Genomic DNA, 57671 nt, shown 5'->3' with positions numbered 1-57671 from the left:
AATATGACTAACAATGATGTGTTATTTAATAATCTTGTAAGATTAGGACAGCACCCAAAAGATAAGGTAGATACCGTTACTGTAATGGAAAAAATCGGCCACTTTTTGGATTCTGAAGTAGCCAAGTTATATAAGAAATTAAAGAAAGAAGGGTTTAATAAAAATGAAGCCTCTCCGCAAATTGCAGAACGATTAAATGTGGCTAAAATCCTTAAAAAATCATCAAGAGACTGGGATGGAGGTTATGCCATGGCAGGAATGCTTGGACATGGTGATGCTTTTGTTTTAAGAGATCCTGCAGGAATCAGGCCAACATACTATTATAAAGACGATGAAGTGGTAGTTGTAGCATCAGAAAGGCCTGTTATTCAAACAGTATTTAATGTTGCTTTTGATGATGTACTAGAGCTTGATCCGGGAAAAGCAATTATCGTCAAAAAGAACGGAGATACTTCTGTAGATAGAATTATTGATCCACTAGAACGGAAAGCATGTTCTTTTGAACGTATTTATTTTTCACGTGGAAGTGATGCTGAGATTTATGAGGAAAGAAAGAGTTTGGGAAGGTTGATTATGCCTCAGGTCTTAAAAGAAATTAATCATGATACAGTAAATACTGTTTTTTCTTTTATTCCGAACACAGCCGAAACCTCTTTCTACGGTATGGTTGAAGCTGCTCAGGATGAATTAAATAAGCAGAAGAACGAAACTATACTTTCAGAAAAAGAAACATTAACAGATGAGCGTCTATCAGAAATTCTCTCATACAGATTAAGAACAGAGAAAATTGCAATCAAAGATGCTAAGCTTCGTACCTTTATTACAGAAGATCGTAGTAGAGATGATTTGGTAGCTCATGTCTATGATGTGACTTATGGTGTAGTAAAACAAGAAGATAATTTAGTCATAATTGATGATAGTATCGTTAGAGGAACAACGCTGAAAAAGAGTATTATCAAGATGATGGATAGATTGAAGCCAAAGAAAATCGTTATTGTTTCTTCGGCACCGCAAATTCGTTATCCTGATTGTTACGGAATTGATATGGCAAGATTAGAAGGTTTAATCGCATTTAAAGCAACATTAGAGCTTTTAAAAGAAAATGGGAATTATGATTTGGTAGAGCAGGTTTATGAAAAATGTAAAGCTCAAGAAAATCTAGTGGACTCAGAGGTGCAAAATTTTGTAAAAGAAATCTATAGCGGATTTTCTGATCAGGAAATAAGTGATAAAATATCAGAATTGTTAAGTGATACATCAGTAAAAGCTAAAGTAAAGATTATTTATCAGACCGTTGATAACCTTCATCAGGCGTGTCCTAAGAACCTTGGAGATTGGTATTTTACAGGAGATTATCCAACAATAGGAGGAAACAGAGTTGTAAATAAGGCTTTTATAAACTTCTTTGAAGGTAAAAATGAAAGAGCTTATTAAAAAAACAAAAATGTTTGTTATTAAAAAGGGTTAATTTGTGTATTTCAACAAGTATTTTGACCTTTCGTCTAAAACATTTTTTCACTATGAAATAACGTTCTATATTAGCAAAGCCATAGCATAAGTAGGTTAAGTTCATGGTAGATTTGGGGCAAAAAAAGGTGGTTCTTCCACCTTTTTTTATTTTCCAACATTTCGTAACACTTTCACATAAAAAAGAGTCACAATACTGCAACTCTTTTTCTTTTTGTTAAATATATAATATCACTTATTTTCCTTGAGCATATCGGCTAGCCACTTCGTTCCAGTCAATTACATTAAAAAATGCTGAAACATAATCCGGACGACGGTTTTGATAGTTTAAATAATATGCATGTTCCCAAACATCTAGTGCAAGGATAGGAGTTCCTCCGCATCCAATACCTGGCATTAGAGGATTATCTTGATTAGGTGTAGAGCAGATTTCTACTTTCCCTCCTTGATGTACACATAACCAAGCCCATCCAGATCCAAATCTGGTCGCAGCTGCTTTTGAGAATGCTTCTTTAAAAGCATCAAAAGATCCATATGCAGCATTAATTGCATCTGCAATCTCACCAGAAGGTTTTTCTCCACCATTAGGTGACATTATCTCCCAAAATAAATTATGATTATAATATCCACCACCGTTATTTCTAACAGCACCGTTTGACATATCTAGATTAATAAGAATATTTTCAATGGTTTTACCCTCAAGATCAGTTCCTTCAAGTGCAGCATTTAATTTACTAGTATATCCAGCATGATGTTTATCATGATGAATTTCCATGGTACGAGCATCTATATGAGGTTCTAACGCATCAAAAGCGTAGTTTAATTTTGGTAATTCGAATGACATATGTTATTATTTTAATTAATAAAAAATAAAAGCGACATCAAATTTAACAATTCGAATGATGAATAAAAATTTATAATTGTTATAAATTAATTAAAACCCGCAGGATAGTAAAAACAACCTTTTTGTTATTATAATTTTATAGAAATCGATAGTATAAGAATTTCGGGTTTTAGTATTTTAGTAAAAAAAAGAATTGAATTCGACTACTGCTTTTATTGTTTATAATGCTGCTGCTGGTGCCGGTAAAACCTATACTTTGGTAAAAGCATATTTAATTGCTCTTTTAAAAGGAGAGTTTAGGGACAGTTATAAGAATATCTTGGCAATTACTTTTACAAATAAAGCAGTTGCCGAGATGAAATCCAGAATATTAGAGAACCTTGTTGCTATTAGTGCTCTTGATACTTCGTCAAAACACCAGAGTTTACTAAATGAATTAAGTGCAGAGACCAAAATTCCTGAACTCGAACTTAAACAAAAAGCAAAACGAATTCTTAGAAGTATTCTTCATAATTATGCGGCATTTGATGTTGTTACTATTGATACATTTACACATAGAGTAATCAGGACATTTGCACATGATTTAGGGATTCCTATGAATTTTGAGATCGAAATGGATACAGATTCTTTAATTGAAGAAGCTGTAGACGCAGTAGTTGCCAAGATAGGACTAAACGAAGAGTTGACCAGGTTGATTGTTGATTTTGCAATCAGCAAGCTTGAGGATGATAAAAGTTGGGATATCACTATAGAGCTTAATAAGATAGCCAGATTGTTGTTTAGTGAAAATGATAGAGAACATCTCAATAAACTTTCGCATAAAACAATTACTGATTTTGAGATCCTGAAAAAACAGTTGAATCACAGAGTTGTCGAATGTAAGAAAGATATTATTTCTGAGTCGAATACAATTTTACAATTAATAAAAACCCAAGGAGTAGAATATGCAGATTTTACTCGCAGCTCAATTCCTAACCATTTTTTAAAACTTGTAGAAGGTGAAGTGAAAGCAGATTTTAAAGCAGTCTGGAAACAAAATATACAAGAAGCTTCTTTCTATAATGCTAAGTTAGACTCTCATAAAAAAGAAATAATCGATAGCATTAGACCCGCTATAGAAGAAGCCTTTCTAAAAACAAAGCAATCATTAATACGAATTGGTTTTTTCCAGAACATTACCAAAAACCTTACCCCTCTTTCAGTATTAAATGCAATTAATAAGGAGTTAATCGAAATCAAAAAGGAAAGAAAAATTCTATTGATATCAGAATTTAATACGATTATAAGTAATGCAATTAAGGATCAGCCAGCTCCGTTTATATACGAACGTTTAGGAGAGCGGTATAGAGATTATTTTATTGATGAATTTCAGGATACTTCAGAATTACAATGGAGTAATTTGATCCCTCTTATTGATAATGCGGTTTCAACAGAAACGTTAACAGGTAAAAGAGGGCAAGTTACCATAGTAGGAGATGCAAAACAGGCAATTTATCGATGGAGAGGAGGGAAAGCAGAACAATTTATCAATTTATCTTCTGATGAAAACCCTTTTTCGATACAAGAAAAACAAGTTCTTAATCTCCCTAGAAACTATCGTAGTCACGAAGAAATTATTAAATTCAATAATAGCCTATTTACCTTTTTATCTGGTGATTTTAAAAATGAAAAACATCGGGAATTATATGTATTGGGTAATAAACAAGAAGTTAACTCCAAAAAAGATGGATATATTAATATATCATTTGTTGAAGCTAAAAATGTAGCTCAGGAGAATGACTTATACCCCGAGAAAGTATATGAAACTGTACTCGAACTAAACAAAAAGGGATATCCTCTCAATGAAATATGTGTTATCGTAAGAAAGCAAAAAGAAGGAGCTGCCATAGCAGATCTTCTTACCCAGAAAGGACTATCTATAATTTCTTCAGAGACATTATTAATTAATAATGCTCCTCAAGTTGTATTTATTATTGACCTACTTACCTGGTGTATACAACCAGATCATCTACAATCAAAAATCAACGTATTACATTTCTTGACCGAGAAGTTTTCAATAGAAGAAAAGCATTTATTTCTGGAAAAAATGATAAATAGTAATAAGAATACATTTTCCTCTGAGCTTAAAACTCTAGGTCTTGATTTTGATCTTACCAAAGTAGCTATAAAACCTCTTTATGATGCAGTAGAATATATTATAGCCAGTTTTTCTCTTGCCGATAAAACTACAGCGTACATACAATTTTTCCTGGATGTTGTGTTTGCATTTACTCAAAAACATACAGAAGGTATTGTAGGTTTTTTAGGGTATTGGCATGTCAAAAAAGATAAATTAAGCATTGTTGCTCCAGAAACAGAGCAGGCAATTCAGATCATGACAATACACAAGGCAAAAGGACTGGAGTTTCCTTGTGTTATTTATCCATATGCTAATATTGATATCTATGAAGAAATAGAGCCCAAAACATGGTTAGCAGTGGATAGCAAAAAATATGACAATTTTGAAGAAGTATTTATCAACTATAATAAAGGTATATCTGAGTATGGTAAAGATGCAGAAGAAATTGTTTTAAACAGACAAGCTCAATTAGAATTAGATGCATTTAATCTATTATATGTAGTACTTACTCGTGCAAAAGAACAGCTGTATATTGTTTCTAATTTGAAATTAAATTCTAAAGGAGAAAGTAATCCAAATACTTTTTCTGGGAAATTAATTGCGTATCTAAAACATTTGGATCAATGGAATCCTCAAAAAACGGAATATACTTTTGGTCACTCTTTAAAACCAGAGGTTATAAACACAGATATAGAAGACAAGCCAAAAGTGGTTAAACTTTCTAGATTCGAGGATTCCTCGAGAAAATATAAGGTAAATATTGTAACTAATTCTGGTAAACTATGGGATACATCTCAACAGAGTGCAATAGAAAAAGGAAATTTGATACATGATCTTATGGCTTCTATAGATACATATAAGGATGTGAAAAGAGTTGTTGAGGAAGCATACAAAACAGGAGAAATTACTATTTCTGAAAAAGAAATACTTCATGACGAAATAAAGGATATTGTAGACCACCCAGAGCTTTCTCAATACTTCTCTTTAGACAATATAGTGCATAATGAAAGAGATATAATTTCTAATGGAAGATTATTTCGACCTGATCGAATAGTAATTGATAAAAATAATCTAACGACCATAATAGATTATAAAACAGGAGTTCATAATGCTTCTCATGCTATGCAAATACAGGGCTATGCATCACTTCTTGAAAAAATGGGACACACTATAAAAGATAAAATTCTAATTTATTTTAATGATAATATCACCTTAAAACATGTATAAATAAACTATCATTTTTATAATTACTAAAAGAAATTTAAGGATAAAAGGTATTTTTATCTTATAATTGTAACGTAATTGCTGAGATAGATACTTTAATTTTTCTCTAATAAGGTTAAAATCATTGCTTTTTTTGGGGCTAGAAAACTGTAAGAAAAAACGACTACACTCTCCAAAGCTGCGATATATGCTGGCCTGTTAAGAAAAATTTATTAGATTTATCTTTGACAGTTATTTTTAACATATTACATTTGCTCTAATTAACACTTAAAAATTAAATTATTGAATATGAAACATCTTAGCAGATTTTTAGTGGCTTCGTTACTTGTACTTGGATTTAGTACGGCGAATGCACAAGATGAAAACAATCCTTGGGCGGTTTCTATAGGCATTAATGCCGTTGACATCTTTCCTACTGGGGGAGACCTTACCAGTCAGGGAGAAATTTTCGATGAATATTTTAATGCTAGTGACCACTGGAACATCCTTCCATCTGTTTCCAAATTATCTGTTGGTAGATATATAGGAGATGGTTTTAGTTTTACAGCGGCAGGATCGGTTAACAAAATAGAAAACTGGGGAGAAAATCCTACTACAGGAGAAGATTTAAAAGTTGATGACCTATCTTATTATGCCTTAGATGGTAGAATTAGCTACAGCTTTAAGAAAGCATTTGGTTCAAGTTGGATCGATCCTTACTTAGGTGTAGGTGGAGGTTATACTTGGCTTGATGAAAAAGGAGCTGGAACATTAAACGGTTCTCTTGGATTCAACTTTTGGTTAACTGAAAACTTAGCATTTAACCTTCAAACAACTTACAAGCACGTATTTGAAGATTATGAGACTGGTAGTTACCCACCAACTCATTTCCAACATTCTGCAGGACTTACTTTCGCATTTGGAGGTAAAGATACTGATGGTGACGGAATATATGACAAAGATGACGAATGTCCAGACGTTCCTGGTTTAGAAGAATTCAACGGATGTCCTGATACTGATGGTGATGGAATCACTGATGCTAAAGATGAGTGTCCTGATACTGCAGGTACTGCTGAATTTAATGGATGTCCTGATACTGACGGTGACGGAGTTCCAGATCCTAAAGATGAGTGTCCTACTGAAGCTGGATTACCTGCTCTTAATGGATGTCCTGATGCTGACGGTGATGGAATCGCTGATGGTAAAGATGGTTGTCCTAATGAAGCTGGACCAGCTGCTAATAATGGATGTCCTTACCAAGATAAAGATGGTGATGGTGTATTAGATAAAGATGATAACTGTCCTGACGTTGCTGGTACTGTTGCTAACAATGGTTGTCCAGAAGTAACTGAAGAAGTACAGAAGACTCTTAATAACTATGCAAAAACTATCTTGTTTGATTCTGGTAAATCTACCATTAAATCAGAGTCTAATCAAGCACTTGCTGATATCATAGCGATATTAAAAGAGTACCCTAATGCTAAATTTACTGTAGAAGGACATACTGATAGTGTAGGAAGTGCTAAACTTAATCAAAGATTATCTGATTCTAGAGCAAATTCTGTTAAGAACTACTTGACAGAAAATGGTATCGACCAGTTCAGATTATCAGCTGTTGGTTATGGTGAAGACAGACCTATCGCTTCTAATAAGACTAGAAAAGGTAGAAAAGAAAACAGACGTGTAGAGATCAACTTAGTGAAATAAGAATAAAGTCTCTCAATCATAATAATAAAAACGTCCCGAAATTTTCGGGACGTTTTTTATTTTTAGAAAATTAAATAAAGATCTTGACTTAACACGATCGATTCTTCTTAAGAGGTTCAGGTTTGCCTTCAGATTTAATATCTTGCACATAAAATCATAAATACTTGAAAAGTTTTCTAAAAGATGTTATACTAGAAGTGCAAGGCACTACAGAAAAAATAAGTGATCTAATTTTTCTGGTACCTAGCAAAAGAGCAGGGCTTTTTCTTAAAAAAGAACTTTTAGAAACATATCCTGATCAAACTCTTTTTGCTCCAGTAATCCTTAGTATTGAAGAATTTATTGTTCGACTATCAGGATTGCAACAAATTGATAATGTTCAGACATTATTTGAGTTTTATGAAACGTACCTAAACACTCATACCCACCTAGAAAAAGAGGATTTTGAAACCTTTAGCAATTGGGCCCAGACCTTGATCTATGATTTTAATGAAATCGACAGGTATTGTATAGATCATCAGAGCTTTTTTTCTTATTTATCAGGAATACAAGACTTAAACCATTGGTATTTACAAAAAGAAAAAACCGAATTGGTTAAAAATTATATTAGGTTTTGGGAAAACCTAATGGATTACTATGACAATTTTAAAAATAAATTGCTTTCCAAAAAAATAGGATATCAAGGATTGTTGTACAGAAAAGCATCAGAAGATATCCAAGCGTATATTAATACCGAAAATAGAACACATATTCTGGTAGGATTTAATGCACTTAATAATGCAGAACAGATCATTTTTCAATCACTCTTAGAGGCTGATATTGCTCAGGTATATTGGGATGCGGATCAGTTTTTTGTGGAGAACACCTACCACGAAGCGTCTTTATTCTTACGAACATATAAAAATCAATGGGGGTACTATAAAAAGAATCCATTTCAATGGGTACAAAACAATTTTTCTGAAGAAAAAGACATCACTCTAATAGGAGTACCTAAAAATATTGGACAAGCAAAATCCATTGGCCAAATATTGACTATGATACCCAAGACCGAGATCGAAAAAACAGCTTTAGTACTTGCAGATGAAGCACTATTGCAGCCTTTACTTAATTCTTTGCCCAATACAATCGAAGCCCTAAATATTACAATGGGACTACCTCTTAAAGAAGTTCCAATAGCTGCATTTTTTGAACTTTTATTTGGGCTTCATAAGAATTCTAACTCCAAAGGATTCTATTATAAATTAGTATTAGAAATTTTAAATAGCCTGCCAGCACATAGGATATTAGGGTTTGAAGCAACACGATTAATTAATACCATTTCTAAAGAAAATATCGTTTACATAACATTAGATAAACTACAGGAGAAAGCTTCAGATAAGGAAAAAGAAACTCTTGCATTACTATTTGAACCCTGGAAAGATGTTACCACAGCCTTAGAAAATTGTAGAAAAATAATACTATTGCTCAAGAATAATCTCGATAAGAAAAACGATGAGTTAGAATTAGAATATGTATACCATTTCCATTTAGTTTTTAATAAAGTTTTTACACTACACAATAGCTATCAATATTTAGAAACGATTGGATCTTTATATACATTGTATAAAGATATTATGATGTCTGAGACACTCGATTTTTCTGGTGAACCATTTAGTGGATTACAACTCATGGGGATGTTAGAGTCTCGATGTCTTGATTTTGAAACTGTTATTATCACTTCAGTTAATGAAGGAGTTTTACCTGCCGGGAAAAGCATGAATTCTTTTATTCCTTATGATCTGAAAAGAGCGTACAATCTCCCTACATATAAAGAAAAAGACGCTATATATACGTATCATTTTTATAGATTGATCCAAAGAGCCAAAAAAGTATATCTACTGTACAATACGGAAGACGAAGGAGTAGGTGGTGGAGAAAAGAGCAGATTTCTACTTCAGTTGGATATTGACAAAAGACCAAAACATAAACTCACAAAATATGTAGTGTCTGCAGAAGTACCTATGTTAACTAACCAGCCATTACAGATAAAGAAAAATGAAGCTGTTTTACTAAAATTAAAAGAACTAAGTGCTTATGGGTTATCCCCTTCTGCACTAACTGCTTATATAAGAAACCCAATGGATTTCTATTATAAATATGTTTTGGGTGTTACTGAAACCGAACAGGTAGAAGAAACTATTGCTGCAAATACTTTAGGGACAGTTATTCATAATACGCTCGAAACTTTTTATAAGCCATTAGAAGGTAAATTTCTTACTGTAGAAGATATCAATAAGATGAGAGGTCATATTGACATCGAACTTCGGGATCAGTTTAAACAAGAATATACAAAGCTCAATATCACGCAAGGTAAAAATCTTTTGATTTTTGAAGTAGCTAAGCAGTATGTATATAATTTCCTGAAAGCCGAGGAGAAACTAATAAAGAGTGGAGCCCGATTAAAAATTCTGGCCATAGAAAGTAATCTAAAAACAAAACTGAGAATTCCTGAGTTGGATTTTCCTATTTATATAAAAGGAAAAGTAGATCGTATCGATGAGCTAGATGGGCAAGTAAGGATAATAGATTATAAGACAGGAAGAGTAGGTCGAAATGATGTCGTTATTATGGATTGGGATATAATTACCGATGAGTATAAATACAGCAAAGTAATCCAGGTTTTGGCATATGCATATATGCAACATAATGAAAATCCAATTTCAGAAGCTTTTCAAGCAGGTATAATTTCATTTAAGAATCTTCAGGAAGGGTTTCTTAGGTTTGGGACAAAAGAAAGCATAAGAGGGAAAGCAAATTACGAAATCACCAATGCAGTGTTCGATGATTATCTGCTACAGTTAAAAAAACTGATCCTGGAAATTTTTGATGTTGAAACCCCATTTATTGAAAAAGAAGTATAGCTGCGAGATAATAGAGTAGATATTAAACGTTACACTTAAAATTATGATGGCCAAAAGCAAAAATATAATAGTAACAGGAAGACATCAAAAATCAATTTTGGCAGATGTTTTTTATACTAATAATGAGTTGCAAAAACCTATTATTATTTTTTGTCATGGGTATAAAGGTTTTAAGGATTGGGGAGCTTGGGATTTGGTGGCAGAAACTTTTGCCAACGCTGGGTTTTTCTTTATAAAATTTAATTTCTCACATAACGGAGGTACTACAAAACAACCTATTGATTTTCCTGATCTGGAAGCTTTTGGTAATAATAATTATATCAAAGAATTAGATGATTTAGAAACCATTATAAATTGGGTAACCTCTTCGGGTTTTAAATTCAAAAATGAAATTAATACTTCAAACATTTCTTTGATAGGCCATTCTCGTGGTGGTGGAATTGTAACTATTAAAGCCGCAGAAGATAAGAGAATCACTACATTAATAACATGGGCAAGTGTTTCTGATTACAAAAACCGGTTTCCAAAAGGAGAAGCCTTTGCATATTGGCAGAAGAAAGGAGTAATGTATATCGAAAACGGAAGAACTAAACAGCAAATGCCACATTATTTTCAATTTTATACATCTTTTATAGAAAATGAAGATAGATTAACCATCGCTAATGCGGCCAAAAAAATTGAAATTCCACATTTAATTATTCATGGTACAGATGATCCGACAGTTGATATGCAGGAAAGTAGAAATATACATGAATGGAGCATTAACAGTGATATTTTCTTGGTAGAAGGAGCCGATCATATATTTGGGGTAAAACATCCGTGGTATAAAGATGATTTAAGTAAAAACTTACAAGAAATTACTGAAAAATCTATAAAATTTATGAGAAACTAAGTGTAATAACTAAATAGATAATTCGTTAATAACAATGTGGGTATATAGTCCAAGTACCTTTAAAAGTTTGGACGTTGATTTAACAAAGTAATAATGTAATAATGTAATTATGTTAAAAAACATTTTAAAATTAGAAGGAGTAAAAAGACTTAAAAGAGAAAATTTACTTACTGTTTGTGGAGGTGGATGTGTAGGTATGTGTAACGATCGAGCAGAATTTCTTATGGGTAAAGGATGGTCAGGAGAAGAAGCTCAGGATTATATGGCAGCATGTGTAACCTCTTGTAATGCAGGATAACTAGTAAAGAACTGTCTCTTTTACTTTTTATAAAGAGGCAGTTTTCTTCTTTAAAACAATGATTTATCAAAACATCTGGAGGCAATAGCACAAAAAAGTATAGATTTTATACGTCTTTAACACTTTCTTAGCCAAAAAATATAATAAGCAATCATTTTTTTTCGTTTATTTGCTGTTATGAAGTTTAATAGGCAAATACTAGCTTCCGTATTTTTGGTACTCTTTGGTATCATTCAATTAGCAGACTTACATATTGTGGGTCATGATGCTAATGATGCAGATTGCACTCTTTGTAAATTTACTTCTGATCATCATAATGATAATTTTATATCTGCAGATACAATTACTGTTCCTGAAGCAGTACATGTTCCTGCCGATGTTGTTCGAGCAACTTATGTGAATCGATATTTTGATTCATCTGCAGCTTACAATTTTCTAAACAAAGCTCCCCCTGCAGCTTAGTTTTACCTAAACTTTATTACTGAAACTTAACTGTGGTATATCCATACCGATCAGTTTATCCATTATTTATTTTACAAATGAAAAGACACACTTGGTTACTTGTGTTTCTTCTCGGGATAAATCTCCTTTCAGCACAAGAATGTGATAAAACACTTTCTGGCAGAGTCATAGATTTTCATGACGGAGCACCCCTTGAAGGCGCTACAATAACATTTAATAATCGTACAATCGTGACAGACGCTTCTGGTAGATACTCTATTACTGGTTTATGTGCAACAGCATATGCTTTTACTGTTTCTCATGAAAAGTGTAATTCGCAGGTAGTAACTCTTGATGTAGGCAAAACGTCCTCAAAAGATTTCTCCTTAGAACATCACCTTAATGAATTAGAAGAAGTAAAAGTTTCGGGAGCTAATGATACTAAAACAACTTCTGCTCAAGAAGAAACTATAGGTTCTGATATCATAGAAAAATACGGGAGTGCCTCTTTGGGAGATGCCCTTAGAGAAATTACGGGTGTTTCGTCTTTAAATACTGGATCTACGATAGTAAAACCCATTATTCAGGGTCTTAGCGGAAGTCGTGTATTGATTATGAATAATGGCGTTCGCATGCAAGATATGGAATGGGGTGATGAACATGCCCCTAATGTAGATATTAATACAGCGGGAAATGTTACTGTTGTCAAAGGAGCTTCTGCACTACAATATGGAGGAGACGCAATTGGCGGTGTTATTATTATGGAACCTCGTAAAGTACCTTCAAAAGATACTTTGTTTGGTAAGACCTTGGTAACAGGAGCTGTAAATGGCAGAGGAGGATCGGTTTCTTCAGAATTGATAAAAGGATATAAAAATGGATGGTTTTTTAAAGTACAAGGATCATTAAAACGCTTTGGAGATGTAGAAGCACCAGACTATGTTCTTTCTAATACGGGAGTATTCGAAAAAGGAGCTTCCCTATCTTTTGGAGTAAATAAATTTACCCACGGTTGGGATGCATATTATTCTTTTTTTGATAACGAAATAGGGGTGTTAGCAACATCTCATATTGGTAATGTAGATGATCTTATAAATGCTATTAATGAGCAGCAGCCTGCAATCATTAGAGATTTTACTTATGAGATTGATAATCCAAAACAAGAAGTTACACATCATTTGGGACGCCTTAAGTATTTTAAACGTTTTGAAGAACTTGGGAAATGGAATACACAATATGATTTTCAATATAACAAACGATTTGAGTTTGATATTCGAAGAACAGAAGAACTTACCAAATTACCCAGTATAGATCTTGAATTAAAAACACATACGTTAACTTCGGATTTTAGTTTTGATTCGAATCCTGATTTTTTGTGGAATGTAGGAGTGTTATTTAGATATCAGAATAATTTTGCAAATCCCAGTACAGGAGTAAGAAGATTAATTCCTGACTATGATAAGTATGATGCCGGAGCATTTATTACAGGTGAATATAGTGTGACAAATGATATCATTGTAGACGCAGGTATTCGATACGATTATAATCGTATGGATGCTAAGAAATTTTACTTAAAAACCAGATGGGACGAAAGAGGATACGACGTAGATTTTTCTAACCTGATCATTGAAGATTTTAATACGCAATGGCTCACTAATCCAGTTTTTGATTACCATAGCGTTTCTGGTACTGCCGGAATACAATATACTTTTAGAGAAGATTACGAATTTAGATTTAATTATGCACTGGCACAACGTGCTCCTAATCCTTCAGAGTTATTTAGTGATGGCTTACACCACTCGGCTGCCAGAATTGAGTTAGGAGATTTAAGGATGGATCAGGAAACATCGCATAAAATATCTCTAACCGCACAAAAAAATACAGAAAAATGGGGATGGGAAATAGCACCATATGCCAATTTTATTAATGATTATATTTTACTAGAGCCTGTAGGCGTCCAGTTATCTATACGAGGAGCGTTTCCTGTTTGGGAATATCGACAAACCAATATCAGGTTATTAGGTGTTGATGCTAAACTTTATGCTAATTGGCATCAGAATTGGAGAACAGATCATAGTTTTTCTATGGTAAAAGGAAAAGAAAATGAAAAAGATATCGCGTTGATTAATATCCCTGCGCCGACTTTTAATAACGGTATTACTTATAGTAACAAAAATTGGTTCGGACTTAATGTTTCTTTAGAAAGTCAATACTTTTTTAGACAAAATGAATACCCGTCTAATATATCTGTGTTCTCTCCACAGCAAAATGAAAATGTGCTGTTAGAAATTAATACACCTCCAGATGCATATCATTTATTAAATGCAGATACCAGTATGGAGTTTTCTCTAGGAGAACGAAACAAACTAAAAGTTGGGTTAACAATAAACAATATATTAAATACAAGCTATAGAAATTACTTAAATCGTCAGCGATATTTTGCAGATGATTTGGGTAGGAATTTTTTATTAAGATTATCAATTAACTATTAAATTAAATTTTAGAAATGATGAACACACGTAAACTTTTGTCAATGCTTATCGTAGGAGGTATTTTATTCGCATCTTGCTCTAGTGACGATGATAATCCTGTACCAGTTAATGAAGAGGAATTAATAACCAAAATGACAGTATCTTTAGTTAGTGGAGGCGGAACCGTAACTTTGATTGTTACAGATGAAGATGGAGCAGATGGACCAGTAGCACCGGTAGTATCGGTTTCTGGTAATTTAACTGCCAATACAACATATAATGGATCTGTAGAATTACTTAATGAATCTGAGAGCCCTGCCGAATTAATTAACGAAGAAATAGAAGCAGAAGCAGATGAACATCAGTTTTTTTATGCAACAAGTTCTGCACTAAATATTACAACAGCGTATACTGATAAAGAATCAGATTATAAAAAAGAAGACGGAACATCCTTTACTACAACTAATCCTGTTGGACTAACATTTACAGTAACAACAACAGATGCAGGAACCGGGACCTTGACCGTAACATTAAGACACCAACCTAATAAAGCTGCAGATGGAGTAGTTGGAGGTAATATTGCTAATGCAGGTGGTGATACAGACATTACTCAAATTTTTGATATTACAGTACAATAATTGAAACTCGATTAATTATGTAAGTTGAATTTGTGTAAAATTTCATAATTAGTTTCAATTCATACCCTCGGGAGTAGTTACCCGAGGGTTTACTTAAATTTAAGTTAAAAAAAAGTGAACTAAACAAAATTGGCATTAATTTTGCAGTAATAAAAAAATCTGCAGTGTTAGGGAAAAGTTTAAAAAACACTGGGAATACAGTAATCATAATTATTACATAAAGTAAAAAAGTAGCTTGAAAATTGACTTTTAATGGGTTAGTACAATTGATTTTATCAATGTATTAACATACCATTAAATGTTAATTATCATCAAAAAAATGTTAAAAAATTTATAGGATAGGGCGTATCTTTATACCATAAACCTAGACTAACAAACAATAAAATTGAAACTATCATAATTAGTATAAGTTGAGTTTGTGTTAAATACAATTAAGTTTCAATTTAGACCCCTGGGAGTAGTTAACCCGGGGGTCGCTTTTTTTGATCTGGTTTTGAATATTAAGCCTTAAAAATCGTACCCCAATTCCTGTTGTTTTTTGTTTTTATGAATAATATCCATACTTCCAAAGAAAATAATTAGTAACATTTAGAATCTAGATAATTTTGCAATACCATTGCATTACAATATTACTATCTTTGTAATGTGAAAATTTTAGCATTCATATTATCAATATATTTTCTGGCACTCGATTTTATGCCTTGTAATGATAGTATACCTATCACAGAGGATTCTCAAATTGAAGCTTTTGCAGATTCTTGTGAAAATCACGATCATGGTATAGAGAATGATTTATGCTCTCCTTTCTGTCAATGTCATTGTTGCCACGTTCATGTTATTGATTTTAGTATTGATACATATCAATTAATATCTCCAGAAATTTCTACAGAATTATTTGCCCATTTTGATAGTGTTGGTAAAGAAATCTCTAGTACGCCATTCCAACCACCCCAAGTTTAATTTAGTTTTATAGGATAATTATGTCTTGTTGCTATCTTTTTTAAAAGAAAGTAACAGTTATTTAACATCGATAAATTCTGTTTAATCGAATTGAATCGAGATGTCTAACTGAATTAAAAATATTATATGCTTAATAAAATAATTAGGTATTCCATAACTCATAAATTGATTATTGGATTACTAACATTGGCATTGATTATTTTGGGAATATATTCATTAAAACAGCTGCCAGTGGATGCTGTTCCCGATATTACAAATAATCAAGTACAGGTGATTACCTCTTCTCCAACATTGGCATCACCAGAAATAGAGCGGCTAATCACTTTTCCCGTAGAAATTACAATGGCTACCATTCCCGAAATTGAGGAAATACGCTCGTTTTCACGTTTTGGATTATCAGTAGTAACCATTGTTTTTGAAGAAAACGTAGACGTGTATTGGGCAAGACAACAAGTTAGCGAACGCCTTGTCGAAGCACAATCCCAAATTCCTGAAAATATAGGAAAACCTGGTATAGCTCCTTTGACCACTGGTCTGGGAGAAATTTACCAATATGTCATTACTACAAAATCAGGTTATGAAGACCAATATGATGCAACAGAGTTAAGAACTATTCAGGATTGGATTATAAAACGTCAACTATTAGGTACACCAGGAGTAGCAGATGTAAGTAGTTTTGGAGGGTATCTGAAACAATATGAAATTGCCATACGACCCGAACGATTAAATGCAATGAATATATCAATTTCAGAAATATTTAATGCATTAGAAACTAATAATCAAAATACAGGAGGTGCTTATATAGAAAAGAATGATAAAGCCTTATTTATACGAAGTGAAGGATTAATCGGAACTATAGAGGATATAAAAAATATTCTCATTAAACAAACATCCGATGGGATACCAGTTCTAATTAGTGATGTAGCTAAGGTGCAAACCGGAAAAGCCATTCGTTATGGTGCTTCTACTCGCAATGGAGAGGGAGAAGTAGTAAGTGCTATTGTAATGATGCTTAAAGGAGCAAATTCTGCAGAGGTAATTAAAAATGTAAAAGATAAAATAACATCTATTACCAAAACACTTCCAGAAGGAGTAATGATCGAACCTTTCTTAGATCGGACTAAATTAGTAAATAATGCAATTGGTACAGTGACCACTAATCTCATAGAAGGTGCATTGATTGTCATTTTTATCCTACTAATATTACTAGGGAATTGGCGTGCAGGACTTATTACAGCATCGGTAATACCATTATCACTTTTGTTTGCTTTTAGTATGATGCATCTTTTTGATGTTTCTGCAAATCTAATGAGCCTTGGAGCTATTGATTTCGGCTTGATAGTAGATGGAGCAGTAATTATTGTAGAAGCCACCTTGTTTCATCTTGGAGCCCTAAAACTTAACAAGAGGTTGACACAGAAAGAGATGGATGAAGAAGTTTGTAAATCAGCAAGTAAAATCAGAAATTCTGCTGCTTTCGGTGAAATCATTATTCTTATTGTGTATTTACCCATTTTAGCCTTGGTAGGAACAGAAGGAAAAATGTTTGGTCCAATGGCACAGACAGTTGGTTTTGCTATCCTGGGAGCTTTCATATTATCGCTCACTTATGTTCCTATGATGTCTGCATTGGTATTGAGCAAAAAAGGAACCCATAAAGAAAATATTTCTGATAAAATCATGAATTTCTTCTATAAGCTATATGAGCCTATAATCAAATGGTCAATGCGTAGCAGAATATTTATTCTGGCAATTACATCAGGACTTTTTATAATAGCATATCTGGTATTTAATAACCTTGGAGGAGAGTTTATTCCAACACTAGAAGAAGGAGATTTTGCAGTAGAAACCAGGGTACTTACAGGAAGTTCTCTTTCTAATACAATAAAAGCCACAACCAAAGCAGAGAAAATAGTACTCGATCAATTTCCAGAAGTATTACAAGTAGTTTCAAAAATAGGTTCGGGAGAAATACCTACCGATCCTATGCCCGTAGAAGCTGCAGACATGATGATTATTCTTAAAGATAAATCAAAATGGGTATCTGCTTCCAATCGTTCAGAATTGGCTAATAAAATGGCAGAAGCTTTAGAAGTGATACCAGGAGTGGCTTTTGGTTTTCAACAACCTATACAGATGCGATTTAATGAATTAATGACAGGGGTGCGCCAGGATGTGGCCATAAAAATTTATGGAGAGGATTTAGCCCGACTTTCTTCTTATGCCAATCAAATTGGTAAAATTGCCAGAAAAGTCAAAGGTGCAGTCGATGTTTATGTTGAGGAAGTAACAGGAGTACCACAAATTGTAATAGATTACAATAGAGCTCAATTAGCAAAGTATGGTTTGGATATTAAAACAGTTAACAATACAATTCAGGCAGCTTTTGCAGGGGCATCTACAGGATTGGTCTATGAAGGAGAAAAACGTTTTGATTTAGTAGTGCGTTTGGATAATAGTAACAGAACCAGTCTTGCAGATGTGCAGAATCTTTATATTAATGGACACAAAGGAGAACAGATTCCATTACAACAACTGGCAACAGTATCTATCAAGGATGGCCCTTATCAAATACAACGGGATAATACAAGACGACGTATTATCATTGCTTTCAATGTTCGGGATCGAGATGTCCAGAGTGTTGTAGAAGAAATTAGTACTAAAATTGACAATCAGATAAATTTTGCATCGGGATATACCGTTGCTTATGGAGGTCAATTTGAAAACCTGGTCAAAGCTAAGCAACGCCTTGGGATAGCAGTTCCTTTAGCATTATTGCTTATTTTCATTCTATTGTATTTTACTTTTGGTTCTTTAAAACAAGGAGTCTTAATATTTACAGCGATTCCCCTTTCTGCTATAGGAGGTGTCTTTGCTCTTTGGCTTCGGGATTTGCCATTTAGTATTTCTGCAGGTGTTGGTTTTATAGCCTTATTTGGTGTAGCAGTATTAAACGGAATTGTACTTATTGCAGAATTTAATAGATTAAAAAAAGAAGGTATTACCGATATTTTTGAACGAATTTATAAAGGAACCAAAACTCGATTACGACCGGTAATTATGACTGCAACTGTTGCTTCATTAGGGTTTTTACCAATGGCAATTTCTCAAACCTCGGGAGCAGAGGTACAACGACCTCTTGCAACAGTAGTCATAGGAGGATTGATTACCGCTACTTTTTTAACCCTTGTGGTGTTGCCTATTCTTTATTATTATTTTGAAAAAAGAGTACAAATGAAACCAAAAAAAGCAATGCTTTTACTAGTAGTACTTCTTGGAGTAGCAGGAAATATGACTAGCATAAATGCTCAGACTAGTGAAGCAAAAACCATATATCAAAATTTGGAAGAAGTTATGGACGCAGCTTTAAGAAATAATCCAAATCTAAAAGTTGCTGCATTTCAAACCGAGAAGGAACATGCTATAAAAGGAACTAGTTTTAACCTACCCAAAACTGATTTTTACCTAGAATATGGGCAAATGAATAGCGATTTTGACAATGATACTAGGTTTAGTATCAGCCAAAAATTTGCCTTTCCTACGCTTTACACCAACCAGAATAAGTTGGCTAAAGCAACGATAAAATCCAGTGAATTGAACGAGGAAGTGGTTCAAAACAAGGTGATAAAGCAATTAAAAGCAACGTATTATCAATTGTGGTTTCTAAAGAGTAAACAACAATTGCTTCAAAAACAAGATAGTATTTATCAGCGATTTGTCTATGCTGCAAACCTGCGATTTAAAACAGGAGAAAGTAATGCATTAGAACAAGCAACAGCCAATGCAGAAGTTGCAGATTTACAGATTAAAATACAGGAGAATAATGCAACTATAAGGGGATATCAATTGCTTATGCAAAAATTGGTAAATTCTGAAAACAAAGTTGATATTGATGTAGGAGATTTAAAAGTAAAATCAAATTTGCTGCCAGTAGATCAAAATACTACAGCTGTAGAGAAAAATCCTGTACTATCTTTTTACAAAGAACAAATAACTATTGCCGATATTAAGAAATCGGTGGAGGTGTCAAAAATGCTTCCTGATATCACATTAGGGTATTTTAATCAATCTTTTAATGGCCCGGGACAAACAGTAAATGGATCCGATGTGATTTTTGATTCTGGAAACAGATTTACCGGGGTAAAGTTAGGTCTGGCGATTCCAATTTGGAGCAAACCACATACAGCAAAAATAAAAGCTGCCAAAATCCGTCAAAAAGAAAGTCAGGCGCAGTTGGATGTGATTGAAAATGAAGTCACCACTCAATTAAATTTGCTTTTGGGGCGACTAGAAAAAAACCAAAAGAACTTGTTATATTATGAGAAAAATGCGCTTTCACAATCCGAACTGTTATTAAAACAATCTCAGCGAGGTTTTACAGAAGGAGCTATTGGATATATAGAATATGTACAAGGACTCAATCGGGCACTAGAAATTCAAACCAAATATTTAGAATTCATAAACGCTTACAATCAAACTCTTATCGAAATTGAAAGTATAAACGCAATTCAATAAAAATGAAAACAAACATATATAAATTAATAGCCATATTCGTACTTCTGCTTATCTTAGGGTGTGCTAATAAACCTGCAGTAACTTCTGAAGAAAAACATGAAGAAGCTAACGAAAATCATATCGAGTTGACAGATGAACAAATGAAGCAAACTCAAATAGAAATAGGTAAAGCCCAGAAGCGTAAAATAGGAAATGAGTTAAGTGTAAACGGAATGATCGATGTTCCTCCTCAAAGTAACCTTTCTATTACAGTTCCTTATGGTGGGTTTTTGAAATTTACCGATATGCTTCCCGGGACACGATTAAAAAAAGGACAACTTGTAGCTCGAGTAGAGAATCCTGATTTTATAGAATTTCAAAGAGATTATCTGGAAGCAGTTGCAAAAAATGAATATCTGAAAGCAGATTATGAACGTCAGGAAACATTAAATAAAGAAAGTGTCTCTTCGACAAAAGTATTTCAAAAAGCAAAAAGCGATTACTTGATTAATAAAGCAAATATTCAAGCTTTAGAAAGTAAATTAAAAATGGTAGGAATCAACCCTTCTAATGTAACTAACGGAAGAGTATCTTCTATAGTAAATGTGTATTCTCCTATTAATGGAGTAGTGAGAGAAGTATATGTAAATACCGGAAAATATTTTGGTTCAGAAGATGTATTAATGGATATTACCAATGCTGAAGATTTGCATGTCGAGCTCAAAGTATATGAAGATGATATCCCATTAATAAAAAATGAGCAACGTATTCGTTTTCGTTTAGCAAATGAACCTGATAAATGGATGGAAGCAGAGATTTTCTTAATAGGTAACAATGTTAGTGATGATAGATCTATAACTATTCATGGGCATTTAAAAGAGAAAAACCAGGAGTTGCTTCCGGGAATGTTTGTAAACGCAAAAATTGAAGTTGATGCTCACGAAGCTTATGCTGTTCCAGAGGAAGCCATAGTGCGTTTTGATGGAAACCATTATGTTTTTGCAGCAGGTGAGAAAAGAAGTGAGGGAGAAGCAATAGTTACGGATTTTGAAATGATACCTATTACCAAAGGAACCGAAGAAGAAGGATTTGTAGCGATTACATTAGAGGATAAAAATAAAGACATTAGTACTACTCGATTAGTAATAAAAGATGCTTTTACCATATTGGGGAAGGCAAAAAACAGTGAAGAAGGAGGTCACGGTCACGGGCATTAGCAATGAACACCATTGAAGTTTTTTTAGAATCAAAGAAAGTGCGTCCAACAGCGATGCGAATGCTGGTCTATAAATATATGACCCAGAGTAATGTAGCTAAAACACTTGGAGATATTGAAAATGCTTTTGCAAAAGCAGATAGAACAACACTGTATAGAACCTTAAAGACATTTGAAGAAAAAGGGATTGTACACCAGATAGATGATGGAACGGGCACTATAAAATATGCGCTTTGCGAAGCTGGTTGTAATTGTGATATTGATAGAGATTTGCATTTACATTTTCATTGTAATAATTGTAGAGAAACGATATGTCTTACAGAACATAAAATTCCTCAAATCAATTTACCAGATGGATATGTAGCCGAAGATATGAATTTGGTAGTAAAAGGTATATGTGAGCATTGTAGTGGTCAATAAATGCACTTCTGTTGCATGGCTACTATACATATTTTTGTACAAAAGAAATAACCGTATGAAGTTTAATATAACAATGCCGTCAAAGCTTAAAATTGAATATGATAAAGAATTGTCGCTTTATAAAACAGCATTATCCAATAACGATTTACCCAAGGCTTGGGATCATTTAGAGCACAGCCATATTTTGGGACAATCATATCCCAGGGAGCATTCTTATACACATTATTTGATGCTCAAATATGGTGTTCTTTGCAGAGATACCAGAGAAATTTTTGGACAAGTTATTCGTTTGATTGTGGGTGGTTGGAAATCATTTATCAATAGGGTTCCTATTGGTAATACAGGAGGTGCTAATATACCTCCTTTAAAAACAATGCCTATACCTCATGATTTAAAAATGAAATTAGAATCATACCAAAAGTAATTATGGGACACGACCATTCACACGACCACGCAGGAAAGAATTTAAAAATTGCATTTTTTCTAAATCTAGGTTTTACGATTTTAGAAATCATCGGAGGTTTTTATGTAAATAGCATTGCTATTATTTCTGATGCTATTCATGATTTAGGAGATTCACTTTCTTTGGGTACTGCCTGGTATCTCGAAGGGAAATCGAAAAAAGAAGCCGATGCTAAATTCTCGTTTGGTTACAGGCGTTTCTCGCTTTTGGGGGCATTGATTAATAGCATTGTTTTGATTTTAGGATCTATTTATGTGATTTATGAAGCCATAGGTCGATTATTAGAACCCGAACATTCTGATGCCGGAGGAATGATTGTTTTTGCACTCATAGGAATAGCAGTCAATGGTTATGCTGCATGGAAAGTAAGTAGTGGGAAATCATTGAATGAGAAAGTGGTTTCCTGGCACTTGATGGAAGATGTATTGGGTTGGGTTGCTGTGCTTTTTGCAGCAATTGCAATATATTTTACAGATGTTCAGTATCTCGACCCTGCCCTTTCTCTTTTAATAACACTTTATATTCTATATAATGTTATTAAGCGACTAAAAGAAACACTATTTGTATTTCTACAAGGGATCCCAAAAGATATTAATATAGAAGAAATAAAATCAAAAATATTACAAGTACCACATATTGATTCTATACATCACTTACATGTTTGGTCATTAGAAGGAGAACATCATGTTTTTACGGCACATGTTAAGCTAAAAGACATTACAGAAACCGATCAGATTATTGATATAAAATCAGAGGTTAAAAAGATTTTAATGATATATCATTTTAGCCATTGTACTATTGAAACAGAATTGGATGGTGAGGTGTGTATGTTAACCGAGTAATAGGAGGTTATTTATATTCTACCGTATTAAACTTTAATAACAGATCACCGATGTTTTCTAAATTATGGACAAAATCACCTTTAGTATCGTGATCGTAATATGATACATCTCCTTTTTGATACTGTATTTCGACAATTCTACCATTTTCATAATGCGATATGGCGGTTCCTTGGGTTAAACAAACCCAGGTATAGTTTTTTGTATGCTTATGAAAAGGCAACCTATCTCCGGGTTTTAAAATAATAGACCAAACTTTAATACTATCATCTTCAAATAAAAGAGTATCTCCAACACGATCACTGTCATTGCTGTTTTGTAGCTCTAGTATTTTAGTGTTATCCCAATTTTTAAAACTACCGACGGGATTAATTTCTTTTATCATCATAGGTTTATACTTCTAGAAATGGATAATCGGTATACCCTCTTGCGTCACCACCACCAAAAAGAGTATGGGTATCAGAAATGTCGTTCATTATAGCATTTAGTTGTACTCGTTTAGGATAATCAGGATTGGTTAGGAATTTTCTTCCAAACCCCACAAGATCAACTAAATTTTTGTCCAATAGATCGTTAGCTTCTTTAGGAGTTTTATTTCCTGTAGCTATAATTGTATGTGTAAAATTAGCTCTCAATTTAATTCTGAAATCTTCTGGAATTGTGGGAGCATCATCCCAGTCGGCTTCGCATAAATGAATATAGGTTACTCCTATTTCGTTTAATGTTTTTGCAGCAATCATAATGGTTTCTAAAATTTCGGGATCATTCATATCCTTAAAGCTTATAAAAGGGGATAATCTCACTCCTGTTTTATCAACACCTATCTCATCTGCCACAGCTTGAGTAATTTCTTTAAGAATACGAATTCTGTTTTCTTTGGTTCCGCCATATTCATCTGTTCTATGATTGCTATTACTTCGCAAAAACTGATCAATTAGATACCCATTTGCCCCATGAATTTCTACCCCATCAAAGCCAGCTTCGATAGCATTCTTTGCTCCTGTCCTAAATTCTTCTATAACCTGGGTAATATCACCTTTGGTCATTTCCCGAGGCTTTTCGACAGGAACAAATGTAGCATCACCATTAGGAGCACCATCAAAAATATATACCTGTGTATCTTTTGCTATTTCGGCAGAAGGAGCGATTGGTTGCAATCCATTTACTTTCGAAGAGCTTACACGTCCTACATGCCATAGTTGTAAAAAGATTTTACTTCCATTTTTATGCACTGCGTCGGTAACGAGTTTCCAGCCTTCGATTTGTTTCTGAGAATAGATTCCAGGGGTTTTTGCATAGCCCATTCCTTGTACAGAAATTTGAGTAGCCTCACTAATAATAATCCCGGCAGAAGCTCTTTGTTCGTAATATTTTGCCATTAAAGCATTAGGTATGTTTCCAGATTCTTCTGCTCTGGAGCGTGTCATGGGTGCCATTAAAAAACGATTTTCTAATGAAAGTCCATTCATTTGGTATTTTGTATATAGTGTAGTTTTCATGATTTATTTTGTAAGAGATTGTCAATTGAAAAATGATTGTTTTGCGATGTACTAATCAAAAGGTAAAAGAACAGTACGTAGACCATTTGAAATCCAACCCATTCCCATTGTTCGGCTAAACAAGAACCAAAAATGAGGATGGTCATTAGTATTCCGCCGGTGAGACAGGTACGATAAGTATACAATCCAAAAACAAGGAATACACCAATAGTAAGTTCTACAAAGGGTAATATTTTTGCAAAAGGAGAAATAAATATTTCGGGTAGTATTGTTTCTTTATAAAGGTTTACCATCCAGTTGCTAAAGGTTTTTATTTTTGGAACCCTTGCTAATCCATGCGCTAAAAGGTTGATCCCTATTACTAATCGTAGTAGAAAATAGGCATGATTTTTTGAAGTTGTACTTTTCATTTGTTATACATTAATTCAGAATTATCTCTTGGAGTTTTTGGGTCATCTTTTATCATTTTTGCGATATCATCTTTACGCATAAATACAACGCCTTTATGCTTCTTAGCATACTGTATGAATAGATCTACTACACGAACAATTGATGGTGCTCCACCGATTCTATCGTGTAAACTCACAGACATCATTCTTCTTTTACTTCCCGCTTCATCATATAATTGATCAAACTCCATTTTTAATTGATTTAAAAACTGATCAGGAGACCAATTTTTGCCTTCAATATTTACGATATCATTATTACGAAGGGTATACGGCATGACTACAAAATCTTTTCCCCTAACCTCTGTGATAAATGGTTCGTCATGACTTAAATCATCTATATGATATAAGAAATCAAGTTCTTGTAGAACCTTTAATGTGTTGGGACTACGTCGTAACCAATTGGCATTATAACCTCTGCCGCGTTGTCCGGTAATGGTTTCAACTGTGTCAATACCGGTTTTTATAAATGCTAATTCCTGTTTATAAGTCATATCCCATTGATCGTTCCAGGCGATACCGTGTGCAGCAATTTCATGACCACGATTTGCTATAGCTTTGGCAACTTCGGGATATTTGATAGCAGCAGCACCAACGATATGAGAACTAACTTTGATATTGTGTTTATCCCACAAATCCAGCATTCTGTAAATGCCTTCTTTGGCACCATAACGAAACCAACTTTCTGCAGGAAGATCTGGACTTCCTTTTGGTAATGGTTTTGCAGCAAAAGGACTTTCTGCACCCTCAGGCTGTCCACCAGTTTCAAATTGCATTGAGAATGAGATTACCAGTCGCGCATCATTTGGCCAGAAACGATCTGCTATACTGTCGTTTTCTATTGCTGTCGTTTTTATAAACTCTTTTTCTGAAGTATGGCTAGAAAATAGAACTATACATACGCTTGTAGATAGTATTAAAAAAAATACTTTTATTAGTTTCATTGGGTTTGCCATTTGATTTATAATGCAAATTTATGTGAAGGAAGAAGTATTTTTTTGGTATATATTCATTGTATATTTGTATAAATCTATGTTAGTATAGTTGTGTCAAAACGTTTTTTTAGTGCAAAGTCTTTAAATGTATTTGAGCTGTCGCTTGATAAGTGGGAGTATCCAAAGCATTCTCATAATTTTTTCGAGTTAATTTTTATTCTGAAAGGAACTGGGCAACATGTTTTAAATGAAAGTGTTTTTGAATATACCGAAGGGGACATCTTCTTGTTGACCCCAAAAGATGAGCACGAATTTAGGATTAGAGATCATACAGACTTTGGTTTTATTAAATTCACAGAGCAGCTTTTCATAGAAAAAACAGAACTTGTTTCTGATTTAAAATGGCGAAAGAATTTAGATGCCGTTGTATTACATGCCAATAGTATTCCCGAAAATATTGTTTCTAATACTACAGACAGATCTCATGTGTTTGAATTATTTCGAATTATTAAAAAAGAGTATATAACTCCCTCACTTTATAGCCGATCAATTTTATTAGAGTTATTAGGTGCATTATTAATTATAATATCAAGAAATCTTAATAAAAATGCTGCTATACATACTATTTCTGAAGAAGAAAAGGTGAGTGATATACTTACGTATATACGGCAGAATGTTTTGGATAAAGATACTATTAGAATAAAGGAAATTGCTGCAACATTTAATATGTCTCCTAGTTATGTAAGTGTATTTATTAAAAAACATGCAGGCATTTCAATACAGCAATATGTAATTCAGACAAAAATCAAAATGGCAGAACGATTATTGAAACAAACAAATTTGAATATTTCTGAAATAGCTCAAAAAACAGGTTTTACAGACTCCAGTCATTTTAATAAATTATTTAAAAAATATACAGGTAAGAACCCGAGTGAATTTTAATCAACCAAAATAATTTTATAAATTAATACTTTTTGGAGTCATTATTGTAACAACGCTTCATCTACAAATTTCTATACATTTAGATAATGGAAATAAATTATAATATTGTATCCTTTATAGATACTCTTGGGTTAATACAAGGTGTTATTCTTGGTCTGTTACTCATTATCATAAATAGAAAAAAGGATAAATCTACTTTATTTTTGGGCTTGTTTATAATTGTATATGCATTAAACTTGCTTCCCGTCATTTTAGAAGATTTAAATATTATAACGTATTCCCCGCAATATGACTTATTGCCTTTTGATTTTACCTGGTTGATGTTTCCTTTATTTTATATCTACGTTCAGCAGGTTTCAATACTTTCTAAAAACAAACTTAGTTACTGGACACTAATTCCTGGAGTATTAGAATTCATTATCGCAATAGTTGTATTTTTTCAGGATAATGATTCGAAAATGGAAATAGAAGAATCTCTTTGGTATGATTTGATACTTTTGGGAGGAATTCTTTTTTCTTTCTTTATTGGTTTTAAAACCTTAAATTTTATTAAAAAACATACTAAGGAGTTAAAAGATCAATATACGTCTACAGAATATAGAGAGTTACGTTGGGCAAGAGGATTTGTTGGTTTTGGACTCCTCCTTACTTTTACTGCAATAGCTTCTGAGTTTTTTGACACTGGTTTTTACTTTGATTTAACTATTTCTACCATTAATGTTATGTTATTGTATTGGATATCTGTTCGAGGTATTCTTCAACAAAATGTAGCAACTTTAATTCCTATTGAGAATAGTGAAAAAACTGTTGACAAAAGCGACAAAAACAATGATTCTTCGATAAATAGTGAAAACACAGTAAAATTATTGCAAGAAATAAAGAAATATATTCAGGATGAAAAGGTATATACTGTACCCGATTTAACTATCATTGATATTGCAGAAAAGATAGGAGCACATCCCAAACGTATTTCTGGTGTCATAAATTCTCAACTTAATCAAAATTTCAACACCTATATCAATAGTTTTAGAATTGAAAAAGCAAAAGAACTTCTAAGAAGCGATATTGCAAATAATTTAAGTGTCGAAGGTATTGGTAATGAAGTAGGTTTTCAAAGTAAAAGTACATTTTATGATGCCTTTAGAAAATATACAGGTACTACTCCTTCTCGTTTTAAAAACAGCGCATAATCTTCTTTTTTTAAAGTCCGGATTCCTGAAACAGGAATGAAACCTTTGATTTTACAACTATTTCCGTTCGGATTTCTGAAATCCGAACCGCTACTCTATTGAATTTCTTGGCTGTCTTTTTCCTTTTAACAAATCTTTGTACAGCGTTAAAAATTAAACTATCCAAAAATGAAACGTGTAGTTATAATATTACTAGTTTTTTTAATTGTGGTGTGGTCCAGTTTTATTATCTGGGAATTACAAATAACCAAATGGGAAAAAACCATAACTGGTCCATCAATACGAGTTGATTTGGTTCTTATACTACCCATCCTGATTGGAATAACAATTTATGTGATTGATCAAATTATTACAATATCAAAAAAGAAATGAAAAAACCAACATACATAATCAGCTTCTTATTTTTTATAAGTATTTCTGTATATAGCCAGAAGATTCAAGATTTAGAATATTTATTAGACCGGGAATGGAAATACGATCCATCGGGAATAGAATCTGTGGCAGAGGGTTTATATGTGAAAATATTGACCGAAGCAGAAAAAAAAGGAGATAAAAAAGAAGGTAAAGAACTGAAATCTAATAAACAGGAAATACTATTATCTATTAAAGAGTTGGTGTCTAACGCCAGATTCAAATTCAATTCAGACTATACATTAAATACAGAGATAAATGGAGATATTACTGAAGAGAAATGGACCTATAATAGTGATAGCAAAACGATAAGTTATGTAAATAGTACTACTAAAGAAGTCAATACTCGAGCTGTTAAAAAACTAACCAAAACGCAGTTTGTCTTTATTAATCAAGATGGACAAGAAATAGTATTTACACCAGCATTGCCTAAGCAACCATTTGATCCTTTAGTATTAAAAGAAGATTTAAAAATCTATCGTGATATTATAGAAACGGCACATAGCGGAATGTATTTGTACACTGCTAAAGAAACCTTTGATTCGATATTTAAAAAAGCAAATGAAAGACTGCCAAAGCTTCAAAATATTCGGGAATTTTATAACCTAATTGCAGGAATTCATACTAAAATAAATTGTGGGCATTCTAGTTTTTATGCCTCGGGAGATATTTTTTCAGAATTAAAAAATAATACTACCAATGCCTTTTTCCCTTTCAAAGTAAAATTCTTAAAAGATACATTGATTGCTGCACAGGACTATGGAAAACTAAAGAAAGGGGATCAGATTTTAAGTATTAACGGAAATACAACCAAAAAGGTAACTACAGAGACTTTTAAATTATTAAGTTCTGATGGGTATAATATTACTTTTAAATACAGGCAATTAGAGGATGATTTTTCGACCAATTACTTTTTGGCTTTTGGTCCACAAGAGAAATTTACCATAGCATATTTACATAATTCAGATAAAGAAAGTTGTACGGTAGAGTTACCGGGAATTCCGAAATCTGAATTAGAAAATACAATTACAGAAAGTCATTATGAAAAACCATATTACTTAGAATATGTGGATGATAATACGGCTTTATTAACGGTAAATACATTTTCTACTGAAACCCGAAAAAATCAAAAAAAATTCTTCAAGTTCCTCAAAAATTCTTTTAGCGAAATAGGTAAAAAAGGAATTAAGAATTTGATTTTGGATATCAGAGAAAATACAGGTGGAGATGATGGAAATGACATGGAATTAGCCTCGTACTTAATTGATATGCATTTTAAAGAGAATAAGTATAGAAAATTAAGCACCATTGATAATTTACCACCATATCCACAGTATTTACTATCGCAATGGTATGATATGATGGAACTGGATGCAGATAGTAACCCTGAAACTATACAGAAAACAATGAAAAAGATGGTGAAAGAAGAAATGATAAAAGGAGATGATGGGGCGTATTATTGGAGAGAAGATAAAGTTATTCATCGTGATCCGGCAAAAAATAAGTTTAAAGGAAATGTATTTGTCTTGACGAGTGGTAGAGTTTTTTCTGGAGGAGGTTTGTTTAGTGCACTAGTGAGAGATAAAAGTAATGCCATTTTTATAGGAGAAGAAACTGGAGGAGGATATTACAGGCATACAGGATCTATCCCGCTGTTTTATAATCTACCCAATTCTAAACTGATCTTTTCCATCTTCATTGTGATTAATGAGCAAGACGTTGATAAGAGATTATTTCCAGAAGGTAGTGGTACTGTACAGCATCATAAAGTATACCCGACAATTAAAGAGTTTATCAGTGGAAAAGATGCTGTTTTAGAAAAAGCAAAACAATTGATAAAAGAAGTAAAATAATATTTAGACAATAAAAATAGGGTGTTCTAGAAGTTTACTGTTGTGTAAGAAGGAAGAACACTGAAATTAATAGTAAATAATAAAAAGTAAGAAAAATGAAGAAAGTAATTTTATTAAGCGCATTTATTATCGCATCAATCGTAACGAGTACTGCACAAACTTCAACTCCAAAATATGAAGTAAAAGTTATTACAAGTGTAGAATCTATAGTTCCAAGTGGTTTAGGACGTTCAAGACTTATTTCAGCAAATGCAGAAAGAGATTATAAGGAGTTCACCTCTACACAAACAGAAGATGATAATACACGTAATAAATCAAAAAGAAAAGCAATTCGTGTTAAGGATTTTGAGGAGACCAAACTTTTAAACTTTTATAACCTGGTAGGGATTCGTTTTCAAAATATTGCAGCAAATGATGCGGTGATTTCATCAAAGATAACCACAATGTTGGCAGAAGGTTGGGATCTTGTTTTTGTAACCAGCGCAGTAGAAAGTGATGCTGGTGAAGGAGATAGTAATGGGATATTTATTACACGTTACATTTTTAAACGAGCAATATAATAGTGAATTAATTCATAAAAACGAAAACATGAAAAAAACCTATTTAATTGTGCTCTTTTTTGCAGTTAGCCTAGTACAGCTTTATGCACAAAAAACATCATCTTTTTATGTTGATATTGGTGGTGGTTTTTCCTCCTTTCAGGATGTAAAATACTCTAATGTAAGGTATAATGGATTTGGTGGTGTGTTTGGATTAGGATATCTAAAAGAAAATGAAAAAGCAATTTGGGGAGTTAATTTACAAGGAATAATAACCACAGAAAAAGCTGCTACTCACGACAATACGGTAAGTACTTACAACCCTATGTTACAGGCCAAATATCTTCATCGTATTAGAGAAAATCTATTTGTTGGTGCAACATGGGATGTGCTGGATCTATATGCAAAAAACTTTGATGGTTTAGGTAATAATAGTGCATACAATATTACAGGAAGCACATTATGGGCCTCGGCGATATATGATTATAAAAAGTTTCGTTTCGGTTTAGATTTAGGATTGATTTCTTATTTCAAAGAAAGCACAGGGTTTGCTTTTTCGGCATCACAGAATGTACTCGAAAATGGAGATTTTGATTATCAAAATGATAAAATTGATAGCCCTTTTGCCTTTAAGTACTATGAATTAAGAACTATACCCAGACATTTTCAGGTAAGAACGAGCATACGATATCAATTATCAAACAGGTTTTCTGTAGGATATAAATGGCGCCTGAGAAAGTTTTCTGAGGTTAAGAAGTATCCGGTAACGTGTGGTACACATTCGCTCTCTATCCGATATAACATTTTCAAACGCACTAAGTAAGAGTGATGCATTTTAATTAATTTTTTAATAAAACATTGTAATGAAATATCTAAAAATAAAAATATATCTGCTTCTATTTTTGGCTGTGTTCAGTTCTTGCGAAAAAGCGTTGATGGAACCAAATCCAAAAACAGATGCACTTGCTGTATTTGATGAGTATACGACTCTGGTACAAGAGAAATATGCTATGCTGGAATTTAAGAACGTGAACATAAACACGTTGAGGAATAACCTGAGAGGAAAGATTAATAATGCTACAACTCAAAAAGAATTTTTTGAAATTATAGGAGAGGTTACCAAAAGTTTAAGAGATGGGCATTCTAGCCTTATCGAAGACCAGAGTAATCCAAATGGTATGTCTGTTGGTTTTGATCTTGAAGAAGGGTATCCAGCAGGAATAGACGCAGCAATCTTAGTGAATAATTATATTGGTACTACAGTTAATTCTGAAATAAAGACATTATCAGGAGGACAGGGATTTAGAGCTGTATGGGGTACTTTACCACAAGATAGAAAAATCGGATATTTATGGATTCCTTCTTGGAATGTTGAGATTTCTGATGATGAAATTGAGCGAATATTCTTGGATTTAAAAGATACCAAAGGTCTTATTTTTGATATGCGTACTAATACCGGAGGCGATCCGGCTTTGGCAACCAAATTTGCGTCTTATTTTACAGATAAACCTATTTATACAGGTTTTGAAAGATTTAAAACAGGTCCGGGACCAAAGGATTTTTCGGATAGTCATGTTACTCTTCAACCATCAGGTAGTGCAAACAAATATTTGAAGCCTGTGATGGTGCTTACAGATAGAAATGTATATAGTGCATCTACCACTTTTTTGTATTCTATAGATCCGGTAGAAAGTATAAAAACTGTAGGACAAAGAACAGGAGGAGGAAGTGGATCTGTGGCAGATGGATATTTGGCTAACGGTTGGTATTGGAGCCTGTCTACAAGTGAATTTATCGACGCTCAGGGAAAACACCTGGATGATGGTGTTGAACCCGATATCCCTGTAGTACTTAATTTGGAAGATACTGCAAAGGATGAGGTGATCGAAAGAGCAATATTAGAATTGAAATAGTAGGAAAATATCGTGTAGATATCTCTATATAAAGCATTAAATGTAGTTAGGTTCGGGGGAGTAGTTGCCTGGGGTAGTAGTTAGAAACGACTAAGGCCCCAGGTTTTCTATGTTTTAATTCTTACAAAATAATTGTTAATTATTGAAAATCAATTCATATGTTAGCTAATTAATGTTGACAATTCATATGAAAAAATTATTACTCCATACCTTTTTTATTGTAGTATATAGTATTTCGTTTGGTCAGACATTTCACCCCGAAATAGAGAACTATACTATAGCCGATTATAAAGCCGATAATCAAAATTGGGGCATTGATATTGATTCTAATGGAGTTGTTTATGTAGCTAACAATAAAGGTTTACTACGATATAATGGGCAATCTTGGCAATTATTTGAATTACCAAACAAAACGATTGTTAGGTCAGTTTTATGTGTAAGAAATAGGATTTATACGGGTTCTTATGAAGAATTTGGATTTTGGGAAAAAGATATTTTCGGGAATTATAAGTATACCTCATTAGTTCCTTCTTTTGATGTCAATCACCAATTTAAGAACGAACAATTTTGGAAGATAATTGAGTATAAAGATCGTATTATTTTTGAATCCTTTGCAGGAGGAGTTTATATCTATGATGGTAACCAAATTCAATATGTAGAAGATAGTTTGGGTGTGTATGATATTGCTATCTATGAAGGCAGATTAATAGTTGCTAATAGAAATAAAGGAATTCAGGAATTAAAAGAAAAGGAGTTAATATCTTTTGATTTTTCTGAGAATTCATATAGTATTAGCTCAGTAAATAATCTTGCAGTAATTTCAGATAAATTATTCTTTTTTGATTTAAATGAAAGGAGGATTTATTTACGATGCTAATAGGTTGTTACCACTACCTGAAGAAGTCAATTTATTTTTAAATACTCACGTACTTAACAAAGCTGTTTTTTTAGATGAAGATCATCTGGCTTTAGGAACAATTAAGAATGGGATTATAATTTATAATCTAAACACAAAAACATTTCAATATATTAATAAGGAATCGGGTTTGCAAAACAATACAGTTTTGGGGCTAAAAGTTCATGAAGGGAATCTTTGGGCAGCTTTGGATAATGGACTTGGCAGGATTGATTTCAAAACACCTTTTTTGTATTATAAAGATTTTACAGGAACCATAGGAACAGTATATGATGTTGCCTTTTTAAATGAAAAATATTACCTGGCGAGTAATACCGGGATTTATACCTATTCTAATGATAAAAAACTACAATTTATCGAAGGGTCAGAAGGACAGGTGTGGGGTTTAAGTAGTATAGAAAACCAAATTATTGCAGGACACAATGATGGTAGCTTTTTGATCGAGGATAATAAATTATCCCGAAAACTAACATCAGGAGGAGTCTATTGTACTGTAAAAGTACCAGGACAACCAAATTTGTATTTACAAGGAACATATTACGGAATTAATCTCTTAAGAAAGGATGGAAACGATTGGTATTCTCATGTAATTGAAAATCTTTCTTTTTTGATGAATACTATTGTTTTTGAATCTGATAAAGTGATTTGGGTTACACATTCGTATAAAGGAGTTTTTAGAATAGAACTGAATGAAGATTATACCAAAGCAATAAAAGTTACTCCTTATGGGGAGAATAAGAATTTCAAACAATATCAGACCAATATCTTTAAGATTGATTCTGATATAGTATTTTATAATTCAGGAAAATGGTTTCAGTATTTTCAACAAAAAGACAGTATTGGTAGTTTTGAGAAGTTTAAAGATTTTGACGACAAGGTACTTATTCATAAAGAAAAAAATGAAGCTTGGTTTATAGATAGAAAAAGTGAAAATACATTAACCCTTACAGATGGTAACTATAAGGAAATCTATAAAATTAATGTTGCCGGCATTAAGCAACGTCTTGTTGCAAAATATGAAAAGATTATATTCAAAAATGATTCCTTAAGGATGATCAATCTTAATGATGGTTTTGCAATGTATAATATAAATGCGTTACGAAATGATAAAAAGAGTTCACAAACTCTGGTAATAGATAAAATATATTCTAGAAAAAAACAATTCTCAATATATGATACACTTATTCATATACCGTTTGAAGATGCTAAATATTTAGCATTTGAAATATACATGCCAAAATCTTATGGAAATGATTTTAGTTATACGTTATCAGGAGAAGTAGATCAAAAGGATTTTGTTAAAGAAGGGAAGTTGGTCCTACAAAATCTTCCTTATGGAAATTATACATTAGCATTAGAAAATAATAATCAAAAGGGAGAAAATTCAATAAAACAGATAGATTTAAAGGTACTACCTCCTTGGTACTTGTCTAATGTTATGAAATTTTTGTACTCACTTCTGGCAATGGGATTACTATTTATGATTTATAAAATCAATAAAATAAAGATAAGAAAACAACAATTGGCACTTCAAGAAGAGTACATGCGAGAGACGCAAAAGAAAATAAATGAAATTGAAAAGAGAAACCTCGAAAAAGAAATAAGAAATAAAAAACGAGAGCTTACCAATTCTACTTTATCAGTCACGAACAAAAATGAAATGATTATAGAGCTAAGAAATGAACTTAATAGGTTAAAAAGGTTTTCTACAAATGAGTATAGAACTAAACGACTACTAGACACGTCTAAAAAGCATATTAATAGTAATGATAATTGGAAAATTTTTGAATCTAATTTCAATGAATTACATGAGGATTTCTTCAAATCATTAATATCAAAATTCCCAAAACTAACTACCAAAGATCTTAAACTTTGTGCCTATATTAAAATAGGATTAATTACTAAAGATATAGCTCCATTATTAGGGATAAGTGTAAGAGGTGTAGAGTTACAACGCTATCGATTAAGAAAAAAACTAGAGCTTAATGCTAAAGATAGCCTATCAAGTTTCTTAATGAAACTCTAAATACCTCATTTGTTTTCTAAAAATAATTACATCTTAAATACATCAATATGTTAAAATATTGATGTATTTTATTTTGTAAATAAATGAAAAAGAGGTGTTTATGTTTGGTGATGTAAGAATTTATTGATACTACAAAAATTTTTACAACGGCAATAAGTAATTTTAACCTAGTGTTAACAAATAATTAATTTTTAGATGAAAAATCAAATTCTCATTTGCTTACTGTTGATCTATAATAGTGTAATGGCACAGCAAACTATTACCGGAACAATATATTCTGATAACAATATGCCACTACCAGGATGTAATGTTTTAGTAAAAGGAACATCCAAAGGGGCATTAACAGATTTTGATGGAAGATTCACAATAAATACTCAAATAGGAGATACTCTTGTGGTAAGTTATTTAGGTTTCAAAACCAAAGAAATCGTAATAACAAAAAGTATTGACTATACTATATATATGGAGTCTAACGCTTCAGAACTAGAGCAGGTGGTGGTTGTAGGATATGGAACACAAAAAGAAAATCTATTCTTACAAGTGCAGTAACTACTGTTAAGGGAGGCGAATTATCCAGAGAACCAATTATTAACGCTTCTCAGGCACTACAAGGAAAAGCTGCAGGTGTGCAAGTAATTGCTTCAGACGCACCTGGGCAAGCTTCAACAGTTATTATTAGAGGATTAGGAACTATTCAAGGTGGTAGAGAGCCATTATATGTAGTTGATGGTGTATTGACCAACAATATTAATAACATCAATACACTAGATATTCTTACTATGAATATCTTAAAAGATGCTGCATCCCTAGCTATTTATGGAAACAGAGGAGCTAATGGAGTTATTATAATTACTACTAAAAGGGGAAAAACTGGAAAGATGGAAATTTCTTTTGACTCCTATACTGGGTATCGAGATATATTAAGTAGAGTTAAACTGGCAGATGCTGGGTCTTTTGTGACTTATAATAACGAGGCAGCCCTGAGAGATTTGAGAAACGATGATGATCCAAATAATGATAATGATACCAGTGGTTTTTTCTTTTCCAATCAAAAATATAATACAAATTGGCTAGATGCAATAACAAGAACAGGTCGTATATCTAACTACAACCTATCGATATCAGGAGGGTCAGAAAAAATCCATTCTTTTTTTAGTGCAGGCTTTAATAAAGAAGAAGGGATATTAATAGGTAACAATTTTGATAGACTTACATTACGTAGTAATGTTGACTATAAGATCAGCGAAAAATTAAATTTTTCTCACAATGTAAATGCACAATTAGCTAATATAACTCCAAAAGGATTTAATGCATTTACAAATGCGTATAAGCAATCCCCTATTGTACCTATAAGAGATGAAGAAGGACGGTTTGGATCATCATCAGCATTTAATAATGTATCCAACCCGGTAAAAGATTTATTTTTTCAAGACGAAAAGCAAAAATTCTTTAAACTACAAGGAGCATTTAAATTAGACTATAAAATAATAGAACCATTAACGTTTACATCTCGTTTTTCTGTAGAAACAGAATATGGGAGGTTTTATAATTTTGAAGATAGATTAGGCTCTTTTTTAGCAAACAATCCTGCAAATCTTGAAAGTAATTTTGAGGGAGGGATAGAAAACCCCGCAAAAACCAGGTTGACTGTTACACATACCAATAACTATAGGTGGTTTTTAGATAATTATTTCACCTTCAATAAAACATTTGGTGAATCTCATACAATTAAAACGACATTAGGTATTACCTCTGAAGAAAGTGGTGGAGAGTTTTTAACAGGAGTACGAAATAATGTCCCCCTGGATTCTAACCTTAGATTTAACCTAAATACTGGTGACGAAGATGACACTCAACTTTCATCTGGATCATTTAGTGTGTCAGATAAACTGTACTCATATATAGCCAGAGTAAATTATGATTATGATAATAAATATTTATTTAATGCTTCTTTTAGAAGAGATGGCTCAAGTAAATTTCAACCCGGAAAAAGATTTGGTAATTTTTATGCAGTAAGTGTAGGTTGGGTATTGACCAAAGAAGATTTTATGCAAGATGGATGGTTTGATAAACTAAAACTTAGAGCAAGTTATGGGGAGTTGGGTAATCAAAATGTACCTTTTAATGTAGTAACAGCAACAACAGGTAGTGGCGGGTTTTTCCCTTTCGGACCTAATCAGGAGCTACAGCAAGGGATCACAGTTACAGGTACCATCAATGAAGATCTGACCTGGGAGAGAACAAATGAATTTGACGTAGGATTAGAATTTGCTCTTTTAAATCATAAATTAAGTGGAGAGTTAGATTACTATCAAAGAACCAATACCAATGCTACTTTAGAAGTACAACTTCCAGATGTTTTTGGTTTTGATCCTTTTAATTCTCATGTAGGAGAAATTGTAAATAAAGGAGCAGAAGTAACATTAAACTGGGCAGATACTATAGGAGCGGTAAAGTATAATTTGGGAGGAAGTTTCTCCTTTAATGAAAATGAACTTACCAAAGTAACCAGCCCGTTTTTTAATGAACAACAAGGAGGAAATATCGATAATGGGCAGTATACCAAAAAAGTAGCCGTAGGACAGCCTTTAGGAAGTTTCTTCTTATATAATGCAATTGGTATTGATGACAGAGGAGAATTAGTATATGAAGATGTAAATAATAATGGTATTACCGACGAAGGAGACAGAAAATTCTTTGGATCTTATATTCCAAAATATTTCTTTGGACTTAATCTAGGAGTTGAATATAAAAACTTTGACTTTTCTGTAGATACTTTTGGCAATTTAGGTAACAAAGTCTATAACGGGAAAAAAGCACAACGGTTCGGAAATGAAAATATAGAAGAATCTGTATTTAACAATAGATGGACTTCTGGTAGACCGAGTAATACTACTCCAATTGCTTCAAATGATGTACCACTGTCTTCTAATTATTATTTAGAATCGGGAGATTTTTTTAGAATTAATAATATCACATTAGGGTATTCTTTGCCAAAAGATGTTATAAGTATTTTCTCTAAAGTTAGAATCTATGCATCGGCAAAAAACCCTTTTATTTTCAAGAGATTTTCGGGGTATACGCCAGAACTTCCGGGAGACCCTCTGGGGACAGCCGGGATTGAGCTAAATGCATATCCCACACTCAGGTCATTTTATTTTGGTATAAACACTTCTTTTTAAAAAAATTAATATGAAAAATTCAATAAAAAGCGCAATGCGATATCATCTTTCTTTGTTTTTTATGCTCATCCTACTACTAGGATGCAGTGAAGATTTTCTCGAAGTAGAGTCAAATCAGGAAACAGAAGGAGCCATAACTGTAGAGAATGCTTCAGAGCTTGTAAATGCCGTTTATAATAGTTTTTTACAATGGCCAATGAATTCATTTTCATGGAACGGGATTTCTAGTATTACTTCGGATGATGCAGATAAAGGTAGTGATCCGGGAGATACAGGAACAGATAAACATCTATTAGATGCGCTTACTTTTGATGCTACCTCAATATCATTTAATGAAATATGGGAAGCCCACTATGACGGTATACAAAGAGCAAACCAAGCATTAAGTAGGTTAGAATCTTTTAATGAATTAGACGATACGTTAAAAAGTAGACTTATTGGAGAAACAAAATTCTTAAGAGCATTACTATATTTTAGATTGGTTAAAATGTTTGGAGGTGTACCCTTAATTGGAGATGTTCCAGATCTTAATTCAAATCCGAATGAACTTCTAAAAAGAGCTACAAAAGAAGAAATCTATGCTTTTATCGAAACAGATTTACAAGAGGCTATACTGGCATTACCCAAAAAGAGTGAATATGACAGTTCTGATTTGGGTAGAGCAACCAATGGAGCAGCAAAAGCATTGCTGGCCAAAGTGAGTATGTATCAAAATAAATGGACAAAAGCATATGAGCTTACTAATGAAATTATAGGATCTGGAGAATATGGCCTTACTGCCAACTATGAAGATATCTGGAAAGAGATTGGAGAAAATAACACCGAATCTATTTTTGAAATACAAGCTCGTGGAGAAACACCTACTGCAGGAGTACAAGGATATAGTGTAAGTCAAGGAGCCAGAGGCGAAGGTGGTTGGGGCTGGGGATTTAATACTCCTACTCAAGATCTTGCCGATTCATACGAAGCAGGAGATACAAGAAGAGATGGTACTATAATATTTAGAGGTGAAACTTTATTTGATGGTAGACTAGTCGCAAATACGGTAGTAAACCCAATGTATAATCAGAAAGCATACTCCAGTGCATTATCAGATGCCTGGGAAACCGGTAAAAATATACGAGTACTACGTTTTGCAGAAATACTATTGATCAATGCCGAAGCAGCTTTACAAGTTGGAGGAGATGCCGCAATCCCATTAAACCAAGTTAGAAATAGAGCAGGTCTAAGTGATGCTATTAGTGTAAATCAAATGGCCGTTTGGAACGAGAGAAGGCATGAACTTGCTTTTGAGCATGATCGGTATTTTGATTTGGTACGACAAGGAAGAGCAGGTACTATTCTTAGAGCACATGGTAAGTCCTTTGTTGATGGAAAACACGAAGTGTTTCCTATACCTAATGATCAAATCCAAAAAAGTGGAGGGCTTCTTATCCAAAATCCTGGATATTAAAATATCCCTAAACTCAATTAGAAGAAATTTTCTGACTTCAGAAATAAAAATATAATCCTATGAAATCATTAATAATAATTAAAGAAAAAATGTTTTTACTCTCATTTATCTGTTCTTCGATACTATTTTTTAATAGCTGTAATACAGACGATGTTACACCGCCACCACCTGATGTGGTAGCGATATTCGAAGAAGAAAATCCAATACCAGAAATTCCTTTTGAAGAATTATTGGATTTGGTTCAGCAACGCACCTTTAATTATTTCTGGGATTTTGCCGAGCCCAATAGCGGTTTGGCAAGAGAGCGTTCACAAGAAGACGCATTCGAAGGGCAATCTAAAAGAGTAGTAACCACAGGAGGATCTGGGTTTGGAATAGCATGTTTTCCTGCCGCAGTCGAAAGAGGGTGGATAACCAAATCAGAAGCCATAGAACGGATACAAAAAATATTGACTTTCCTGGAGGGAGCAGATTCTTATCACGGCGCTTTTTCGCATTGGTACTATGGCGATACAGCCAAAACAAGACCTTTCAGCGCACAGGATGATGGTGGAGATCTTGTTGAAACCGCATTTTTAATACAAGGATTATTAATAAACAGACAATATTTTTCTGCCAATACTACAGAGGAAAAGGATATTAGAGATAGAATAACGGCACTATGGGAAGCTGTAGAATGGGATTGGTATACTCGGGGAGAAAAGTTACTTACATGGCATTGGTCACCCAACCATAATTTTGATATAAACCTAAAGATACGAGGATGGAATGAAGCACTTATCATCTATGTATTAGGAGCGTCATCCCCTACTTATTCTATAGACAAAGAAACATATGATAATGGATGGGCCTCTAATGGAGGAATGAAAAATGGAAAATCATTTTTTGGTACAGTATTACCTCTAGGTCCGGATTTTGGAGGACCCTTATTTTTCTCACAGTATTCCTTTATTGGTTTAGACCCAAGAGGATTAGAAGATCAATATGCGAATTATTTTGATCAGAATAAAGCACATGCACTTGTCAATTATGAATACTGTATCGAAAACCCAAAAGGTTTTAAAGGGTATGGAGAAAATAGTTGGGGACTTACTGCAAGTGATCAACCTAGTGGATATGGTGTACACAGTCCAACAGAAGATAATGGCGTTATCACTCCAACGGCAGCACTTTCCTCTTTTCCTTATACTCCAGAAGAGTCAAAAAAAGCATTAGAATATTTCTATTATAAACTAAACGACAAGTTATGGGGCGAGTATGGTTTCTATGATGCCTACTCAGAACAACAAGATTGGTATTCTGATGGGTATTTGGCGATTGATCAAGGACCTATTGTAGCAATGATAGAAAATTATAGAACACAACTTCTATGGTCACTTTTTATGAAGGATCAGGAAATAAAAGATGGGCTATCAAAATTAGGATTCTAGAAAAGAATTCAATCAAACAATTATAAATATAAGAATCATTTTTTTGATGAAAAAAATAATATTGATCATATCACTTGGAGTATTCTGTTTTAGTTGTAAAAACAAAACAAAATCATCTGATTTATCAAATCAGGATACCCAAATAGAACATAAAATAGACTCTTTAATGGCTTTAATGACATTAGAAGAAAAAATAGGGCAAACCGTCTTATACTCTAGTGGAGCAGATATTACAGGACCTGTACTGGATAAAAATTATGTAGAATATCTTAAAAAAGGACAAGTAGGAGCTATTTTTAATGCTACTGGTTCTGCTTATACAAGAAAGCTTCAAAAAATAGCAGTAGAAAAAACACGTTTAGGAATTCCATTACTCTTTGGGTATGATGTAATTCATGGATATAAAACTATTTTCCCTATCCCTATGGGAGAAGCTTCCAGTTGGGATTTAGAACTCATGGAAAAAAGTGCCCGCATTGCTGCTATAGAAGCTTCTGTAGAAGGATTACATTGGACCTTTGCTCCTATGGTAGATATTGCCAGAGATCCAAGATGGGGTAGAATCTCAGAAGGTGCCGGAGAAGATACTTATTTGGGGAGTTTAATTGCCAAAGCAAGAGTTAAAGGGTTTCAGGGAAATGATCTTTCTAGTAAGAATACCATTTTGGCTTGCGCCAAGCATTATGCTGCATATGGCGCAGCACAAGCCGGTAGAGATTACCATACTGTTGATATGTCTATGAATACACTAAGAAATGTGTATTTACCACCTTTTAAAGCAGCGGTAGATGCTGGGGTAGCTACTTTTATGACTTCATTTAACGAACTTAATGGGATACCAGCAACAGGGAATACCTTTTTACTCGATCAGGTTTTGCGAAAAGAATGGGGATTTAATGGTTTTGTAGTAACCGATTACACATCTATAAATGAAATGATCCCTCATGGCTATGCAGAAGACTTAAAACATGCAGGAGAATTAGCAATGAATGCCGGAGTAGATATGGATATGCAGGGAGGAGTATATAAAAATTATATGCAGCAATCTATAAAAGAAGGTAAAATAGAAGAAAATAGATTGAACAAAGCTGTAAAAGATATTCTAAAACTAAAATATAAACTAGGCCTCTTTGACGACCCATATAAATATTGTAATGAAGATAAGGAAGCCAAAGTGATTCTTAATGATGATCACCTAGAAGCAGCTAGAGATGCTGCCAGGAAATCTATCGTTTTATTAAAAAATAAAGATGAGGTACTACCCTTAAATAAGGTAAAAAAGATTGCTCTTATTGGTCCATTGGCAAGTGATGAGTTTCATATCATTGGTAATTGGGCTGCGCATGGTAATAGAGAAGGGATTGCAGTAAGCGTAAAAGAAGGTCTTGAAGCAAGAGAAAGCACGTTTACATATACCAAAGGTTGTGAGATTGTAGAAGGAGATACATCAAATTTTGCAGAAGCAGTAAAGACTGCACAGAATGCTGATGTGGTAGTTATGGTTATGGGAGAACTAGAAAATATGAGTGGTGAGGCAGCTAGTAGAACAAGTATTAAACTCCCTGGTCATCAACAAGAATTAATTGCCGAAATAAAAAAAACAGGAAAACCAATAGTACTGGTCTTATTAAATGGGAGGCCTCTGGATTTATCATGGGAGAATGAAACTGTAGATGCCATTGTAGAAGCGTGGTTCCCGGGTACAAGTGGCGGTCATGCGATTGCAGATGTATTGTTTGGTGATTATAACCCTTCGGGGAAACTAACTGTTACGTTTCCGAGAAATATTGGACAAATACCTGTTTTTTATAATATGAAAAATACAGGAAGACCTGTCGATCTCGAAGGAGCAAATCCAAAATTTGTTTCCAGATACTTAGATGTCGATAATTCACCATTGTTTCCATTTGGATATGGGTTAAGTTATACAACCTTTCAATATAGTGATGTGACTTTAGATTCTGATGTACTTACACCAGACTCTAAAATCACGATTACAGCCAGTATTACAAATACAGGGGATTATGATGGAGAAGAAATTGCTCAATTATATATCAAAGATAGATTTGGAAGTATTACCAGACCAGTTAAAGAGCTAAAAGGATTTAAAAAAGTATTCCTAGAAAAAGGAGAAACAAAAACAATAGAATTTATCCTAACTGCTAATGATTTAAAGTTTTATGACAGTACTATAAATTTTGTGAACGAAAAAGGAGATTACGACCTTTTTGTAGGAGGTAGTTCAGATCAAAAATTCACACATCAGTTCTCATTTTCTGATCACTAACTTTAGTTTATGAACACTAACATCAAGTAAAAAAGGATGTTAGTGTTCTTTTATCGGTTTTAAAAAAAATAGGTTACAATTTAAACTATAACTTATAATGTTAACAAGCGTAAAATATATTCTTATACTTATCATGATACTTCTTTTGTCGTCTTGCGATAAAAGAAAAGAATCTGTAATAGAATTAAAGTCGCCAAACACTAAAATCTCTATGCATTTTAGTGTGAACTCTAATGGAGAGCCTTGGTATATGGTTCATCATAAAACCGAAACTATTATAGATACCTCGTTTGTTGGGTTTCAGTTTAAAAATAACCCTGCAATAAAAGAAGATCTGGAAATTATATCTATAGTAACCGATACAGTACATACAAACTGGAAACCGGTTTGGGGTCAACAAAAAAGTATTGAAAACAAGTATAATGAAGCAATAATTACACTGAAAGAAACTTCGAATCTTAAACGTAATTTTAAAATTGTTTTTAGAATCTATGATGATGGTCTTGGTTTTCGATATCAGTTTCCAAAACAAGAGCACCTGGATGAGCTGGTGATTACCAGAGAAGAAACTCAATTTAAACTTACAGATGACGCTGATGCATGGTGGATTCCTGCTGATTATGATAGTTATGAACATATCTATAGCCACACAATTTTAAGTAAAATAGATGCTAAAGAGAATGAAGGTTATGACAATACAAAGAAAAATAGAATACCAAATATACATGCTGTAAACACACCGTTAACAGTTAAAACAAAGAACAGTATTTACTTATGCTTTAGCGAAGCTAATCTTACTGATTATTCTGATATGACATTAGCTATAAAAGAAGATCATGTATTGCAATCAGAATTAGTGCCCTGGAGTAACGGAGATAAAGTGCGTATAAAAACCCCTTTTGTTACACCATGGAGAACGATCCAAATAGCAGAAAATTCAAAAGAACTGTTAACGAATACTCTTATTCTTAATCTAAATGAACCTTCAGAAATAAAAGATATTTCATGGATTGAGCCAATGAAATACTCGGGTATTTGGTGGGAAATGCATTTGGGAAAAAGCTCCTGGGCAAACAAAAATGAAGGAGGCTGGTCTGGCAATAGCACATCTCACGGAGCAACGACTATAAATGCAAAAAAGTATATAGATTTTAATGCAAAACATGGGATCAAAGGAGTATTGATAGAGGGTTGGAATACAGGATGGGAATATTGGGGAGTAAAGGGTGCTACAGATTTTTTTGATTATGTAACTCCAAGCCCTGATTTTGATATAAAAGAAGTAGTAGCATATGCTAAAGAAAAAGGAGTTACGATTATAGGGCATCATGAAACTTCGGGTGATGTTATTACGTATGAAAAAAGATTAGATAGTGCATTTGCATTTTATAGCACATTGGGAATTAATACGGTAAAGACAGGGTATGCAAATCATCTTATTGATAATAAAGAATTTCATCACGGTCAATATATGGTGAATCACTACCGAAAAGTTGTAGAAACAGCAGCAAAATATCAAATAACATTAGATGTTCATGAACCGATAAAACCTACAGGAATACGAAGAACGTATCCCAATATGATGACCCGAGAGGGAGTTAGAGGAATGGAATTTAACGCGTGGGGAGGCGGTAATTCTCCCGAACATACACTTATTATTCCTTTTACGCGAGGATTAGCAGGTCCTATTGATTATACACCAGGTATTTTTGATATAAAATTTGATGAGTATCGTACCGATCAATACGTAAGGACTACGCTAGCCAAACAATTGGCACTATATATCATTTTGTATAGTCCATTGCAAATGGTAGCCGATTTACCAGAAAATTATGAGGATAATCTAAGAGCATTTCAGTTTATAAAAGATGTACCAGTAGATTGGGATAAAACAATAGTAGTTAATGGAAAGATTGGGGAATACCTTACCATAGCAAGAAAGGATAAAAACTCATCAAGCTGGTTTATTGGTAGTATTACCAATCAAGAAAGTAGAGATTTAGAACTTTCTTTTGAGTATTTGGATCACAACAAAAAATATATAGCAGAATTGTATCTGGATGGAGATAAAGCGCATTATCTAAACAATCCGACAGCTTTTAAAAATAAAATAATAAAAGTAAATCATACTACTTTATTAAATGTGTCACTAGCTTCTGGAGGAGGCATGGCAATACATATAAAAGAAGTAGCTAATTATTAATGTAAATTTTTTATCATGAAAATAGTAAAGTTTTTTTCGAGTATACATTGCATCCTTTTTATGGTGTTAGTGTTGAATTTATCATGTGAAGATGATCTAGAGGAGCTACAAACCATAAAGTATGCTCAATGCGAAGATGATAATGTTGTTGCAAACCTTAATATCGTTACAGATTTTGAATGTCAATCGAACCAAACTTTATCTAATGTAGAGGCGATTAGAAACCCAAATGAGATAGGTATTAATAAAAGTAAGTTTATTGGGAAGTATACTGATGGTACTGGGACCCAGGATGCTTTGGTTATAGATTTTGGCAAACCAATAGATTTATCTACTCATGCACTGTTTAAAATTAAAATTAAAACTGATATTTCGGCAACAGTAAAAGTTAGATTAGAAGGAGGTTCTTCAGCTCCTGTAGAAATAACAGTCTCTCTTGATGGTAATAATAAATGGATAGAGTATCAATTTGATTTTGGTGATCAAAAGGATCAAAATCATACAAAAATTTTAATATTCTTTAATCAGGGTATAGAAAATGATGGAACAAAAGAAGTATATTTTTTAGATGATCTCTTTTTTGATGTGTCAATTATTATTCCTGATCCGTGTGAAAATGTCCAAAAGGATTCAAGCATATTAAGTGACTTTGACTGTCAACAAAATGTATTCCTTGGAGACCCTACTATGGATACTACAGCTCCCGTTATAGCGAATCCAAATAAAAGTGGAATCAACACAAGCCAATTTGTAGGAGAATATAAAGATAATGGTACCGAGCCTTTTGATAATTTGTTTATCGACTTAGAATCACCAATAGATTTATCTGTCAATTCACAATTGAGTATAAAGGTTCTTGCCAAGAAGACAGGCCCATTAACTGTAAAACTTGATGGAGGTACGCCTATTGAAATAACAAAAACAATAAGTACGATAGATCAATGGGTAGAATATACTTTTGATTTTAGAACGGCTGTTGGAGCAGGAAACACAAATGTACTGTTGTTTTTTAATGCAGGTATGACAGATGGTACAGCAGAAGATATTTATTATATAGATGATATTAGATTTAGAGAATTTATAGATCCTTGTGCAGGCACCATTGCAGATTTAAGTATTGTAAGTGATTTTGAATGTCAACAAAATTTTCAATTAGGCAATAGTCCTGGATTTGTACCTGTAGTAGAAAATCCAAATAAAAGTGGAATTAACACAAGTGAATCCGTAGGAGAATATACCGATGATGGAACCAATGCATGGGATAATGTGGCTATTGACTTTGGGGGAGCTATCGATTTATCGGTTAACTCACAATTGAATATCAAAATACATTCTAGTAAAACAGTTCCTTTATTAGCCAAACTTGAGGGTGGTACATCTGCAGAAATATGGGGGAATATTGATGTAACCGGAGAATGGAAAAACTACACTTTTGATTTCAGTGCAGCGGCAGGTAATGGAAATACTAAAGTAGTCTTGTTTTTTAATGGAGGACAATCAGACGGTACAGCCACTGATATCTATTATATCGATGATATAAGATTTACATCTAAGGATTGCAGTATAATCGTCGAAGATTGCACGGGGGTTACTCCTGATCTTAGTATTATGAGTGATTTTGATTGTCAACAAAATTTTCAGTTAGGAGACAGCCCCGGATTTGTACCCATAGTTGCAAACCCAGATGTTAGTTGTTTAAATAGAAGTTCTAATGTTGGAGAATATACTGATGATGGAACCAATGCATGGGATAATCTGGCTGTTGATTTTGGCGGTGTTATCGATTTATCGGTTAACTCGCAATTGAGTATTAAAGTACGTTCTGATAAAACAGTCCCCTTATTAGCTAAACTTGAGGGCGGTACATTTGTAGAAATAATGGGAAGTATTGATGTAGTTGGAGAATGGAAAACCTACACTTTTGATTTCAGTGCAGCAGCAGGTAATGGAAATACTAAAGTAGTCTTGTTTTTTAATGCAGGTATGACGGATGGTACAGCTACCGATACTTATCATATCGATGATTTAAAATTTGTAACTCCATAGCCCCGGAAGAATAAATTCTTAATTCAGTTGTATCCCATTTAAACTGAATAATTTGGAGTTATTTAATAAAGGGAGAGGATTTTTCCTCTCCCTTTTTAATATGCTACCAAACTTTGATGATGGGATAACGAAAAGCAGAACAAAAACAAAAACTTAAAAACATGGGAGTACTTATATTTATAGCTTTTACCGCTATCGTTGGCTTTATTTCATATATGCTAACTCGAAATACTAATGAAAAATCATCAGATGGATATTTTTTAGGAGGACGTAGTTTAACAGCATCAGTAATAGCTGGATCGCTATTATTAACTAATCTGTCCACAGAGCAAATTGTTGGTTTAAATGGAGCTGCGTATAAAGAAGGAATCCTGGTAATGGTATGGGAGACACTAGCAGCAGTTGCTATGGTAATCACTGCAATATTTTTATTACCCAGATATCTTAAAGGAGGAATAACTACCATGCCCCAATTCTTACAAAGGAGATACGATAGAACGACCAAAGCAATTGCATCTGGACTGTTTTTAACGGGATATGCGGTTATTTTGTTACCAACAGTTTTGTATTCGGGTGCGTTAGCTATAAATACAATGTTTGATATTCCTGAGCTTATGGGGGTATCAGATACTACAGCATTATGGATTACTGTATGGGCGATAGGGTGTATAGGCTCAATTTATGCGATTTTTGGGGGTTTAAAAGCAGTAGCCGTATCAGATACCATAAATGCTGTTGGATTGTTAATAGGTGGTTTAATGATTCCTATATTTGGGTTATATGCCATAGGAGATGGGAGTTTATTAGGAGGAGTTGATGTATTATTAAAATCTCATCCCGAAAAATTTAATGCTATAGGTTCTCCAGAAGCTTCGGTACCTTTTTCAACTATTTTTACAGGGATGATGCTGGTGCAATTGTTTTATTGGGGTACCAATCAAGCGATCATTCAAAGAGCATTAGGAGCAAAAAATTTAAAAGAAGGTCAAAAGGGTCTTTTGCTGGGGTCTTTTATTAAGATTTTAGGACCTGTTATTGTAGTACTGCCAGGAATCATAGCATTTCATATGTTTAAAGGAGAACTTGCAAACCCCGATGAAGCATATCCTATGCTGGTAAGTAAAGTATTACCCGTATCATTGGTAGGTTTTTTTGCTGCAGTATTATTTGGAGCTATTTTAAGCTCATTTAATAGTGCTTTAAATAGTTCGGTCACTTTATTCGGGATAGACATTTACAAAGAATATATACATAAAGAAGCAAGCGAAAAAAAAGTTGTTAAGGCCGGAAAAACCTTCGGAATATTTTTGGCATTAATATCAATGTGTATCGCTCCTCTTTTAGCGCATGCAACAAATGGATTGTTTGGATATTTGCAAGAAGCAAATGGAATTTATAGTATACCGATTCTAACCATTATTGTTGTAGGATATATAACCAAGCGTGTTCCTGCTATTGCAGCAAAAATTGGGATTATTTTAGGATCCTTATTATATATTGTTAGTCAATTTATACTAAAACCCTTTGTAATTGGAACAGAAGACTACCCGCACTTTCTACATGTAATGGCAATATTATTTATGCTAAATATTATAATCATGTTAATTATAGGTAGATTCTATCCCAGAAAAGAAGAGTATAAGCAAGAGTACACAAAACAAGTGGATATCACTCCCTGGAAATATGTAAAAGTAACAGGAGGGATAATTTGTCTGCTTGTTATAGCTGTTTATATATATTTCTCTTAATTAACCAAGTTAGAGGAATATAAAAAAAGGCCCTGATATCAAATTTGATATCAGGGCCTTTTTTATAATTGAATTTATGTTATTGCTTGATAATAAACTTCTTGGTTAGTGTTTTATCATTTGATATAACCGAAAGGAAATACATTCCATCTGGTAAATTGTTTAATTCTACTCTGTTTTCAGATACTTTCCCATTTCTTACGATCTGACCGATATGGTTAATGATGCTATAATTTGAATCCTTGGCATTGTTCATTCGAATCAGGATAAAGTCTTTTGCAGGAATAGGATGAATAATAATGTTAGAACTTTCTAAATCTGTTTTCTCATCTGTATTAAAGTTATGCATTGTGGTATTCCTTGTACAGAAATTTATAGTATCTTCAGAAGTAAATGATCCCCCAGAGGCTAATACAGCACCCGAAACACTATTGGTTAACTCATACGAACCATTACCATAGCCACAGCAAATCCCATCACCAAATGTATCCTTAACTACTAATGTATAACAATCTGCATCCAGAGTTTTAGTTATAGTAAGAGTAGAGCCATTTGCTTGAGAGCCATATGACCCTCCATAGTGTACTGTCTGATTGTTCGCATTTTTAATTTCCCATGAGGTTTCGTCTGGATAATTATCAAAAGTAATACGCAGTTTTACATCATTTGTAGAAGGCGTTCCTGTAATAGTATAGTTATTATTTTTCTTAAAGAACCCTGGGTTTTCTAAATGATATAGACCAAAAAGCATAGTAGAAAAATCTACACCTTGAATAGTTTCTGCTTTCCAATTAATATCCTCTTTACTATATCTCCATAAAATTTCAGTTTGAGAAGTATTAGGTAGCGTATAGATTCCTTTTCCCGATGTATATAAATTAAGAATATCGTTTTTAATCTCATTATTTTGATCGACTGGTAAAAAACCAGCAATAATATGTGGTGATACAATCTTAGTCCAATTGTCGTTATCATTATTATAAATTTTATCTGCATGATAACCGTTTATTGCATTGGCAGCACCAGCTCCTGTACCCCATTCAAAAGATGCTCTGGAAATAGGATTGGAATATTGATCTTCAGAAACATGTTTCCACCAGTTTTTATCAGCATTTTTCGCATTTTTCATATAGTTAACATAAGAAGTACTAGATGCAAAATCATGAATTAGGTAATATGAAAATTGAACTAAAAAACTAGAAACGAAATTGCCACTACTATCCGTAAGTGTTTCATTGTTGATTACTGTGCTATTGGGAGCAGTGTAGGTTGCAGTTGCTCTGGGAAGTAAATATTGTCCGTTACCATCTGTATTATATGGGTTTTTATAAAATTTGTCCCAAAGTGTTTTACCCGATGCAGATCCCGATCGGTATATCAAATCGGCTACAATAATATACTCGTTATATGGTAAAGTAGTTGTACCGGGAATACCTTTTCCTGCACTATCTAAATCTCTATATATGGTACCATTATTTGCATTTTCTATAGCTTCATCCCAGGTTATAGAATTCCATAATTGATTCACAAGGGTTGTAATTCGGTCTTTTTGTTGTGTAGTAGCTCTGTTAGGTGCAGAAGGGTCTAAAAAATACTCCTTTGCAAATAGTGCTCCAGACATAAGGATAGCGGTATCTATAGAGCTATATTCAGAATTCCAGGCTCTCTGTCCACTATTTAGGTCAAAAAAGTGCCTGGCAAAACCACTGGCATTTGTATCCAAATTAAATCCAGAAGTATGCCCTGTCATTGTTTCTAATGTTTTTATAACCAAATCAGGAGCATTAGACTCCCAGTTTTTCTCATTGGCTATACATAAAGCGATCAATCCCATCCCTGTAGATGCAGTAGATCCCGGGTGATAATCATTATTATTAGAAATCAACTTAGCATCCCGATAGGCACCTTTATTGGTTCTAAGTAATTTGAACACTTCGTATGAATTCTGAGTTAATTGATCTATAGTACGATTAGTATTTACAGGATAGGTACGTTTTGTTCTAAAAAGTACATCATCAAAATAAAAGGAATTAGTATTAGAAGTATCGTTGTGTCCAAAAAAGATGAATAGTTTATCATATGTAGTATTTTGAGGAATCGAACTAAAATCAAAAGAGTATGTAGTCCATGTATTTGTATTGCCGATAAACCCTCTTCTTTCGATAGATTCTTGGGTAACCGAGTTTTCTAATTTTACTGTAAATCTGGAATATTGATCGTTCCCGGGATTTTGATTTTGTAGAATTTTGATTTGTAATTCATTGTGAGTACTATAATCAATAGTTCCGATAGTAGTTGAAACAAAGGAATAAGCAGCATTGTTTTTTGTAAACAAACCACAAGTAGCACTTGTATTCAATGCTTGTGAAGGCTGTGGGTTATTAACTTTATTAAAAACTCCATTAGTACCGTTCCAGCTTGTGCCACCAATTTCAAAAGTATCAACGATTTGAGTGTTTGCCTGGTTGGCAGCATAAGCAACAATATCATCAAAGTAAAATTTTTCTCCGCGATTAGAACCGGGATCAAAAAACAAGATTATTTTGTTTAACCCTGACATAGAGCTATTATCACTAAAATCAAATTCGTATTCGACCCACTTATTGATTTCTGTAATCGTCGTTGTTTTCTCTATGGCACCATTGTTTCCTTCGAGTTTTATAGTAAATGATCTTAGCGAACTACTATATATTTTAATTCTGATTTGATTAAAAGTAGTTAGGTTTATACCTTGATTTATGGATGCAAAGAACAGGCTATAGGGATGCGAAGATGATTTTGTATACGCGCCTATTTGTGATTGACTATTTTCAGGATTACTTTCTAAGGCATAAATGCCATTAGAAGCAATCCATTGAAGTTGAGCAGTATTCGAATTAAAATCTTCATAAACTTTTTGTGCGTGTATTCCATTTGTAAATAGAACAAATAATAGTAATTGTACAAATTTTGTCATACTTAATAATAGTTAAGTTAATACTAGATTTTTGAGCAAAAAAAACGACCTTACTTGTTTTGCGTTGTTTAATTTTTGTATCGAATTAATAAAGATGAAGTGCAGGTAGTTTCTTTACTATTTTAATACTTTCATAAAGTTAGATGATGTATTTGTAATAGGAATCTCCTTTTTTTGAGTGAAAACACGAAAATAATATAACATCATGAAAATCAAAGTTTTACAAATAGGCATCTATAAGGTAAGCCTCTGTTTTTTAACATATTAATGTATATATGATGTATAGATTTACGCAACTATTGTCACTGTATTGATGCTTTTTTTACTGATTTAATACCTAATGGCGCCCGTTTTAGATAATTCTGAAACCAAAGAAATACTGGATAGTACTATTCTATGAGTACGGTTTATAAAACGAGTACATATGCTTTATCCAAACCAAATTCATTACAAAAACACTCGCTTTTTTCGATAGGAGGATTACTCGTTAAAATACACTTTGATATCAAATGTAAACCTGAAAACTATAACACCATGAATTAAAAATTTAGTTTACGGTTTTCCTTACACATTAAATACGGAAAAACCATAATTTCGCTTTTTGTTACTATACCAATAGCCGTAAAGAACATAATCAAAAAACAGCAATTATCATTTTTCGCAGTGCAGTATGCGTTTTTAATCCATAGTTATGAATATCATGTTAAAGCAAATACAATTGATAGAGCGAATTGATCAACTTATTCGTTTGCAAGCTACAGGATCTCCCATAGAACTGGCGGAAAAGTTAGGCATCTCCAAAACCAAATTATATCGTACGCTTTGTGTTATGAAAGAATTGAATGCACCTGTAGAATTCGACACGCTCACACAGAGTTTTGTGTACTCCGAACCGGTAGGATTTACTTTTGGGTTCTATAAAAAAGGTCAAAAAAAGAATATCATTACTCCTTTTATAGGGTAGCTAAAAGAACGGTTAGCCCAAAACCTAGTAACCGGTGACCTGAAACCCAAAACCTCTTTATCTCTTTTCAAAAAAACTTTCATTTTTTTTCTCAGCCCAGAAAAACGAAACTGGGATGGCTTATCCTGTCTTGTCCTAAAAAAAGTTTACATATTTATACTTAACCCTATTATTATTATTGGATTAAGTCATAAAGCATTTTTGCAGCGGTTTCTGCTGTAACATCTCGTTGTGGCATCCCGAACATTTCATAACCAACCATAAATTTTTTAACAGTAGCACTTCGTAATAATGGAGGGTAAAAACTCATATGCCAATGCCAATGGGTATGATCAAGATTATGAGTTGGCGCTTGATGAATCCCACTAGAATAGGGAAAAGAACAATTAAATAATTGATCATATGCTCGAGTTAATACAGAAATACATTCTGAATAAGCAATTCGCTCATTTGGATTCATTTCTATAATCGATGACTGTCTCTTTTTTGGAATAATCATCGTTTCAAATGGCCAAATAGCCCAAAAAGGAACTAATACAACGAAGTGTTCATTTTGAAATATAATGCGTTCTTTCTTTTCTAATTCCAGAATCACATAATCTTCTAATAATGATGTACTATGTTTAGAAAAATAGTGTCGTTGATTGTTGTCTTTTTTTAAGATCTCATTGGGTAGATGAAACTGACTCCAGATCTGTCCGTGAGGATGAGGATTGCTACACCCCATAACAGCACCTTTGTTTTCAAAGATCTGCACGTAATTAATCTCTGGTAGTGCACCTAATTTTTGATATTCTTCTTGCCATACTTTAATTACTTTTTCAATGGCCTCTACAGACATATTGGCTAAGCTTTTAGAATGATCTGGGTTAAAACATATTACCTTGCAGATCCCAGTTTCACTTTTCACTTTAAACAATTCTTCTTCTATAGCAAAAGAAGGAGATTCGTTTTGTAATGCGGCAAAGTCGTTTTCAAAAACAAAAACATCCTGATAGTCTGGATTTTTCTTTCCTCCTGCTCTACTATTTCCCGAGCATAAATAACAATCTTTATCATAAGATGGTAATGATTGTGTATTGATTTCTTCTTCCTGGCCTTGCCAAGGTCTTTTTGCTCTGTGCGGGGATACCAATACCCATTCTCCTGTAAGTGGATTATAACGCCTGTGGGAATACTCTTGTAAATCTGTATTTAACATGAGGAATCTGCTACAATTTTCCAATGACCATTTATCTTTTTGAAAATGATCATAAAAGTACCGTCAGCATTACCTACGCTACGTATTAAATGATATTCTCCCATCACAAAATAGGATTCATAATCAATTCGTGAAATGTCATTGATGACAAAATTTAATGTGCCGGTATGTGCTCTAGAGGGATATCCTTTTTTATAATTAGATAATGTTTTATCCCAACCATACGTTAATCCTCTGCTACCATAAAACTTTAAAGAATCCGACTTCCAATACCCTTGCATATACTCTTCCAGGTCATGATTTGACCAGGCTTGTTCTTGTGCTTTCAGTACTTCAATGATTTGCTGTTTATCGGCTTTCTCATCTACTTTTATTTCTTGATGACAGCTGGCCAATCCCATTAGTATTCCCAATATATATAGATATCTCATTATCATATTATTTGATTTTATATGTTCCTTCTGCAATTTGTACATCATATCGACTTAAGGTTTTATTGAATTGTTTATGATATAACGGTGCAACCGTATTAATAAATGTATCTGTAGCTCCTTTTTTAATGATATTGATGGTACAACCGCCAAAGCCACCTCCCATCATTCGTGCACCTAATACATCTGGATTCTGTTTGGCATGATCTATCAAAAAATCCAATTCAGTACAGCTTACTTTATACTGGTTTTGCAGCCCGTTATGCGACTCAAAAAGTAGTTTACCAAAAGTTATGTAATCCTTTTTATCTAAGGCAATAGCAGCTTTTAAAACTCTTTCATTTTCTTGTAAGATAAATAAAGCTTTTTGGTAGTGGTCTTCAGTAATTTCTTTTTTAATAGTAAATAAGGCTTCATATGTGGCATCTCTTAGAGCAGATACTTCTAAGCGCGCAGCTACCGCTTCACATACCGAGCGCCTTTCATTATAGGCACTTTCTGTAAGACTGTGCTTTACATTAGTATTGATTAAAATAATATCATATTCTTTAAAATCAATAGAAAAGTAGGTCGCTTTAAGATTTCTGCAATCTAATAATAAAGCCTTGCCTTCTTTTCCAAACATACTCGCATATTGATCCATAATACCACACTGTACTCCTACATAATTGTGCTCTGCTTTTTGAGAGATATAAATCATTTCTTCTTTGGTTAGTCCAAGTTCGAACAATTCATTTAATCCAAAAACGATACTGTTTTCCAGGGCAGCAGAGGATGATAATCCGGCTCCAAGAGGGATATTACCAGCAAAGACCAAATCAAAACTACAGATTGTGATATCTCTTTTAATAATTTCGGCAACTACTCCCAATACATAATTTTTCCATCCTCCATTTTTGGCAGGTTGAATATTTTGTAGCGAAAATTCTAAAACCTCATCGGTATCTATGGCATAGACCGAACAATACATATTGTTGTTTTTCTGGATTCCTGAAACTATCCCTTTATTGATTGCTGCAGGAAAGACAAACCCACCATTATAATCGGTATGTTCTCCGATTAGATTGATCCTTCCTGGAGAAAAGGATAATACAGGTTTGGTGCTAAATCGTTTCAGAAAAGTAGATTTCACCTTTTCTAGTAATGATTCATTTGTCATTTATGCAAAGTATATATAGATTCCTAAAACAATCAAACAAATAGTGATCCCTACAACGTTAAGGTGTTTCCAGGGAGTGATATCAACCTGCTCTGTATAGTGTTGCTCATAAGCTTCTGTTCTTGGTCTGAATTTGCCAATAAGTAACATGATAAGTACATTGAGCACGAATAATATTGCCATAACATGTAAGAAGTGAGGGAATTGCTCAACAAAAACAAATTCATCTAATAAAATATAAGCAACATATAAAACCACACCAGAAATGATAGCAATTTTTGCTGCAATTGCAGGAACATATTTTGTTAGGTATCCCACTACAATAATGGTTAAGATAGGAATACTATAACATCCGTTTACTTTTTGTAAATACCCAAATAGCCCATCAGGAGCGTATGCGATTAATGGAGCAATACACATGGCTAAAATTGCTAATATGATGCCAAAACTTTTTCCTGCTTTTACCGTTTGCCGTTCTGTAGCATCAGGTTTAAAATGTGATTGGTATATGTCAATTCCGAATAAAGTGACCGAACTGTTTAAAGCACTATTAAATGAACTTAAAATAG

43 protein-coding genes (2 of these 43 running past the window's edge) are annotated in these 57671 nt (G+C 33.3%); 33 read left to right on the top strand and 10 right to left on the bottom strand.

Annotated features, from left to right (window positions below; all coding sequences use genetic code 11):
- Nucleotides 1-1434, top strand: the 3' portion of a protein-coding gene (locus Z054_RS0102405) for an amidophosphoribosyltransferase (protein ID WP_024768504.1). It extends 465 nt beyond the left edge of the window; 1434 of the gene's 1899 nt are visible here — the last part of the coding sequence; its start codon lies off the left edge, out of view; its stop codon occupies nucleotides 1432-1434.
- 268 nt (nucleotides 1435-1702) lie between these two features.
- On the opposite strand, the gene Z054_RS0102400 is transcribed toward Z054_RS0102405, so the two are convergent.
- On the bottom strand, nucleotides 1703-2311 hold the full coding sequence (locus Z054_RS0102400; protein ID WP_024768503.1) for a superoxide dismutase: 609 nt from the start codon (nucleotides 2309-2311) through the stop codon (nucleotides 1703-1705).
- Between the two features lie 193 nt (nucleotides 2312-2504).
- Here Z054_RS0102400 and Z054_RS0102395 point away from each other — a divergent pair, with 193 nt between their 5' ends.
- The 14 genes from Z054_RS0102395 to Z054_RS0102330 all read left to right on the top strand — a co-directional run bounded on the left by Z054_RS0102395 (nucleotide 2505) and on the right by Z054_RS0102330 (nucleotide 23375).
- The gene (locus Z054_RS0102395; RefSeq protein ID WP_024768502.1) at nucleotides 2505-5657 is read left to right on the top strand and encodes a UvrD-helicase domain-containing protein; all 3153 of its coding nucleotides are present in this window, start codon (nucleotides 2505-2507) and stop codon (nucleotides 5655-5657) included.
- A gap of 285 nt (nucleotides 5658-5942) precedes the next feature.
- Nucleotides 5943-7340: an OmpA family protein gene (locus Z054_RS0102390; protein ID WP_024768501.1), complete on the top strand. Its 1398-nt coding sequence runs from the start codon at nucleotides 5943-5945 to the stop codon at nucleotides 7338-7340.
- A gap of 164 nt (nucleotides 7341-7504) precedes the next feature.
- Entirely contained in the window at nucleotides 7505-10240 is a 2736-nt protein-coding gene (locus tag Z054_RS0102385; protein WP_024768500.1) for a PD-(D/E)XK nuclease family protein, read from the top strand.
- Between the two features lie 43 nt (nucleotides 10241-10283).
- Entirely contained in the window at nucleotides 10284-11132 is an 849-nt protein-coding gene (locus tag Z054_RS0102380) for an alpha/beta hydrolase family protein (protein WP_316929914.1), read from the top strand.
- Between the two features lie 109 nt (nucleotides 11133-11241).
- Entirely contained in the window at nucleotides 11242-11430 is a 189-nt protein-coding gene (locus Z054_RS0102375; protein ID WP_024768498.1) for a hypothetical protein, read from the top strand.
- 177 nt (nucleotides 11431-11607) lie between these two features.
- The gene (locus Z054_RS0102370) at nucleotides 11608-11892 is read left to right on the top strand and encodes a hypothetical protein (protein WP_024768497.1); all 285 of its coding nucleotides are present in this window, start codon (nucleotides 11608-11610) and stop codon (nucleotides 11890-11892) included.
- A gap of 77 nt (nucleotides 11893-11969) precedes the next feature.
- Entirely contained in the window at nucleotides 11970-14363 is a 2394-nt protein-coding gene (locus Z054_RS0102365) for a TonB-dependent receptor (RefSeq protein WP_024768496.1), read from the top strand.
- A gap of 17 nt (nucleotides 14364-14380) precedes the next feature.
- Nucleotides 14381-14980, top strand: coding sequence for a hypothetical protein (locus Z054_RS0102360; RefSeq protein WP_024768495.1), 600 nt, complete (start codon nucleotides 14381-14383; stop codon nucleotides 14978-14980).
- 645 nt (nucleotides 14981-15625) lie between these two features.
- A complete protein-coding gene (locus Z054_RS0102355) occupies nucleotides 15626-15940 on the top strand; it encodes a DUF6660 family protein (protein WP_024768494.1) in 315 nt (104 codons plus the stop codon).
- A gap of 126 nt (nucleotides 15941-16066) precedes the next feature.
- Complete coding sequence (locus Z054_RS0102350; RefSeq protein ID WP_024768493.1) at nucleotides 16067-20455, top strand: CusA/CzcA family heavy metal efflux RND transporter; 4389 nt, start codon at nucleotides 16067-16069, stop codon at nucleotides 20453-20455.
- Between the two features lie 2 nt (nucleotides 20456-20457).
- Nucleotides 20458-21651, top strand: a complete 1194-nt coding sequence (locus Z054_RS0102345; protein ID WP_024768492.1) for an efflux RND transporter periplasmic adaptor subunit — start codon at nucleotides 20458-20460, stop codon at nucleotides 21649-21651.
- Between the two features lie 2 nt (nucleotides 21652-21653).
- Entirely contained in the window at nucleotides 21654-22070 is a 417-nt protein-coding gene (locus tag Z054_RS0102340; RefSeq protein ID WP_024768491.1) for a Fur family transcriptional regulator, read from the top strand.
- Nucleotides 22071-22125: 55 nt separating this feature from the next.
- Nucleotides 22126-22494 carry a DUF3703 domain-containing protein gene (locus Z054_RS0102335; RefSeq protein WP_024768490.1) on the top strand — a complete coding sequence of 123 codons (369 nt, stop codon included), beginning with the start codon at nucleotides 22126-22128 and terminating at the stop codon, nucleotides 22492-22494.
- 2 nt (nucleotides 22495-22496) lie between these two features.
- Complete coding sequence (locus tag Z054_RS0102330) at nucleotides 22497-23375, top strand: cation diffusion facilitator family transporter (RefSeq protein ID WP_024768489.1); 879 nt, start codon at nucleotides 22497-22499, stop codon at nucleotides 23373-23375.
- Between the two features lie 7 nt (nucleotides 23376-23382).
- Here the strand turns inward: Z054_RS0102330 and Z054_RS0102325 are convergent, their stop codons facing one another.
- Genes Z054_RS0102325 through Z054_RS0102310 form a run of 4 tightly spaced genes read right to left on the bottom strand, consistent with a single transcriptional unit; the run spans nucleotide 23383 to nucleotide 26261 of the window.
- The gene (locus Z054_RS0102325; protein WP_152538437.1) at nucleotides 23383-23760 is read right to left on the bottom strand and encodes a cupin domain-containing protein; all 378 of its coding nucleotides are present in this window, start codon (nucleotides 23758-23760) and stop codon (nucleotides 23383-23385) included.
- Between the two features lie 4 nt (nucleotides 23761-23764).
- Nucleotides 23765-24871 carry an alkene reductase gene (locus Z054_RS0102320; protein WP_024768487.1) on the bottom strand — a complete coding sequence of 369 codons (1107 nt, stop codon included), beginning with the start codon at nucleotides 24869-24871 and terminating at the stop codon, nucleotides 23765-23767.
- A complete protein-coding gene (locus Z054_RS0102315; RefSeq protein ID WP_024768486.1) occupies nucleotides 24868-25281 on the bottom strand; it encodes a DoxX family membrane protein in 414 nt (137 codons plus the stop codon). The genes Z054_RS0102320 and Z054_RS0102315 overlap by 4 nt, the downstream gene beginning before the upstream one ends.
- Nucleotides 25278-26261, bottom strand: coding sequence for a polysaccharide deacetylase family protein (locus tag Z054_RS0102310; protein WP_035090338.1), 984 nt, complete (start codon nucleotides 26259-26261; stop codon nucleotides 25278-25280). Before Z054_RS0102310 ends, Z054_RS0102315 begins: the two co-directional genes overlap by 4 nt.
- A gap of 102 nt (nucleotides 26262-26363) precedes the next feature.
- Here Z054_RS0102310 and Z054_RS0102305 point away from each other — a divergent pair, with 102 nt between their 5' ends.
- The 17 genes from Z054_RS0102305 to Z054_RS0102230 all read left to right on the top strand — a co-directional run bounded on the left by Z054_RS0102305 (nucleotide 26364) and on the right by Z054_RS0102230 (nucleotide 50391).
- Complete coding sequence (locus Z054_RS0102305; RefSeq protein ID WP_024768484.1) at nucleotides 26364-27194, top strand: helix-turn-helix transcriptional regulator; 831 nt, start codon at nucleotides 26364-26366, stop codon at nucleotides 27192-27194.
- Nucleotides 27195-27280: 86 nt separating this feature from the next.
- Complete coding sequence (locus Z054_RS0102300; RefSeq protein ID WP_024768483.1) at nucleotides 27281-28384, top strand: helix-turn-helix domain-containing protein; 1104 nt, start codon at nucleotides 27281-27283, stop codon at nucleotides 28382-28384.
- 168 nt (nucleotides 28385-28552) lie between these two features.
- Nucleotides 28553-28756, top strand: coding sequence for a hypothetical protein (locus Z054_RS0102295; RefSeq protein ID WP_024768482.1), 204 nt, complete (start codon nucleotides 28553-28555; stop codon nucleotides 28754-28756).
- Nucleotides 28753-30648, top strand: coding sequence for a S41 family peptidase (locus Z054_RS0102290; RefSeq protein ID WP_024768481.1), 1896 nt, complete (start codon nucleotides 28753-28755; stop codon nucleotides 30646-30648). Before Z054_RS0102295 ends, Z054_RS0102290 begins: the two co-directional genes overlap by 4 nt.
- A 95-nt stretch (nucleotides 30649-30743) precedes the next feature.
- Entirely contained in the window at nucleotides 30744-31208 is a 465-nt protein-coding gene (locus Z054_RS0102285) for a hypothetical protein (protein WP_024768480.1), read from the top strand.
- Nucleotides 31209-31236: 28 nt separating this feature from the next.
- Nucleotides 31237-32010 (top strand): hypothetical protein, encoded by a 774-nt coding sequence (locus tag Z054_RS0102280; RefSeq protein WP_152538436.1) that lies wholly within the window; start codon nucleotides 31237-31239, stop codon nucleotides 32008-32010.
- 40 nt (nucleotides 32011-32050) lie between these two features.
- Nucleotides 32051-33100, top strand: a complete 1050-nt coding sequence (locus tag Z054_RS0102275; protein ID WP_084050044.1) for a S41 family peptidase — start codon at nucleotides 32051-32053, stop codon at nucleotides 33098-33100.
- A 187-nt stretch (nucleotides 33101-33287) separates the two neighbouring features.
- Nucleotides 33288-33977 carry a ligand-binding sensor domain-containing protein gene (locus Z054_RS0102270; protein WP_152538435.1) on the top strand — a complete coding sequence of 230 codons (690 nt, stop codon included), beginning with the start codon at nucleotides 33288-33290 and terminating at the stop codon, nucleotides 33975-33977.
- Nucleotides 33949-36042: a helix-turn-helix and ligand-binding sensor domain-containing protein gene (locus Z054_RS0102265; protein WP_024768476.1), complete on the top strand. Its 2094-nt coding sequence runs from the start codon at nucleotides 33949-33951 to the stop codon at nucleotides 36040-36042. Before Z054_RS0102270 ends, Z054_RS0102265 begins: the two co-directional genes overlap by 29 nt.
- 195 nt (nucleotides 36043-36237) lie before the next feature.
- On the top strand, nucleotides 36238-36591 hold the full coding sequence (locus Z054_RS29825; RefSeq protein ID WP_084050041.1) for a carboxypeptidase-like regulatory domain-containing protein: 354 nt from the start codon (nucleotides 36238-36240) through the stop codon (nucleotides 36589-36591).
- Complete coding sequence (locus Z054_RS27750) at nucleotides 36549-39224, top strand: SusC/RagA family TonB-linked outer membrane protein (protein ID WP_084050038.1); 2676 nt, start codon at nucleotides 36549-36551, stop codon at nucleotides 39222-39224. The genes Z054_RS29825 and Z054_RS27750 overlap by 43 nt, the downstream gene beginning before the upstream one ends.
- A gap of 10 nt (nucleotides 39225-39234) precedes the next feature.
- Nucleotides 39235-40677 carry a RagB/SusD family nutrient uptake outer membrane protein gene (locus Z054_RS0102255; RefSeq protein WP_084050035.1) on the top strand — a complete coding sequence of 481 codons (1443 nt, stop codon included), beginning with the start codon at nucleotides 39235-39237 and terminating at the stop codon, nucleotides 40675-40677.
- Between the two features lie 59 nt (nucleotides 40678-40736).
- On the top strand, nucleotides 40737-42107 hold the full coding sequence (locus Z054_RS0102250; RefSeq protein ID WP_024768474.1) for a glucoamylase family protein: 1371 nt from the start codon (nucleotides 40737-40739) through the stop codon (nucleotides 42105-42107).
- A 46-nt stretch (nucleotides 42108-42153) separates the two neighbouring features.
- Nucleotides 42154-44394, top strand: a complete 2241-nt coding sequence (gene bglX, locus Z054_RS0102245; protein WP_024768473.1) for a beta-glucosidase BglX — start codon at nucleotides 42154-42156, stop codon at nucleotides 44392-44394.
- A gap of 97 nt (nucleotides 44395-44491) precedes the next feature.
- On the top strand, nucleotides 44492-46597 hold the full coding sequence (locus Z054_RS0102240; RefSeq protein ID WP_024768472.1) for a glycoside hydrolase family 97 protein: 2106 nt from the start codon (nucleotides 44492-44494) through the stop codon (nucleotides 46595-46597).
- 15 nt (nucleotides 46598-46612) lie between these two features.
- A complete protein-coding gene (locus Z054_RS0102235; protein WP_152538434.1) occupies nucleotides 46613-48643 on the top strand; it encodes a carbohydrate binding domain-containing protein in 2031 nt (676 codons plus the stop codon).
- Between the two features lie 161 nt (nucleotides 48644-48804).
- A complete protein-coding gene (locus Z054_RS0102230) occupies nucleotides 48805-50391 on the top strand; it encodes a solute:sodium symporter family transporter (protein ID WP_024768470.1) in 1587 nt (528 codons plus the stop codon).
- Between the two features lie 79 nt (nucleotides 50392-50470).
- On the opposite strand, the gene Z054_RS0102225 is transcribed toward Z054_RS0102230, so the two are convergent.
- Nucleotides 50471-53347: a T9SS type A sorting domain-containing protein gene (locus tag Z054_RS0102225; RefSeq protein WP_024768469.1), complete on the bottom strand. Its 2877-nt coding sequence runs from the start codon at nucleotides 53345-53347 to the stop codon at nucleotides 50471-50473.
- Between the two features lie 691 nt (nucleotides 53348-54038).
- On the opposite strand from Z054_RS0102225, the gene Z054_RS27745 reads away from it, so the two are divergent.
- Complete coding sequence (locus Z054_RS27745) at nucleotides 54039-54311, top strand: hypothetical protein (protein ID WP_024768468.1); 273 nt, start codon at nucleotides 54039-54041, stop codon at nucleotides 54309-54311.
- 175 nt (nucleotides 54312-54486) lie between these two features.
- Here Z054_RS27745 and Z054_RS0102215 read toward each other — a convergent pair whose 3' ends face one another.
- The 4 genes in view from Z054_RS0102215 to Z054_RS0102200 are tightly spaced (at most 7 nt apart) and all read right to left on the bottom strand, a layout consistent with a single transcriptional unit that may run on beyond the window.
- Entirely contained in the window at nucleotides 54487-55512 is a 1026-nt protein-coding gene (locus Z054_RS0102215) for a UDP-glucose--hexose-1-phosphate uridylyltransferase (RefSeq protein WP_024768467.1), read from the bottom strand.
- Nucleotides 55506-55943: a YybH family protein gene (locus Z054_RS0102210; RefSeq protein WP_024768466.1), complete on the bottom strand. Its 438-nt coding sequence runs from the start codon at nucleotides 55941-55943 to the stop codon at nucleotides 55506-55508. The genes Z054_RS0102215 and Z054_RS0102210 overlap by 7 nt, the downstream gene beginning before the upstream one ends.
- 7 nt (nucleotides 55944-55950) lie before the next feature.
- Entirely contained in the window at nucleotides 55951-57102 is a 1152-nt protein-coding gene (gene galK, locus Z054_RS0102205) for a galactokinase (protein ID WP_024768465.1), read from the bottom strand.
- On the bottom strand, nucleotides 57103-57671 hold the final stretch of the coding sequence (locus Z054_RS0102200) for a solute:sodium symporter family transporter (RefSeq protein ID WP_024768464.1). It continues 1012 nt past the right edge of the window; 569 of the gene's 1581 nt are visible here — the last part of the coding sequence; its start codon lies off the right edge, out of view; its stop codon occupies nucleotides 57103-57105.

The organism is Aquimarina macrocephali JAMB N27 (genome assembly GCF_000520995.1).
GTDB classification, from domain to species: Bacteria; Bacteroidota; Bacteroidia; order Flavobacteriales; family Flavobacteriaceae; genus Aquimarina; species Aquimarina macrocephali.
Note: the sequence above shows the minus strand (reverse complement) of the source record. Positions and strands in the feature narration are given on the sequence as shown.

Bases quoted from the DNA above. Each gene is read 5' to 3' on its own strand.
- Z054_RS0102390 (WP_024768501.1), top strand. From the start codon at position 5,943: ATGAAACATCTTAGCAGATTTTTAGTGGCTTCGTTACTTGTACTTGGA.
- Z054_RS0102285 (WP_024768480.1), top strand. From the start codon at position 30,744: ATGAAGAAAGTAATTTTATTAAGCGCATTTATTATCGCATCAATCGTA.
- Z054_RS0102375 (WP_024768498.1), top strand. From the start codon at position 11,242: ATGTTAAAAAACATTTTAAAATTAGAAGGAGTAAAAAGACTTAAAAGA.
- Z054_RS0102360 (WP_024768495.1), top strand. From the start codon at position 14,381: ATGAACACACGTAAACTTTTGTCAATGCTTATCGTAGGAGGTATTTTA.
- Z054_RS0102250 (WP_024768474.1), top strand. From the start codon at position 40,737: ATGAAATCATTAATAATAATTAAAGAAAAAATGTTTTTACTCTCATTT.
- Z054_RS0102275 (WP_084050044.1), top strand. From the start codon at position 32,051: ATGAAATATCTAAAAATAAAAATATATCTGCTTCTATTTTTGGCTGTG.
- Z054_RS0102225 (WP_024768469.1), bottom strand. From the start codon at position 53,347: ATGACAAAATTTGTACAATTACTATTATTTGTTCTATTTACAAATGGA.
- Z054_RS0102330 (WP_024768489.1), top strand. From the start codon at position 22,497: ATGGGACACGACCATTCACACGACCACGCAGGAAAGAATTTAAAAATT.
- Z054_RS0102335 (WP_024768490.1), top strand. From the start codon at position 22,126: ATGAAGTTTAATATAACAATGCCGTCAAAGCTTAAAATTGAATATGAT.
- Z054_RS0102235 (WP_152538434.1), top strand. From the start codon at position 46,613: ATGAAAATAGTAAAGTTTTTTTCGAGTATACATTGCATCCTTTTTATG.
- Z054_RS0102310 (WP_035090338.1), bottom strand. From the start codon at position 26,261: ATGAAACTAATAAAAGTATTTTTTTTAATACTATCTACAAGCGTATGT.
- Z054_RS0102345 (WP_024768492.1), top strand. From the start codon at position 20,458: ATGAAAACAAACATATATAAATTAATAGCCATATTCGTACTTCTGCTT.
- Z054_RS0102295 (WP_024768482.1), top strand. From the start codon at position 28,553: ATGAAACGTGTAGTTATAATATTACTAGTTTTTTTAATTGTGGTGTGG.
- Z054_RS0102365 (WP_024768496.1), top strand. From the start codon at position 11,970: ATGAAAAGACACACTTGGTTACTTGTGTTTCTTCTCGGGATAAATCTC.
- Z054_RS0102315 (WP_024768486.1), bottom strand. From the start codon at position 25,281: ATGAAAAGTACAACTTCAAAAAATCATGCCTATTTTCTACTACGATTA.
- Z054_RS0102255 (WP_084050035.1), top strand. From the start codon at position 39,235: ATGAAAAATTCAATAAAAAGCGCAATGCGATATCATCTTTCTTTGTTT.
- Z054_RS0102210 (WP_024768466.1), bottom strand. From the start codon at position 55,943: ATGAGATATCTATATATATTGGGAATACTAATGGGATTGGCCAGCTGT.
- Z054_RS0102290 (WP_024768481.1), top strand. From the start codon at position 28,753: ATGAAAAAACCAACATACATAATCAGCTTCTTATTTTTTATAAGTATT.
- Z054_RS0102215 (WP_024768467.1), bottom strand. From the start codon at position 55,512: ATGTTAAATACAGATTTACAAGAGTATTCCCACAGGCGTTATAATCCA.
- Z054_RS29825 (WP_084050041.1), top strand. From the start codon at position 36,238: ATGAAAAATCAAATTCTCATTTGCTTACTGTTGATCTATAATAGTGTA.
- Z054_RS0102350 (WP_024768493.1), top strand. From the start codon at position 16,067: ATGCTTAATAAAATAATTAGGTATTCCATAACTCATAAATTGATTATT.
- Z054_RS0102265 (WP_024768476.1), top strand. From the start codon at position 33,949: ATGAAAGGAGGATTTATTTACGATGCTAATAGGTTGTTACCACTACCT.
- Z054_RS0102230 (WP_024768470.1), top strand. From the start codon at position 48,805: ATGGGAGTACTTATATTTATAGCTTTTACCGCTATCGTTGGCTTTATT.
- Z054_RS0102325 (WP_152538437.1), bottom strand. From the start codon at position 23,760: ATGATGATAAAAGAAATTAATCCCGTCGGTAGTTTTAAAAATTGGGAT.
- Z054_RS27745 (WP_024768468.1), top strand. From the start codon at position 54,039: ATGAATATCATGTTAAAGCAAATACAATTGATAGAGCGAATTGATCAA.
- Z054_RS0102340 (WP_024768491.1), top strand. From the start codon at position 21,654: ATGAACACCATTGAAGTTTTTTTAGAATCAAAGAAAGTGCGTCCAACA.
- Z054_RS0102280 (WP_152538436.1), top strand. From the start codon at position 31,237: ATGAAAAAAACCTATTTAATTGTGCTCTTTTTTGCAGTTAGCCTAGTA.
- Z054_RS0102400 (WP_024768503.1), bottom strand. From the start codon at position 2,311: ATGTCATTCGAATTACCAAAATTAAACTACGCTTTTGATGCGTTAGAA.
- Z054_RS0102320 (WP_024768487.1), bottom strand. From the start codon at position 24,871: ATGAAAACTACACTATATACAAAATACCAAATGAATGGACTTTCATTA.
- Z054_RS0102380 (WP_316929914.1), top strand. From the start codon at position 10,284: ATGATGGCCAAAAGCAAAAATATAATAGTAACAGGAAGACATCAAAAA.
- Z054_RS0102300 (WP_024768483.1), top strand. From the start codon at position 27,281: ATGGAAATAAATTATAATATTGTATCCTTTATAGATACTCTTGGGTTA.
- galK (WP_024768465.1), bottom strand. From the start codon at position 57,102: ATGACAAATGAATCATTACTAGAAAAGGTGAAATCTACTTTTCTGAAA.
- Z054_RS0102240 (WP_024768472.1), top strand. From the start codon at position 44,492: ATGTTAACAAGCGTAAAATATATTCTTATACTTATCATGATACTTCTT.
- Z054_RS0102370 (WP_024768497.1), top strand. From the start codon at position 11,608: ATGAAGTTTAATAGGCAAATACTAGCTTCCGTATTTTTGGTACTCTTT.
- bglX (WP_024768473.1), top strand. From the start codon at position 42,154: ATGAAAAAAATAATATTGATCATATCACTTGGAGTATTCTGTTTTAGT.
- Z054_RS0102270 (WP_152538435.1), top strand. From the start codon at position 33,288: ATGAAAAAATTATTACTCCATACCTTTTTTATTGTAGTATATAGTATT.